This window comes from Brevibacillus sp. SAFN-007a (assembly GCF_051967035.1).
GTDB lineage: Bacteria > Bacillota > Bacilli > Brevibacillales > Brevibacillaceae > Brevibacillus.
The window spans coordinates 111,755-154,233 of the sequence record NZ_JBQCKK010000007.1; the positions used below are offsets into that span (position 1 = coordinate 111,755).

44 protein-coding genes (1 of these 44 cut by a window edge) are annotated in these 42,479 nt (G+C 54.5%); 15 read left to right on the plus strand and 29 right to left on the minus strand.

What is annotated here, in order from left to right:
• From ACTHO6_RS10745 to pdhA, 3 genes are all read right to left on the minus strand, one after another.
• Positions 1-78: the beginning of a dihydrolipoamide acetyltransferase family protein gene (locus tag ACTHO6_RS10745; protein ID WP_440241536.1), read on the minus strand. 1,302 nt of this gene lie to the left of the window's left edge; 78 of the gene's 1,380 nt are visible here — the first part of the coding sequence; the start codon lies at positions 76-78; the stop codon falls past the left edge of the window.
• Positions 79-181: 103 nt separating this feature from the next.
• Positions 182-1,162 carry an alpha-ketoacid dehydrogenase subunit beta gene (locus ACTHO6_RS10750; protein ID WP_440241537.1) on the minus strand — a complete coding sequence of 327 codons (981 nt, stop codon included), beginning with the start codon at positions 1,160-1,162 and terminating at the stop codon, positions 182-184.
• A 3-nt stretch (positions 1,163-1,165) separates the two neighbouring features.
• Complete coding sequence (gene pdhA, locus ACTHO6_RS10755; RefSeq protein ID WP_440241538.1) at positions 1,166-2,251, minus strand: pyruvate dehydrogenase (acetyl-transferring) E1 component subunit alpha; 1,086 nt, start codon at positions 2,249-2,251, stop codon at positions 1,166-1,168.
• A 333-nt stretch (positions 2,252-2,584) separates the two neighbouring features.
• On the opposite strand from pdhA, the gene ACTHO6_RS10760 reads away from it, so the two are divergent.
• Complete coding sequence (locus tag ACTHO6_RS10760; RefSeq protein WP_440241540.1) at positions 2,585-3,319, plus strand: alpha/beta hydrolase; 735 nt, start codon at positions 2,585-2,587, stop codon at positions 3,317-3,319.
• Positions 3,320-3,353: 34 nt separating this feature from the next.
• Here ACTHO6_RS10760 and ACTHO6_RS10765 read toward each other — a convergent pair whose 3' ends face one another.
• A complete protein-coding gene (locus ACTHO6_RS10765; RefSeq protein WP_440241541.1) occupies positions 3,354-3,548 on the minus strand; it encodes a hypothetical protein in 195 nt (64 codons plus the stop codon).
• Positions 3,549-3,797: 249 nt separating this feature from the next.
• Positions 3,798-4,838, minus strand: coding sequence for a low-specificity L-threonine aldolase (gene ltaE, locus ACTHO6_RS10770; protein ID WP_440241542.1), 1,041 nt, complete (start codon positions 4,836-4,838; stop codon positions 3,798-3,800).
• Between the two features lie 130 nt (positions 4,839-4,968).
• Here ltaE and ACTHO6_RS10775 point away from each other — a divergent pair, with 130 nt between their 5' ends.
• On the plus strand, positions 4,969-5,271 hold the full coding sequence (locus ACTHO6_RS10775; protein ID WP_005835790.1) for a HesB/IscA family protein: 303 nt from the start codon (positions 4,969-4,971) through the stop codon (positions 5,269-5,271).
• Between the two features lie 73 nt (positions 5,272-5,344).
• Here ACTHO6_RS10775 and ACTHO6_RS10780 read toward each other — a convergent pair whose 3' ends face one another.
• The 4 genes from ACTHO6_RS10780 to yneA form a co-directional block, all read right to left on the minus strand.
• Positions 5,345-7,591, minus strand: coding sequence for a HelD family protein (locus ACTHO6_RS10780; RefSeq protein WP_440241543.1), 2,247 nt, complete (start codon positions 7,589-7,591; stop codon positions 5,345-5,347).
• A gap of 49 nt (positions 7,592-7,640) precedes the next feature.
• Positions 7,641-8,006 (minus strand): fluoride efflux transporter CrcB, encoded by a 366-nt coding sequence (gene crcB / locus ACTHO6_RS10785; RefSeq protein ID WP_440241544.1) that lies wholly within the window; start codon positions 8,004-8,006, stop codon positions 7,641-7,643.
• A gap of 103 nt (positions 8,007-8,109) precedes the next feature.
• Positions 8,110-8,307: a DUF896 domain-containing protein gene (locus ACTHO6_RS10790; RefSeq protein WP_440241545.1), complete on the minus strand. Its 198-nt coding sequence runs from the start codon at positions 8,305-8,307 to the stop codon at positions 8,110-8,112.
• A 92-nt stretch (positions 8,308-8,399) separates the two neighbouring features.
• On the minus strand, positions 8,400-8,741 hold the full coding sequence (gene yneA, locus ACTHO6_RS10795) for a cell division suppressor protein YneA (RefSeq protein WP_440241546.1): 342 nt from the start codon (positions 8,739-8,741) through the stop codon (positions 8,400-8,402).
• A 345-nt stretch (positions 8,742-9,086) separates the two neighbouring features.
• Between yneA and lexA the strand changes: the two genes are divergently transcribed.
• The gene (lexA, locus tag ACTHO6_RS10800; protein WP_440241547.1) at positions 9,087-9,710 is read left to right on the plus strand and encodes a transcriptional repressor LexA; all 624 of its coding nucleotides are present in this window, start codon (positions 9,087-9,089) and stop codon (positions 9,708-9,710) included.
• Between the two features lie 125 nt (positions 9,711-9,835).
• On the opposite strand, the gene ACTHO6_RS10805 is transcribed toward lexA, so the two are convergent.
• Positions 9,836-10,321, minus strand: a complete 486-nt coding sequence (locus ACTHO6_RS10805) for a DUF456 domain-containing protein (protein WP_440241548.1) — start codon at positions 10,319-10,321, stop codon at positions 9,836-9,838.
• Positions 10,322-10,428: 107 nt separating this feature from the next.
• Between ACTHO6_RS10805 and ACTHO6_RS10810 the strand changes: the two genes are divergently transcribed.
• From ACTHO6_RS10810 to ACTHO6_RS10820, 3 genes are all read left to right on the plus strand, one after another.
• Positions 10,429-11,043: a DUF4269 domain-containing protein gene (locus ACTHO6_RS10810; RefSeq protein ID WP_440241549.1), complete on the plus strand. Its 615-nt coding sequence runs from the start codon at positions 10,429-10,431 to the stop codon at positions 11,041-11,043.
• A 43-nt stretch (positions 11,044-11,086) separates the two neighbouring features.
• Positions 11,087-11,527 carry an Hsp20/alpha crystallin family protein gene (locus ACTHO6_RS10815; RefSeq protein WP_440241551.1) on the plus strand — a complete coding sequence of 147 codons (441 nt, stop codon included), beginning with the start codon at positions 11,087-11,089 and terminating at the stop codon, positions 11,525-11,527.
• Positions 11,528-11,731: 204 nt separating this feature from the next.
• Positions 11,732-12,289 (plus strand): hypothetical protein, encoded by a 558-nt coding sequence (locus tag ACTHO6_RS10820; RefSeq protein WP_440241552.1) that lies wholly within the window; start codon positions 11,732-11,734, stop codon positions 12,287-12,289.
• Between the two features lie 196 nt (positions 12,290-12,485).
• On the opposite strand, the gene glnA is transcribed toward ACTHO6_RS10820, so the two are convergent.
• The 7 genes from glnA to infC form a co-directional block, all read right to left on the minus strand.
• Positions 12,486-13,820 carry a type I glutamate--ammonia ligase gene (gene glnA, locus ACTHO6_RS10825; RefSeq protein ID WP_440241553.1) on the minus strand — a complete coding sequence of 445 codons (1,335 nt, stop codon included), beginning with the start codon at positions 13,818-13,820 and terminating at the stop codon, positions 12,486-12,488.
• A gap of 33 nt (positions 13,821-13,853) precedes the next feature.
• Complete coding sequence (locus tag ACTHO6_RS10830) at positions 13,854-14,264, minus strand: MerR family transcriptional regulator (RefSeq protein ID WP_440241554.1); 411 nt, start codon at positions 14,262-14,264, stop codon at positions 13,854-13,856.
• Between the two features lie 232 nt (positions 14,265-14,496).
• On the minus strand, positions 14,497-15,774 hold the full coding sequence (locus ACTHO6_RS10835) for an aminotransferase class I/II-fold pyridoxal phosphate-dependent enzyme (RefSeq protein ID WP_440241555.1): 1,278 nt from the start codon (positions 15,772-15,774) through the stop codon (positions 14,497-14,499).
• 8 nt (positions 15,775-15,782) lie between these two features.
• A complete protein-coding gene (gene hflX / locus ACTHO6_RS10840) occupies positions 15,783-17,075 on the minus strand; it encodes a GTPase HflX (RefSeq protein ID WP_440241557.1) in 1,293 nt (430 codons plus the stop codon).
• Positions 17,076-17,220: 145 nt separating this feature from the next.
• Positions 17,221-18,180, minus strand: coding sequence for an AAA family ATPase (locus tag ACTHO6_RS10845; protein ID WP_440241558.1), 960 nt, complete (start codon positions 18,178-18,180; stop codon positions 17,221-17,223).
• Positions 18,181-18,354: 174 nt separating this feature from the next.
• Positions 18,355-18,729, minus strand: coding sequence for a DUF4184 family protein (locus tag ACTHO6_RS10850; RefSeq protein ID WP_440241559.1), 375 nt, complete (start codon positions 18,727-18,729; stop codon positions 18,355-18,357).
• Between the two features lie 31 nt (positions 18,730-18,760).
• Positions 18,761-19,246: a translation initiation factor IF-3 gene (infC, locus tag ACTHO6_RS10855; protein WP_440241560.1), complete on the minus strand. Its 486-nt coding sequence runs from the start codon at positions 19,244-19,246 to the stop codon at positions 18,761-18,763.
• A 246-nt stretch (positions 19,247-19,492) separates the two neighbouring features.
• Here infC and ACTHO6_RS10860 point away from each other — a divergent pair, with 246 nt between their 5' ends.
• From ACTHO6_RS10860 to ACTHO6_RS10875, 4 genes are all read left to right on the plus strand, one after another.
• On the plus strand, positions 19,493-20,722 hold the full coding sequence (locus ACTHO6_RS10860) for a multidrug effflux MFS transporter (protein WP_440241561.1): 1,230 nt from the start codon (positions 19,493-19,495) through the stop codon (positions 20,720-20,722).
• 166 nt (positions 20,723-20,888) lie between these two features.
• A complete protein-coding gene (locus ACTHO6_RS10865) occupies positions 20,889-21,317 on the plus strand; it encodes a VOC family protein (RefSeq protein ID WP_440241562.1) in 429 nt (142 codons plus the stop codon).
• Positions 21,318-21,792: 475 nt separating this feature from the next.
• On the plus strand, positions 21,793-21,870 hold the full coding sequence (locus ACTHO6_RS10870; protein ID WP_440241585.1) for a hypothetical protein: 78 nt from the start codon (positions 21,793-21,795) through the stop codon (positions 21,868-21,870).
• Position 21,871: 1 nt separating this feature from the next.
• On the plus strand, positions 21,872-23,077 hold the full coding sequence (locus ACTHO6_RS10875) for an MFS transporter (RefSeq protein WP_440241563.1): 1,206 nt from the start codon (positions 21,872-21,874) through the stop codon (positions 23,075-23,077).
• A gap of 126 nt (positions 23,078-23,203) precedes the next feature.
• Here ACTHO6_RS10875 and hfq read toward each other — a convergent pair whose 3' ends face one another.
• The 9 genes from hfq to miaB form a co-directional block, all read right to left on the minus strand.
• Complete coding sequence (gene hfq / locus ACTHO6_RS10880) at positions 23,204-23,443, minus strand: RNA chaperone Hfq (RefSeq protein ID WP_440241564.1); 240 nt, start codon at positions 23,441-23,443, stop codon at positions 23,204-23,206.
• Between the two features lie 29 nt (positions 23,444-23,472).
• A complete protein-coding gene (gene miaA / locus ACTHO6_RS10885) occupies positions 23,473-24,432 on the minus strand; it encodes a tRNA (adenosine(37)-N6)-dimethylallyltransferase MiaA (protein WP_440241565.1) in 960 nt (319 codons plus the stop codon).
• The gene (locus ACTHO6_RS10890; protein WP_440241566.1) at positions 24,429-25,214 is read right to left on the minus strand and encodes a class I SAM-dependent methyltransferase; all 786 of its coding nucleotides are present in this window, start codon (positions 25,212-25,214) and stop codon (positions 24,429-24,431) included. Before ACTHO6_RS10890 ends, miaA begins: the two co-directional genes overlap by 4 nt.
• A gap of 201 nt (positions 25,215-25,415) precedes the next feature.
• Positions 25,416-27,422 (minus strand): DNA mismatch repair endonuclease MutL, encoded by a 2,007-nt coding sequence (mutL, locus tag ACTHO6_RS10895; RefSeq protein ID WP_440241567.1) that lies wholly within the window; start codon positions 27,420-27,422, stop codon positions 25,416-25,418.
• A gap of 23 nt (positions 27,423-27,445) precedes the next feature.
• Positions 27,446-30,019, minus strand: coding sequence for a DNA mismatch repair protein MutS (mutS, locus tag ACTHO6_RS10900; RefSeq protein WP_440241568.1), 2,574 nt, complete (start codon positions 30,017-30,019; stop codon positions 27,446-27,448).
• An 84-nt stretch (positions 30,020-30,103) separates the two neighbouring features.
• Complete coding sequence (locus ACTHO6_RS10905; protein ID WP_440241569.1) at positions 30,104-31,390, minus strand: putative amidoligase domain-containing protein; 1,287 nt, start codon at positions 31,388-31,390, stop codon at positions 30,104-30,106.
• A gap of 129 nt (positions 31,391-31,519) precedes the next feature.
• Positions 31,520-32,080 (minus strand): outer spore coat protein CotE, encoded by a 561-nt coding sequence (cotE, locus tag ACTHO6_RS10910; protein WP_440241570.1) that lies wholly within the window; start codon positions 32,078-32,080, stop codon positions 31,520-31,522.
• Between the two features lie 128 nt (positions 32,081-32,208).
• Positions 32,209-32,652 carry a RicAFT regulatory complex protein RicA family protein gene (locus ACTHO6_RS10915; RefSeq protein WP_440241571.1) on the minus strand — a complete coding sequence of 148 codons (444 nt, stop codon included), beginning with the start codon at positions 32,650-32,652 and terminating at the stop codon, positions 32,209-32,211.
• A 3-nt stretch (positions 32,653-32,655) separates the two neighbouring features.
• A complete protein-coding gene (miaB, locus tag ACTHO6_RS10920) occupies positions 32,656-34,167 on the minus strand; it encodes a tRNA (N6-isopentenyl adenosine(37)-C2)-methylthiotransferase MiaB (protein ID WP_440241572.1) in 1,512 nt (503 codons plus the stop codon).
• Between the two features lie 273 nt (positions 34,168-34,440).
• Here miaB and ACTHO6_RS10925 point away from each other — a divergent pair, with 273 nt between their 5' ends.
• The 4 genes from ACTHO6_RS10925 (at position 34,441) to cbpB (ending at position 38,562) form a co-directional block, all read left to right on the plus strand.
• On the plus strand, positions 34,441-35,673 hold the full coding sequence (locus ACTHO6_RS10925) for an S-layer homology domain-containing protein (protein ID WP_440241573.1): 1,233 nt from the start codon (positions 34,441-34,443) through the stop codon (positions 35,671-35,673).
• Between the two features lie 167 nt (positions 35,674-35,840).
• Entirely contained in the window at positions 35,841-36,683 is an 843-nt protein-coding gene (locus ACTHO6_RS10930) for a lipoate--protein ligase family protein (protein ID WP_440241574.1), read from the plus strand.
• Positions 36,684-36,737: 54 nt separating this feature from the next.
• Complete coding sequence (locus ACTHO6_RS10935) at positions 36,738-37,877, plus strand: acyltransferase (RefSeq protein ID WP_440241575.1); 1,140 nt, start codon at positions 36,738-36,740, stop codon at positions 37,875-37,877.
• Between the two features lie 211 nt (positions 37,878-38,088).
• Positions 38,089-38,562 (plus strand): cyclic-di-AMP-binding protein CbpB, encoded by a 474-nt coding sequence (gene cbpB / locus ACTHO6_RS10940; RefSeq protein ID WP_440241576.1) that lies wholly within the window; start codon positions 38,089-38,091, stop codon positions 38,560-38,562.
• 125 nt (positions 38,563-38,687) lie between these two features.
• On the opposite strand, the gene ACTHO6_RS10945 is transcribed toward cbpB, so the two are convergent.
• From ACTHO6_RS10945 to ACTHO6_RS10955, 3 genes are all read right to left on the minus strand, one after another.
• Positions 38,688-39,788 carry a YheC/YheD family endospore coat-associated protein gene (locus ACTHO6_RS10945; RefSeq protein WP_440241577.1) on the minus strand — a complete coding sequence of 367 codons (1,101 nt, stop codon included), beginning with the start codon at positions 39,786-39,788 and terminating at the stop codon, positions 38,688-38,690.
• A gap of 154 nt (positions 39,789-39,942) precedes the next feature.
• A complete protein-coding gene (locus ACTHO6_RS10950; protein ID WP_440241579.1) occupies positions 39,943-40,503 on the minus strand; it encodes a class I SAM-dependent methyltransferase in 561 nt (186 codons plus the stop codon).
• A 34-nt stretch (positions 40,504-40,537) separates the two neighbouring features.
• Positions 40,538-41,287 carry an MBL fold metallo-hydrolase gene (locus ACTHO6_RS10955; protein ID WP_440241580.1) on the minus strand — a complete coding sequence of 250 codons (750 nt, stop codon included), beginning with the start codon at positions 41,285-41,287 and terminating at the stop codon, positions 40,538-40,540.
• 53 nt (positions 41,288-41,340) lie between these two features.
• Here ACTHO6_RS10955 and ACTHO6_RS10960 point away from each other — a divergent pair, with 53 nt between their 5' ends.
• On the plus strand, positions 41,341-42,378 hold the full coding sequence (locus ACTHO6_RS10960) for a YkvI family membrane protein (RefSeq protein WP_440241581.1): 1,038 nt from the start codon (positions 41,341-41,343) through the stop codon (positions 42,376-42,378).
• Positions 42,379-42,479 lie beyond the last annotated feature (101 nt).

The following is a 42,479-nucleotide window of genomic DNA, read 5'->3' on the forward strand; positions in this document are numbered from 1 at the left end:
CTGTACGTGCCATTTGACGATTTCGCCTTCATGGATACCTTCGCCGAGCTCCGGGAGTCTGAATGTAAAACGACTCACAGTATCTCCTCCTTTTGAACACTACGCTTCAATGAACAGCCTGCAAATTTCGGAAAGAAGGCGGAAAGCTTTCCACTTTTCCGCCATTATGCTTGTTTTTCGATTAATAATCGAGCACTTGCGTGAGTCCGTCTACCACGCGTTTCACGTCAGGCAGCCAGATGTCCTCTGCTTGTGCAAACGGATAGACTGTATCCGGCGCAGTGATACGCAGCACAGGCGCTTCGAGGTGGAGAATGGCGCGCTCGTTGATTTGCGCGATGATTTCCGCAGCAACGCCGGAAGTTTTTTGCGCTTCCTGCACGACAATCGCCCGGTTGGTTTTCTTCACGGAAGCGACGATGGTGTCGATGTCCAGCGGACTGATGGTGCGCAGGTCGATAACCTCTACCTTCGCGCCACGCGCCTTTTCGATCTCTTCGGCTGCTTTCAGGCTGGTATGCACCATGGCACCATAGGTGATGATGGTAACATCGCTGCCTTCTTTTACCACGTTCGCTTTCCCCAGCGGAATGGTGTACTCGCCCTCCGGCACTTCTTGACGGAAGGAACGGTACAGCTTCATGTGCTCCAGGAACACGACCGGATCGTTGTCGCGAATCGCGGAGATCAGCAGACCTTTTGCATCGTACGGGTTGGAAGGGATGACCACTTTCAGACCCGGCGTTTGCAGCATCAACCCTTCGAGAGAGTCAGCGTGCAACTCAGGTGTTTTCACGCCGCCGCCAAACGGGGAGCGGAAAGTAACCGGGCTGGAGAAACGGCCTCCGGAACGGTAACGCATACGAGTCGCTTGCGAAGCGATCGCATCGAATGTTTCAAAGACGAAGCCAAAAAACTGAATTTCCGCTACAGGACGGAAGCCGTTGATAGACAAGCCTACAGCCAGTCCACCGATTCCGGACTCAGCGAGCGGCGTATCGAATACACGCTGCTCGCCGAATTCAGCTTGCAAACCTTCTGTCGCACGGAATACCCCACCGTTTTTCCCTACGTCTTCCCCGAAGACAAGTACGGTTTCATCGCGCTTCAATTCTACGCGCATTGCATCCGTAATGGCTTGAACCATTGTCATTTGTGCCATGGCTTACTTCGACTCCTTCGCCAGGAATTCTGCCTTTTGCTCTTCGAGTGCAGGCGGCAGTGTCTCAAACATTACATCGATCAGTTCCGTTACTTTCATTTTCGGCGTTTCGTCCGCTTTTTTGATCGCGTCCGCAACCGCTGCTTTTGCTTCTTCAATCACAGCTTCCTCGTCTTTTTCGCTCCAGAGGCCTTTGCCTTCCAGGAATTTGCGGAAACGGATCAGCGGATCGCGCAGCTCCCACTCGCTTTGCTCTTCGCCTGTGCGGTAACGGGTTGGGTCGTCACCGGCCATGGTGTGCGGACCATAACGGTAGGTCAGCGCCTCGATCAGCGTCGCTCCTTCGCCGTTCACGCCGCGCTCTTTCGCTTTTTTCACTGCGTAGTAAACAGCGAGAATGTCCATACCGTCCACGCGCTCGCTGGCGATACCGGCAGCCACAGCTTTTACTGCGATATTTTCGGAAGCCGTTTGCTTTTCGAACGGCAGAGAGATCGCATATCCGTTATTTTGGGAGAAGAAAATCACAGGCAGCTTATAAACGCCCGCAAAGTTCATGCCCTCGTAGAAGTCACCCTGGGAGGTTGCTCCGTCACCAAAGTAGTTGATGGCCACGCGTTTTTCACCGCGCAGCTTGTAGCCCATCGCAACACCTGCTGCTTGTGTACATTGCGCCGCGATGATGATCTGTGGCATCAATACGTTTACGCCTTCCGGAATCCGTCCACCCTCGATGTGTCCGCGGGAGTAGAGGAAAGCCTGGTGCAGCGGGAATCCGTGCCATACCATTTGCGGAATGTCGCGGTAGCTTGGCAGGATGAAGTCTTCTTTGGAAAGCGCTGCCTCGGAGCCGATCATGCTTGCTTCTTGACCAGCTACAGGCGCATAAAAGCCGAGGCGGCCTTGACGGTTCAGGCTGATGGCGCGTTGGTCCCACACGCGGGTAAAGACCATTCTGCGCATCAGTTCACGCAACTCGTCATCGGAGAGCTCAGGCATCAAGTCAGGACGAACAACCGTACCGTCCGGTGCAAGAATTTGCAGCGGGGCGTTGTTCTCTGTTTGTTCAACAGCAGTGGTTACGCTCATCTCATTCACCTCTTCACTAGAATAAAGGGCTTCCTTCCCGCTGTTCGTCCTGCCGCATTCATCGAGCCGTTGCTCCATGGATGGCGGCGAGTGCGAATCTTGTCGGAAATGTCCCCCATAATGGAAAAAGCAGAAGAAAAGTTGTCTCGTGCAAGAAAGGGCTTACAGCGCCGTCTGCACCACCCTGTTATACTGCAGACAAATTGTCTGTTTAATGTGTTATAGTATTGATACTACAGGGTTTATTTCCTCTCTGTTATCATTTACTATAAAAGCTGTATCAGTTTTTTTCAAGGCTTAGTTTTACATTTGAGCAAACAGGAGTGTAAATCGATGTCGGAATATGTAAAACGAACGATCGTCAAGGAAGAAGTGCCCAGCCTTCATGTGGACACTCCCCGCTCGGTCAAAGTTTACCTCCCGCCGGGCTACAACGAACTTCTGTCCTACCCTGTCGTGTACTGCCAGGACGGGAACGACTTTTTTACGATGGGCCGAATCGCTACTATCGCCAACCAGCTGATTCTGGAGGAAGGCATCGAGCCGTTTCTCGTCGTCGGCGTCTCGGTTGACCGGAGCAAGCGGACGAGCGAATATTCCCCTGTCGGCGAAAGAAACGCAGCGTACAAACGCTTTTTTTGCGAAGAGCTGCTGCCCTACATCGAGGATCGTTATCCCGTAAGACGCGACAAATCGTCCCGCGTGCTCGCAGGCGATTCGCTCGGCGGAACCGTAGCGCTGCACCTCGCCCTGGACCATCCCGAGCTGTTCTCGCAGGTACTTGCGCTCTCGGGAGCTTTTTTCCAGCCGACGCTCGATGCCCTCCAAAGCCGCGAGAGCCTGTCCTGGCTTCGCATCTGGATGGTCGTGGGGCTGGAGGAAACAGCGGTGGAGACGCACATCGGGACGTTTGACTTTGTCGACTGGAACCGGAAAGCCAAAAAGCTGCTCGACGCCAAACAGGCACACCTGTCCTATTCCGAGAAGCCGGGCAACCACGTCTGGGGCTTGTGGCAAAAAGAGCTTCCGGATGCCTTGCGCTTCTTTTTCCCGCCGCCGCGTCTGTAGCGTATGCTTCCGGCGATGGCGTCTTCGGCTTCGGCTACAGCGAGCCGTTGATTTCCTGGATCTCCTCGTAACCGTAGTAATGGCCATCTACCAGATAAATACCTTGGTGGGTGGCTTTTTCAATTTCTCCTGCTACCTGCTGCGTATTGTGAAGCACGATGTTGACAATCTTGCTCTCGTCGCGCTTCATCTGGTTTTGCAGGCGCTCACGCTCTTTGGCCGATATCATGTTTATCCCTCTTTTCCCATAAGCGTCTACGAGTCAATGGGTATAGTATTGCTTCGCGAGTGAGGAAATACACGCAAGGGAGAGAGAAAAACCCCGTCATGCCGGAAGAGCCACTCCTGGACACACGGGGGATGTCTTTACGTTTGTCGGCAGAAACGTCGGGACATGCGTTGGCGGGAAAACGGCCTTTTCGTCGCCATGGGAACTTCGGAGACGGGACGAGCGCACACTTGCCCTCGTCTACGGATATCACGATCCCGAAACCCGTGTGGCTCCCAGCAGTTCCTCCACTACCTCCAGCACTTTGTCGACGCTGTGCGAATCAATGTGACGGTGGGTCGTAAAGCGGATCACGTATTCGTCGAAATCGACCGCCAGCACCCCTCTGTCTGCAAGGCGCTTCAGGAAAGCAACTGCCGTCTCCCGAATCGAGTCGGTCCTGACCAGCACGATGTTTGTCTCGACAGGCTCCACGGCAAGCGACAGCTTGCGCAAGCCTTCGGCGAGCTGCTGCGCCCGCTCGTGATCCTCTTTTAGCCGCTCGGTCATCTCGGTCAGAGCGATGATTCCCGGCGCAGCCAAATAGCCCGCCTGCCGCAAGCCTCCGCCGAGCTTCTTTCGCCACCATCTCGCTTCTTCGATAAAAGCGCGATCCCCAGCCAAAATGGAGCCTACTGGCGCACTCAGTCCTTTGGACAAACAAACCTGAACGGTGTCGGCATACTGGCAGAGCGCAGAAACGTCGACTCCCTGGGCCACCGCTGCATTGAACAGTCTCGCTCCGTCCAGATGGACAGGAATCCCGTGCTTTTGCGCTACCTCGTAGACGCCCTTCATCTGCTCGACCGTGATGACAGCGCCTCCAGCCCGGTTATGCGTATTTTCCAGACAGATCAATCTGGTTCGCGGAAAATGAATGTTGTTGCCCCGTATCGCCTTTTCCACGTCTTGCGGGCGCAGGGCGCCGCGTTCTCCCGCGAGTGTCCGGGTCTGCACGCCAGCCAAAGCCGACATCGCTCCCGCTTCGTAGTAAAAAATATGGGAATCGGCTTCCGCGATCACCTCGTCCCCGTTGACGCAATGGGTCAGCACGGCGACCTGGTTGCCCTGCGTCCCGCTGGTGACAAACAATGCCGCTTCCTTCCCGAGTCTTTCCGCGGCAATCTGTTCCAGCCGGTTTACTGTCGGGTCTTCGCGATAAACGTCATCTCCCACCTCGGCTTCTGCCATCGCGCGAAGCATCGCTTCTGTCGGTTTGGTGACGGTATCGCTGCGCAAATCGATTTTCATTCAAGCTTCCCCTTCCGCCTGTTCGTCTAGCAACTCTATTCGTTCGAACACTTTCCACATTGCATGTGCGATTCCCTCTTTGCTAAGATGAAGAAGAAACCCACTTACATACAGTTAGGAGACTGGACCGATGAAAGTAAAGATTACTCGCAATGCAGCCAAGCAGCTGACCACAATCATGGAACAGGAAGAAGACAAAGACCTGAAGCTGCGTGTCTATATTACTCATGCGCACGGCGATCATGCCCACTACGGCCTGGCGCTGGACAAACCGACCGAAGAAGATGAAGTAGTCTCCACTGACAAGGAAATCGACGTTGTCGTGAAAAAAGACGAGCCGCTTCTGGACGGCATCATCGTCGATTACCTGTACCTGCCGCAAGAAGGCTTCGTCATTACCAACCCGTCCAAAGGAAACACAGGCGACCATTAATCGTCGCGTAGCTGTTACAAAAATCCCCTCTGCTGTCCGTTCAGCCAGAGGGGATTTTTGCGAGCTGCTAGAGCTAGAGGCACGCCTTCGTGTACAGCTCGGGCGAAAGCTCCGCCAACAGCGGGGCCTGCTCGCCCGACATCTGCATCAGCACGAGACGGTGCACGGGCCTGGTCATCGCCACATACAGCAGCTTCGCGTCCCATTCGTTGTTTTGATACGCATCCACATCGACCACAATGACCGCGTCAAACTGCAAGCCTTTCGTCAAATAAGCCGGCATGACGATGACGCCGCCGGGGAACTCGTTGTCCTTGCTGCCAAGCAGCGTCAAATCGGGGACACTCTCCAAAAGCGCTTTGTGCGCCTTCTTGCTCGCCTGAATCGTTTTCGTGACGATCGCAATCGTCTGCAAGCCTTCCCTTTGCCAAGCGGCAACCCGTACGCTGACATCCGCCCACAGCTTGGCGCGCGAATCAGCCTCGACCATGACCGGCTTTTCGCCATGGCGCAAGACGGGCTTCGCCAAGACTGATTCCGGCAGCTCAATCCGGCGTAGCACTTCGTTGGCGCACAGCATAATCTCAACCGTCGAGCGATAGCTTTGCGCCAGCGTATAATACGCCGGATGCATCTGCGCGAAAATCCCCTTCGTCAGTTCTTCCCAAGCGTGAATGCCGCGATAGCTGTGAATCCCCTGGGCAATATCGCCGACAATCGTCAGCGATTGGCGTTTCGTCGCGAGCGCAATCACAGCAATCTCCAACGCGCTCAAGTCTTGCGCTTCATCCACGACCGTGTGGTCAAAATGCTCGGCCTTGTTCATTCCTTCGATAATATGCTGCAAGTACAAAAGCGGCGCGATATCCTCCGCCTCCAGCCGCTCCTGGGCAAACAGCGCCGCCGAAGACTGGCTCACATCCCGGACCACCTCGTCTGCTATGTCCGCAGGGGTGAGCTTGCGCAAAAGCTCCTCATCCGCAATCAGCTCGCGGTACGAGGTGAAAATATCCAACTGCGGGAAGGAGGCGAGATACGTATCCAGAATGTGCTCCAGCATTTTCTCAAACTTCGCCAGCCCTTGCTTGTCGAGGTCGACTTTTCGCTCGCGCAAATGCGAAAACAGCTGCTTGTTCATCTCCTGCTTCACATGTTTGCGCAGCGCATCGACCCGCCGCTGATACGGCAAGGACCCGAATTGCTCCAGAAAAAGCTGCCGAATCGTCTCTCCCGGGATCGTGAAGACCTGATTCGTCTTGTTGTACAGAAAACGCAGATTCTTGAACGGGATTCTCGTCTCGATCACGTAGCGTATGTACGTTTCCATGGCTTCCCGGCAGGCCAGCGACCCTTTGAAGCGGAGGCGGTTCCGGGTGATTTCCTGCTCCCGCTCGTCCTGCCCTTCTTCGAAAAACAGTTGCAGCGGTTTGTCCGGGCTTACGATCCGCCAGCCTTTGGGCATAAGCGGCTTCACGAGTCGCGCCGCCCAGTCCACAAACGTCGATTGCTGAACATCGTCGACGCCAAGCTCGGGAAGCACCTCTGCTATGTAAGTCAGAAACATCCGGTTCGGAGCGAACACCATGAATTTTTTCGACATCATCGTATCCTGGTAGTTGTAGATCAGGTACGACAGCCGATGCAGCGCAATCGTCGTCTTTCCGCTGCCTGCAACCCCCTGCACGACGATCGGCCGATCTTTTTCCGCCCGGATGATGTCATTTTGCTCCGACTGGATCGTCGCGACAATATCTTTCAAACGGCTGTCATTCGTCAGATTCAGGTTGGCGTTCAAAAATTCGTCAATGAAGCCCTCCTGTAAAAACTCGTCCGGGTGACCCATCTCGCGGTTGATCGTCTCTTTGACGGCCCCGTCGTAGATGCCGACGATTTTTCCGTCCTCAATCGCGAAGTTGCGCTTCAATCGCACCTCGCCACGCACGATCTCGCGCCCCATCCGGTAAAAGGCGTCCTTGCTCTCTCCGGAGTAATACAGGCTGGCAATGGGCGCCCGCCAATCCACAACGATCGAATCGAATGTATCACTGCGGACAATTCCTCGTTTTCCGATGTACACCTGATCCAGCTCGTACACCTCGTCCTTGAGAAAATCGACGCGGCCGAAGTACGGCTTGTCGCGGCCGTGATCTTCCAGATAGCGCAAATCTTTTGCCTTCGCCGCGTTCACGACCTGTTTCACGTAATCATCTGTCGCTTCCCGAATCTCTTCGCGCAGTCGAGTAATCTCTCCGTCGATCAAGGCAATCGTTTCATCCAGCTTGTTCTGTTCTGCTTCGTAATCGCGGTGTTGGGTACTCACACCCATCCCCCCTCTCATCGTTCATTCCCGTGCTTCTTTGTGGTTGTCGCTAGGATACCTGCCGGGCGAGCCAGATTCCCGCCGCACAAGACAGCAGACCCACTCCGATACTGAGCAGGACATAAGCGAGCCCGCGCAGCCACTCTCCCTCTCCCCAGAAGGACACGACTTCCAGCGAGAACGTGGAAAACGTCGTGAATCCGCCCATCACGCCCGTCGTGAACAAAAGATACAGCTCAGGGGAAAAGCTTCCCTGCTCCTTGCCGAACACAAACAAAACACCGATGGCAAACGAGCCGATGACGTTGGCCAGCCACGTGCCTACAGGCCAGCCCGGCAGGTTGGCAACCAGCGCCAACCCATAGCGAAGCAGCGAACCGACTGCCCCGCCAACAGCTACAGCTACCCATGCCAATGGCTTCTCCCTCCTCATTTGCGAGACTGGCAGACCGTCCCAAGGAATAATAAAGACACCCGAGCGTCAAGCAAGGATGTCTGTCTGGTCAATACAAGTAACTTTAGTGCTTGGGACGATTTTCCTCAAGGTCTTCCACATAGCGGATGGAATCCAGATTCGCTCGAAGCGATGTTTTGACCGCTTCGATGTACTTTTGGCGCAGAGCCTTCTGCTCCTGCTTTTCCTCTTCGGTCAAGCCGATCTCGCGAGATTTCTTGACCAGCTCGTTGATTCGTTTAATTTCCGCGTCAGATACCACGTTCCGGCTCCTCCCACTCTGTAGTAATGCCGCTCTATTATATCATATCAGGCAGAACTGGCAAGATGGCGGGCGCTTAGGAAGCACCCGAATCAGTCGGTTTCCGGAATGAACAAGGTCTGCCCCGGGTAAATCAGATTGCTGTCGAGGTTGTTCGCGCTTTTAATATCGAGAACCAGATCGCGCACATCGACCTTTTCTGACCGCTGATGGCGCACGGCGATCGTCCAAAGACTGTCGCCGGAACGAACCGTCACTTCTTTTCCTTTGGGCGGCTCCTTTTGCGCAGAGGAAGCAAACACCAGTTCGGTCAGCAAGTAAAAAAAGAGAGAAAACGTAAGCAAAAACAAAAGGGCTTGTCCTCTCGTAATACCAAGACGGGCACGACGCGGCTGTTTTTTCTCCAAACCGTTCGGGATCGACATTGCCTTCATAAACGATGACCTCCTGCAAACGTACGTTCTGTTTGTTCGTACTCCTATCTTATAGGGGAACATACGTTCATGTCAATCCCCAAACCGTCCGCCTTCCCCCTTTGCTTCTTTAGCGGCTGTATGCAGTCGGCTCACGTCGGGATGGCACCCGGCAGTACGGTGCTGAAGGTGCTTGCGGCGACCGCTACTCGCCCATCCGCCACAATTCGCAAGCGATGTCGAATCGCCTGCCTCCACCCGATCAAAAAATCCTGTTCGCCTCCGAATCGAACTTATGTTTGTCGAACGCAGGCTCCCATGGTATAATATAGGAAAATATGTTCGAGAAATCAGGGGTGTCTCTCAATGTCAAAACTATCCAGCAGACAACAAGCCATCATCGAATTCATTCGTAAGGAAGTCCGGGATAAAGGCTATCCGCCATCCGTCCGCGAGATTGGCGAAGCTGTCGGACTTGCCTCCAGCTCCACTGTGCACGGCCATCTGGCGCGTCTGGAAAAGAAGGGGCTGATCCGCCGCGACCCGACCAAGCCGCGCGCCATTGAACTATTGTCTGAGGAAGACCGCTTTCAGGACAACTTCGAGGACGCTGTCGTTCGCGTCCCTGTCATCGGGAAAGTAACCGCCGGACAACCGATTACCGCGATCGAGGATGTCGAGGAGTACTTCCCGCTTCCAGAAAATATCGTGACTTCAGACAAGGTGTACATGCTGCGGGTTTCCGGGAACAGCATGATCGACGCCGGCATTCTGGACGGCGACTACGTGATCGTGCGCCAGCAGCACGTCGCCAACAACGGCGACATCGTTGTCGCCATGACAGAAGAAGACGAAGCGACCGTCAAGCGCTTCTTCAAGGAGAAAAACCACTTCCGCCTCCAGCCGGAAAACGCCACGATGGAACCGATCATTTTGGACAACGTCACCATTCTCGGTAAAGTCATTGGCGTCTATCGTCTCATCCACTAATCGTTCTCGCCCATGCGCTTTCGAAAACCCGGCTGCTCCCAATCGCTTGGCGCAGCCTTCGTTGCATCGATACGGGATCACATGAAAAAAGGACAGCCCTCGCTGTCCTTTTTCGTCTCTCTTTTTTATCTGGCGAGGAAAAACCAGACGATCATGCCCACCTGCAATACGGCTTTGACGACCGCGCTGCCCAAAAAGCCGATCAGCGAGCCGAAGCCTGCCTTGACCGCTTTTTCCAGCGGCTGCTTTTGCCCGAACAGTTCTACCAACACCACCAGCACAAACGGCAAAAGCAGCATCCCGAACGGCGGAAACACAAAGATCCCGAGAAAAATCCCTGCGGCCGCAGCCACCGAAGACCATTTGGAGCCCCCGTATTTTTTCACGAAAAACATGTTGGTCAGCAGGTCGGCCCCGTACAGCAGGATACTGAGCACCACCATCCCCCACCAGAAAGACGCTGGCAGCCCCGCTCCCGGATCGGCTATGAAAAAGTGGTAGAGCAAAAAGCCTGCCCACAGCAAAATCGTATCCGGTAAGACCGGCAAGAATATACCGGCGATACTCAGCGCGAAAAGCAACAACACGATGATCCAAAGGAAAATATCCATCTCCATGCACTCCTCTCACATACGTATTACGAGAAACAGCCGATTCAAGTTGCACGTTTCTTTCCGTGAATGCGTGAAGTCGTTGAGGCGTTGGGGAGGAGCTGTAAATGACAAGGAAACGAGGGCTATCCATGACGCGAAACTGGCGCGATCTATCCTATTTGCATAGCGGGACACCCAAACAAAAAGCAGCGGGCCGGGCCATCGAGCAGTCCGCGATCATGCAGCGGCTACAAGCCTTTGATCCCGTGCTCACAGGCACGATTCCCCTCGATATCGACATCGCAACCAGCGATCTGGATATCATTTGCGAAAGCCACGACCTCGATCAGTTTGCCGAAGCCGCCCGCGCTTCCTATGCCACGCATGAAGGCTACAAGGAAGCTCGTCTGCTCGTGCAGGACGTGCCTACCTGCCTGATTGCGTTTTTTGCCTACGGCTTCTGGTTTGAGCTGTTTGCCCAGCCGCGCCCGATCGAACAGCAAAATGCGTATCGGCACATGGTCGTCGAGCACCGCTTGCTGCTGCTCGGTGGCGCGGACGCCCTCCGCGGTATTCGGCAGTTCAAGCAAAACGGCCTGAAAACCGAACCTGCTTTTGCCTCCTATTTTAACATTTCGGGAGACGATCCATACCAGGCGCTATTGGATGTGGAAAAGTGGACGGATGAACAGCTTCGCGCTCTTGTGGGCAGAATCCGTATGCATAAACGTCTCCGGTGAGTGTCATACTACCTCAAGATTGCGATGAAAGGAGGACTCTATCATGTCTTTAGTACCTTACGAGCCTTTTCGCCTGCTCGAAAACATGAGAAAAGATTTGGATCGGTTTTTTGAAGCCGGCATTCCAGCTATCGGAAATGTTGGGAATCGGTTTGGGATGCCCCGTATTGACTTGCATGAAACAGAAACGGAAATGATTGCTACTTGCGATATTCCCGGTTTGGAAAAGAAGGAAGACGTACATATAGACGTAGACCAGAACATCTTAACGATCAGTGGCAGTATCAACCGTACCCATGAAACGAAACAGGAACAAATCCACAAACAAGAACGTTTCGTCGGCCGCTTTCAACGATCCGTCACGTTGCCCACCCGTGTTGCGGAAGAAGGGATTAAAGCGTCTTACAAAAATGGGGTTCTCGAAATTCGTTTGCCGAAGGTCCAGCCTAACACAAAAAAGCGCATCGATGTTGATTTTCATTAAAGCCCTCTGCCGGAGGGCTTTTTTCACGGACATTCCCGATTGATACCATTCAATCGTGCTGTGGCTTCTATTCCTATCATCCTAGTAGAAAAGGAGCATTTTCTTCTACAAAGAAATTCCTGATAAAGGATTTTATGGGGGAACAAAGAATATGTCTACACTACCGTTAGGGCAATCTCAAGCAATAAGGAGAGGAAAAGGAGATTGAGGAAGCCGATTACTGATAGTGAATCCAGGGCTGAACTCGCCCGAAGTTTCCATAGCGTCTTTACAAGCACAGATTCATTCGGGGAAATGTACGCAGATACAATCATAGCGAGAATGATTCTTTTTCCGATTGATGGTTTTCATTTAACTGAAAATCAGTATAAAGCCTTAACGAAAGCGGCACAGTCAATCGGCGATCATTCCTTTTTCGTATCCGAAATCGAGAGAAAGGATAGCTTCGAAACCGTGTACGATCCTGACCGAGTCGTGCACTGGGAGGTTACTGTCACTACCCCTTATGCAGACTACCGCGATACGCTACTCATATTGGAAAACGCCATGTATTCGAAAAGCAATACGTGGGGTGCTTTCCTTTCATCAGAAGATCATGCTGTTATCGGGGGTTCCCAGGAGTTTATACAAGCATGTAAAACTAACTATCCAGACTGGCAAGCCGAAATGGATCATTTTAAAAGCCATTGGGAAACTGTTTGTCGCTCAAAACAGTGGGACGTGGAGTGGCTCTACAAATTTCTGGCATATGCCAACCGTTAAGACACACGCGATGGGAACACCCCTGACACGAAGAAGCTGGAAAGCGATCGTATGAGTACGTTCAAGGCGTACATACAGGGAATCTACGCGTACATGTGGGCGTTTTGTGGGTGCCGCGAAAACGCCCACTCCTTTTTTGACCTCCCCCACAAAAAGAAACCCCCTCGCGCCCAACAGGCACAAGGGGTCTCGCTTCTTAGTACGTGCTCATGTACTGCTCGCGCTCCCAATCGTGGACGCGTGTGCGGAACATATCCCACTCGATTTCTTTTGCTTCGATGAAGTGTACCAGCGCGTGCTCGCCCAGTGCTTCGCAGATCACGGGATCGGCTTTCAGGCACTCGATCGCTTCCTTGAGCGTAGCTGGCAGGTTGACGATGCCGTTTGCTTCGCGCTCTTCTTCCGTCATCACGTAGATGTTGCGGTCGATGGCTGGCGGTACTTCCAGTTTGTTTTTGATTCCGTCCAGGCCGGCTTTCAGCATGACTGCCAATGCGAGGTACGGGTTTGTGGCTGGATCCGGGCTGCGCACTTCGATACGGGTTCCCATGCCGCGAGAGGCTGGAATCCGGATCAGCGGCGAGCGGTTTTTCGCGGACCATGCCACGTAGCAAGGAGCTTCATAGCCCGGCACCAGACGTTTGTAGGAGTTCACGAGCGGGTTGGTGATCGCTGTGAAGCCGCGAGCGTGATGCAAAATACCGGCAAGGTAATGCTTCGCAGTTTGGCTCAGGCCCATCTCGTCTGTCTCGTCGTAGAACGCATTTTCGTTACCGCGGAACAGGGATTGGTTCGCGTGCATACCGGAGCCTGCCACTCCATACAGCGGTTTTGGCATGAAGGTTGCGTGCAGGCCGTGCTTTTGCGCGATGGTTTTGACTACCAGCTTGAACGTCAAAATCTGGTCGGCCGCTTGCAGCGCGTTTGCGTATTTGAAGTCGATTTCGTGTTGGCCTGGCGCTACTTCGTGGTGGGACGCTTCGATTTCAAAGCCCATTTTTTCCAGCGTCAAGACGATGTCACGACGGCAGTTTTCGCCAGTGTCGAGTGGAGCGAAGTCAAAATAGCCACCCTGGTCGTTCAGGTCAAGCGTAGGTTCGCCTTTTTCGTTGAGCTTGAACAGGAAGAATTCAGGTTCTGGCCCCACGTTGAACGCCGAGAAGCCCATTTCTTCTGCTTCTTTCAGCGCGCGCTTCAAAATGTAGCGAGGGTCACCCTCGAACGGAGAGCCATCCGGCATGTAGATATCACAGATCAGACGCGCCACTTTCCCATGCTCGTTGCCCCATGGGAATACAACCCAGGTATCCAGGTCCGGTACCAGGTACATATCCGATTCCTCGATGCGGACAAAGCCTTCGATGGAAGAACCGTCAAACATCAGTTTGTTGTCCAACGCTTTTGGCAGTTGGGACAGAGGAATTTCCACGTTTTTGATAATCCCCAGCAGGTCAGTAAACTGCAGACGGATGTATCTTACGTCCTCTTCCTGGGCCAATCGCATAATGTCTTCTCTTGTGTACTTGCTCACATTCTCTCCTCCTGTCTCTCTCACAACTTTGTATTAGTGGAAGAAGCGGGATAGCTCTCCACGAATCAATGCGTCCTCGCCTGGGCGGGCAGCATTGCGATACATAATCTGTTGTCTGAGCAACTGATGCAGTTCCTTGTCAGACATGTCCTTGCGCTTCACCTCGGAGGTGGGCGAAATCTTCGTCGGCTCCGTGACAGGCTCTTGCATCTTCAGCACTTGCTTGATGCCGGCAATGTTGAGTCCTTTTTCAATCAATTCCTTGATCTCCAGCAGTCGGTCGACATCATTGAAGGAGAAGAGCCGCTGCTTCCCTTCCGTGCGAGCCGGCTGAATCAGGTCGTTTTGCTCGTAGTAGCGAATCTGTCTCGCAGTGAGATCGGTCAGCTTCATGACGATCCCAATGGGAAAGAGGGCCATATTCCGGCGAAGGTCATCACTCATGACTTGTCCCTCCTCTATCGTTTTCCTTATGCCCTATTTTATGCAAAAGCACAAACACTGTCAACGGATGTCAGAAAATATTACGCAGAAAAGTGACCCGTGTCGAGAAAAATCCGCGTTCGTCCTGCGATGCCAGTCCCAACGTCCGCCAAAAAAACGGCATCCTCTCCGCGAGAATGCCGTCTATATCCGCGCTATATCCGCGCCTCTGCTTGTGTTTCTTGTCTCCGGTTTATGTTTCAGGCAGCTCAAGCAGCCCTTTTTCCAGCATGCCGTTCAATGCGGTTAAAATCCCGACTTTGACGTGAGAATACGTCAAACCGCCCTGCACAAAGCCGAGGTATGGCGGACGAATGGGACCATCTGCGGAAAACTCGATGCTCGCCCCTTGGATGAACGTTCCCGCAGCCATAATGACCGGATCGGCGTAACCCGGCATCTCGCTCGGGTACGGCGTCACGTGCGAATCGACGGGAGCGGCTTTTTGAATCCCTTGGCAAAAGGCGATCAGTCGCTCGGCGCTGCCAAAAGCGACAGACTGGATCAGGTCTGTCCGCGGCTCATGCCAGAGCGGGTTTGTCCGAAAGCCGAGACGCTCCAGAAGAGCCGAGGAGAACACCGCGCCTTTGAGCGCTTCGCCCACGACGTGCGGCGCCAGGAAAAAGCCCTGGTACATTTCCAGGAGCGAGTACAGCGAAGCCCCGCCCTCTGCACCGATTCCCGGAGCCGCCATCCGGTAGGAGGCCAGCTTGACGAGGTCTTCCCGGCCGACGATATAGCCGCCTGTTTTGACCAGTCCGCCGCCCGGATTTTTAATCAGGGAGCCGGCCATGATGTCTGCGCCCACATGCAGCGGCTCCTGCTCTTCCGTAAATTCGCCGTAGCAGTTGTCCACAAAGACGACCACATCCGGCTTCCTTTCTTTGACAACGCGAATCATTTCCTTGATTTTGGCGATGGGGAAGGACGGGCGATCCGCATAGCCTCGCGAGCGCTGAATGCCGATCACTTTGGTCTTCGGCGTGATCGCCTGTACGACCGCTGCAAAATCAATCTCGCCCTCCGGCGTAAGCGGAACGTAGCTGTACCCGATGCCGTAGTCCTTGAGCGAGCCTTGCCCTTCGCCGCGCACTCCCACGACCTCCTCCAGGGTGTCGTACGGTTTGCCCGTGATGTAAAGCAAGTCGTCGCCAGGCCGGAGGATGCCGAACAGGCAAATGGCAATCGCATGCGTGCCGGAGATGATATGCGGCCGCACCAGCGCCGCCTCTCCGCCGAAAACGTCTGCGTAGATCGATTCCAGCGTAGCCCGCCCGGAATCGTCGTAGCCGTAGCCGGTTGACGGTGAAAAATGAAACTCGTTTACTTCGTGCTTTTGAAACGAACGCAGCACTTTCAATTGATTGGTGTCTACTAACGCAGAAATTTGACGATGTCTTTCGGAGATCATCGCTTCGACCTCCAGCACGAGAGGCCGAAGCTTTTCTCCATGGGAAAAGTAGTGAAACATCTGTGATCTTACCAACTCTCTTCAACAGTCTCTGGTTTGTCCAGGAGAAACGGGGCGATCTTTCCGTAGATCGGATTGTCGCGATTGACGCGCACGGTGACCAGGTACGATTCTTCCTCTTCGCTGAATTGCTGCTCCATCTCCACGCCTTCGCGATGCAGAAGCGACAGGATGTCCCCGCGTTCTACCGGGACACGCAGCTTCATTTCCTGGAAGGAGGTGAGCACGAACCGCTCAATCCGCGCAAGCAGCTTTTGCTGATCCTCCGGGCGCATGGCGGAGATGAGAATCGACTCGTCGGCATGCGGCAGATAGGCGCCTTCGGTCAGCAAATCTGCCTTGTTGAATACGACGAGCTGCGGGATTTCCTCCGCTTTCAGCTCGCGCAAAATTTTGTCCACGACCTCCATATGCACCCGCAAATCCGGATGGTGGCTGTCGACGACGTGCAAAATCAGATCGGCTTCCTTCACTCCCTCCAATGTGGAGCGAAAAGCAGCGACCAGGCTTGTGGGCAAATCCTGAATGAAGCCGACCGTATCCGTCAAGAGCACTTCCAGACCGCTCGGCAGCACGAGCTGTCGGGTCGTCGGGTCCAGCGTAGCAAACAGCTTATCTTCCTGCAAGGTGTTGGCTTGGGTCAGTTGATTGAGGATCGTCGACTTGCCCGCGTTCGTATAGCCGACCAGCGCAATTTGGAACACATTGTTTTTCTTGCGCCGTTCCCGATGGAGCTGTCGCGTCCGAATCGTGTCGTCCAGCTGCTGCTTCAACTCGCTGATTCGCTTGCGAATGTGGCGGCGGTCGCTTTCCAGCTTGGATTCCCCCGGACCGCGCGTCCCGATGCCGCCCCCCAGCCGGGAGAGCTGCTTGCCCTGACCCGCAAGACGCGGCAGCAAATAGTTGTACTGGGCAAGCTCCACCTGAATCTTCCCTTCGCGCGACTGCGCTCGCCCCGCGAAAATATCGAGAATAAGCTGCGTCCGGTCAATGACCTTGCAGTCAAAAATCTTATCCAGATTGCGCGTCTGACTGGGGGACAGCTCATCATTGAAAATGATGACGTCTACGTCCAGCTCGCGGGCCTTTTCGGCAATTTCGTCAATCTTGCCCGTCCCCAAATACCAGGCGGCGTCGATTCGATCTCTGTTTTGCGTCACGACATCGAGCACTTCGACGCCAGCCGTTTCCGCCAGCTCATGCAATTCTTCCATGGAGAGACGGGTTCGCTCTTCATCGCGGTTATCCAGGTAGCAACCAACCAAGATGGCGGTTTCTTTTGTCTTGATCCATTCGTTCACCGATTCACGCCCTTTCTTCTCCCTATCATACCACAATTTGCCCCTTTCGTTGCGATGGCACTGCCAGTCTGGTCACCCGATGTTCGCCACTGGACAAAACAACAGTCCCTCGCAAGCGGGAGGGACCGAAACGACGGCGGAACCGTCACACCTGAAAGTCTTCGGCTCTTAGCCGCCGCAGCTCCTCACGCGTCAGCTCGTTGGATTTTATCAGCCGGACCGCCTGCACCCTGATCGCTTTCTCGATGCAATTTCGCACAAACCTGGCGTTGCTGAAATTTTGCTGAAACGGATCATTGACGATCCCGGTCAGCAGACGGCGGATTTTCTCTTTCGCCTCTCTCGTCAGCTCAAAGTCCTTTTCGCGTGCCATGAGCTGGGCGATGTCCAAAAGTTCGTCCACACTATAATCGGAAAAGTTGATGTGAACAGGAAACCGGGAAGGCAGGCCGGGATTCAGTTCCAGAAACTGCTCCATCTCTTCGTTGTACCCGGCAATAATACAAATAAAGTCCTTGCCCGAATCCTCAAGAGCTTTTGTCAGGCAGTCAACCGCCTCTTTGCCGAAATCTTTTTCGCCCCCTCTGGCCAAGGAATACGCTTCGTCAATAAACAAAATCCCGCCGAGTGCCTTTTTGACCAGTTCGCGCGTTTTTTGCGCGGTATGACCGATGAACTCGCCGACCAGATCGGCGCGTTCCACCTCGATCAGATGACCTTTGCTCAAAATGCCCATTTCGCGGAACATTTTGCCGAACAAACGGGCAACCGTCGTCTTGCCCGTGCCCGGGTTTCCCTTAAATACCATATGAAACACTTGCTTTTCAATTTTCAGCTGATGCTTTTCCCGTTCCTTGTTGATTTTGATCAGCGCATAAATCTCATACATCGTCTTCTTCGCTTCCTGCAGACCGATTAAATGTTCCAGTTCATCAAACAAGGAGGCCAATTCACTAGGTGCGGATGCATTGACATATTCCGATAGCGTTTCAGGCTTCTTGATGGATAAATCATTGCGCTTGAATACGACTTGAATCCGATTGGAATGGGAAGCGGAGGAAGCAGAGCTGGAATCCATAGAGAGACTGCTTTCCGAAGGTCTCATGTTCGGTCACCTGCCTTTATGCATCGCTCGAAACGTTCGTCCCTGCCTGTCATGTGCGTACAGCCGCGCATTCCTGCTTTATGTTCAAAAGTGTCATCCTGTTTGGGCCATCTTGCTGGCATGAAGGCTTTTTCAGCCATACAGTAGTATACTCAGGAGCGGGGCAAACCTGCCCTATTTTTTCACTCCCGGCCCATTCACCAGGGGGGCAAGCAGACAAATCCCGAGCAGGCTTCCGGAGAGAAAAGGAACGACCTGCCGCAACGGATGAATCAAGGGAGACACCCCTTTCACGAAGAAAGCATGCCAGAAGACGGCGAGCAGTCCTTTGGCGACGACGTATCGGTACACAACATACAGGGCGATCACGAGCGGAAGATCCACGCAAAACAGGCCAGGAAGCGTGTGACTGTAGACGCTGTACGGCTGCATACGCAAAAAATATTCTAAATCCGGTGCCATGCTGCCCCAGACGAGAGCTGGAAAAGACACCCAGCCCTGCCTGCGCAGCGGCAGGACAATCGCCGGGTGCGAAAAGGTAAACGGCATGAAATCACTCGCTTTTCTGTTTGATCTGACGCTACTTCGGAAGCAGGACAGCCACAACCTGCTTGCCGCTTACTTGAATGCCTTTTTCCAGCACGCCGCAATGCGCAAGCTCTTTGATGAGCTGCTCGATCATTTGTTTCGCTTCCTGGCTTTCTTTTTTCTCCAGGCGCACGGTCAATTGCACCGTGTCCCCTGCCGTGAGAATTTTTTCCGCCTGCCGCTTTTTCGTATCGTAGTCGTGCTCCTCGATATAGGCGCTCAAGCGAAGTTCTTTGCCTTTTCTGCCTTTTTCCGCTTTGCGCTGCTTGGCCTTTTCGCGGTTGAGCTGGTCTTTGTAGCTTGTGCGGCCAACCAACTGGCACGGCGGCGGGCTTGCGGCGAGCGAAAGGCACACCAGGTCTACTCCCAGTTCCTTTGCCATTTGCAGCGCAACTTTCGTGTCGACAATCCCGAGGTCCTCTCCGTTTACGCCTGTCAGACTGACTTCTGCCGCTTTTATTTTTTCGTTCACAATCATCGTTTGTCACCTGATCCTTTCCTGTTTCGGCATGCTTCCTTTCTCCACCCCTCGCCTTCTCTCCTTCCTGCCTCTGCCAAATGTTTCGCTGCCGCATGACGAATGCGCTGCGGTTTTGTATAATAGATCACGATTGCCTGTGGATTGCGAATTTTTTGCGTTGCCATTTCATTAGCAAGCTAACAGACAGTGGTTTTGGGCAGCTAGCGTCTCTCTCCATTCCATTCGAAAGGTTTGAACATTCCATTGAACCATGTAGCCAAAGAACTAGATTCATCGTCGCTTGCCGGCAGCAAGTGGCGCCGTTTGTGGATCGCTGCCATTTTAGGCTCCCTGTCGGCATTCGGTCCGTTATCGCTGGACATGTATTTGCCGGCATTGCCGCTGCTCGCAGACGACCTGCGTACCAGCACTTCGCTGGCCCAGCTTAGTCTCACCGCTTGTTTGATCGGGCTTTCGGTCGGTCAGCTTTTCGCGGGACCGATCAGCGATGTGCGCGGGCGGAGAACGCCGCTTTTGATCGGCCTGGTTTTGTACGCCTTGTCTTCCTTTTTATGCGCCGTTGCGCCTTCGATTTACACGTTTGTCTTTCTGCGCTTTGTGCAGGGGCTGGCTGGCTCGGCGGGGATTGTCATCGCCCGCGCAACTGTCCGCGACCTGTATTCCGGAACGGAGCTGACCAAGTTTTTTGCCCTGCTGATGCTCGTCAACGGAATTGCCCCGATCGCCGCGCCGATTATCGGCGGACAGCTGCTGGCATTCAGCACCTGGCACGGCGTCTTTGTCGCGCTTGGACTGATCGGCGCCGCCATGCTGCTCGTCGTCATTCTCGGCCTGCCGGAGACGTTGCCCGTCCATCGCCGCTCCCAAGCCGGGATCGGCAACACGCTCACGACTTTTGGCGGACTTTTGAAAGACCGGGTATTCATGGGCTACGCCTTGTCGCAAGGCTTGGTCACGGCCGCGATGTTCGCCTACATCGCTGGCTCGCCGTTTGTCTTCCAGAAAATTTTCGGCGTGTCTCCGCAAGGTTTCAGCATGATTTTTGCCATGAACGGGCTGGGCATTATCATCGCCAGTCAAATCACCGGAAGGCTCGCCGGAAAAGTCAAGGAAACGAAGCTGTTTGTCACCGGCATCTCGCTGGCAGGAGTCGGCGGCGTCGCTCTGCTCGCCATGATCTTGCTACAGGCGGGGCTGGTCGCTGTGCTCGTTCCGCTGTTCTTCGTCGTATCGAGCGTGGGGATCGTCGGAGCGACAGGCTTCTCGCTGGCGATGCAAAACCAGAGCAAGGCGGCAGGTAGCGCTTCTGCCCTGCAAGGTCTGCTGTCGTTCATCAGCGGCGGCATCGTCGCGCCATTGGTCGGGATTGGCGGAGAAGGCACGGCCGTTCCGATGGGAATTGTCATCGCGCTCGCCACGCTCGGCGCCATCTTCTGCTACCTCCTGATGATCCGCAGGAAGACGGTGGCATAAACAACGATTTTCCTGTCAGACGAGGACGCTTTGCCGGGTCCTCGTTTTTTCATCCCTTATTTGCGAACAAACGTTCTCTGTGGTACAATCTGGTTATGGGTTACGGAACTGCCCCCGCTTTTGCTCCTCCATAACCAAGCCTATATGCCAAGGAGATGATTCCGCAATGACATTGCATTTGATCCCGTATCTCGTCCTGAATGGAACGGCAAGGGAAGCAATCGCCTTTTACGAGCAAGCATTGGGTGCCAAAGTGCTGTACCAGCAGACCTTTGGCGAGATGCCGGAAAACCCTGCGTACCCTTTACCTGCGGAAGCGAAAAATCTCGTGGGACACGCCACTCTCCAAGTGGGAGAGAGCCATCTGATGCTTTCCGATACGTTCCCAGGACAGCCTCACCAGGCAGGCGATCAGGTGACCATTTGCATTTCCATCGGGGACAAAGCGGATGCGGAACGCATCTTCGCCACACTCCAGGAGGACGGGCACGTACAAATGCCTCTGCAAGAGACATTTTTCAGCCCTGCCTATGGCAGTGTGCGCGACAAGTTCGGCATTACCTTCCAGATTTTTACGGAAGGCAAACAGGAATAAGTGCTCCTTGGCTTGTCGATCATAACGTGCCAGACAGAAGGCCAGTCCAAACGCGCGAAACCGTGCTTGGACTGGCCCTCGTTTCTTTTTGCGCGCCATCGCGGTTCGCGACAAAGCCCCCTGCCACCTGCTGCTATAGCTTCCTGCCCGACTTTCGCCACTCCGCTTCGCTCCAGGAAATCAGGAATTAAAACAAAACAAATTAACGTTTTGTTTATAAAATAATAAACATAAAATAAAAATGTTTGTCAAATCCAACAAAAAAGTCTTGCCTCGCGCAAAAATCTCCGCTACACTTTGCAGTAATTTCGAAAAGGAAAGAGGGAAAGAAAATGAAACCTGCTACCTCACCACACAAGCCTGTTGTGGTGTCAGACAACCACGATCGAGTGGACGGCCGCTCTGCCCGAAACACAGCGGTGCGCTCTGTACGGAAAACGAGACGCTTCATGAAGGTATCCAGCCGTTCAGCCGCATGTGGAGCGACGACGATGAACTCATTGGCGAACGTTTGCGCTCGTTAGCCAAAATCTTAATTGATATGGGGTATTAACGTGTTTCAGAATCGGTATGTAAAAACCATCATCCTGTCCCGGGTGCTGTTGCATCTGGGCATCTGGACCCGGAATTTCGCCGTGCTTCTCTTCGTCAGTGAACGGACGAACAATGATCCGGTCTATTTATCACTGATTTCCGTTGCGGAATTCGCTCCGATCTTTCTGTTTGGACTGATTGGCGGAACGTTTGCCGATCGCTGGCCGCCCAAGCGGACGATGGTTTGGAGCGATCTCTTGTCTGGCTTGTCCGCAGGAGTTGTCCTGCTCGTGCTGATGAACGGCGGATGGATGGCTCTGTTCATCGGAACATTCGTTTCTGCCAGTCTCTCTCAATTTTCCCAGCCCTCGGCGATGAAGCTGTACAAGCGACACGTTCCGGCAGCGCAGCTGCAAGGGGTCATGGCACTATCGCAGACGTTAGTCGCGATTTTCATGGTTGTTGGCCCGGTCATCGGCACGTTTCTTTACTTGCAGTTTGGCATAACAGTCTCTCTCCTGCTGACGGCCGTCCTGTTTCTAGGTTCTTCGCTCATTTTGCTGACACTCCCCCGCGATTTGGCGGAAACGAAGCCAGGAGACGCCAGCGGCTTTCTCGCCGAGTTACAGGCCGGACTGCGCTATATCGGCTCCCATCGAGCGTTGCGAACCCTTTGCCTGACGTTTTCAGTCGTCGGGTTGGCATCTGGACTGACGCAGCCGCTCCAAATGTTCCTCGTGGTAGAAAATTTGCGGCAAGATCAATCCTTTTTGCAATGGCTCGTAATGACCAACGGAGCAGCCATGCTGATTGGCGGAGCTGTCCTCATCGGTATCGCCAAAAAGGTGCAGCCCCAGCTTTTGCTCATGGTTGGCCTGCTTGTCACTGCTGTATGTACGATTGGCTTGGGGAGTTCGACCGCGATGGGGCTGACGCTTGTTCTTTTGGCAATCAGCGGCTTCTTTTTTCCCTGCATTCAGAGTGGGATTCAGACATTGCTGATCCGCAACACAGAAGGCGCCTTGATTGGCCGGGTATCCGGCACGATCACGCCCGTTTTCATGGGAATGATGGTCGTCGGCATGTCCGTATCCGGTTCTCTCAAAGATACGTTCTCCCTTGGCGCGGTCTATGCCGCAAGCGGAGGGCTCATTCTCGTCGGTGCGGCTCTGCTGCTCCCCCTCGTCATGGAGAAGAAGCGCAGAGGCGAAAGTAGCGCCACATGACTACAGAAACAAGGCTTTCAGCACAGACGCTGAAAGCCTTGTTGGCGTGCCAGTTGCTGTTGTGTAAACCAAAGAAAAAACCAGGACGTAAAAGTCCTGGCTGGTGGTGGGCAGAGCGTTTTTCGTTTATTGCTGGTTGTTTTCCTGAGACATGAGCGATACTGGGCGTTGCGGTGTGAAGGTGGAGATGGCATGCTTGTATACCAACTGTTGCTTGCCTTCGCTATCAATCACAATCGTGAAATTATCGAACGCTTTAATATACCCGCGCAATTGATATCCGTTCACAAGGAAAATCGTAACGGCCACGTTTTCTTTCCGCAAATGGTTCAAGAACGTATCTTGAATGTTGATCGTCTGTTTCATGTACACTACCCCCTAAAAGGACTTGTATGTTATATATTCGGCAATTGTTGAAACTTTCCTGCCAATATCTGCTTGATAGTTGCCACGGACTTCGCTTGAGAAGCCGGGTCGGTCATGTCAAACCACTGCACTTCCGGCATGCGGCGGAACCAGGACAGCTGCCGCTTGGCAAAATGCCGCGTCCGTTGCTGAATGTCGTTGATCGCCTTTTCCAGCGTCACTTCTCCGTACAGGTACGGGATCAGCTCCTTGTATCCCAACCCCTGCATCGACACCATCGACGCGTCGTAGCCTTTGTCCAGTAGTCTCCGCACTTCGTCGACCAGCCCCGCTTCGATCATCAGCTCGACACGGCGGTTGATTCGTTCGTACAGCACGGCACGCTCCATCGTAAGCCCGATCATGACCAGATCGTACGGAGAGTGCTGCGCCCGCAGTTGAAAGTCCGACATTTTGTAGCCCGTGCTTTCATAGATCTCCAGGGCGCGAATCACCCGCTTGACATCATTCGGATGCAAGCGTTGCGCTGTAATCGGGTCAACGTCGGCCAGCCGTGCGTGCAGCGCTTCCACGCCTTCCGCAGCAGCCAGACGCTGCAGTCGTTCGCGCAGTTCGGGATCTTGGGTCGCTTGCGCAAACTGAAACCGATGGGTAACCGATTCTATGTAGAGACCCGTACCGCCTACGATAAACGGAAGGCGTTCCCGTTGGTTGATCTCCGTAATCAGCCGGGTGGCGCTTTCCTGAAACAAGGCGACAGAATATTCTTCGTCCGGATTTTTGATATCAATGAGATGATGCGGCACCAGCGCCAGCTCGGCAGGCTCTGCCTTGGCCGTCCCGATGTCCATCCCGCGGTATACCTGCATGGAATCCCCGGAAATGATTTCACCGTTGAACTGCTGGGCCAACTCCAGACTCAGCCGGGTTTTGCCGACGGCTGTCGGGCCGACAATGACAACTAGCTTTTCTCTCTCTTGCAAGGTCACTCCCCTCCACCTGTCTCTTTGTAGCTGTACACGACCTGTTGGCCGCGGGAGCGAAATGGAACGAAGCCAAAACGCTCGTGGATTTTGCCTGTTTTTCCTTCCTTCATGACTACACGTCTTCTCGCTACGCGCAGCGCTTCTGAAATGGCCTCTTCCGTCAAGGGTGCCGGGTTGGCAAACTCCCGCACTCCCGCAATTCCTGACGAGCTGTGAACCGTCCTTTCAAACATGGGGTCGAAATAAACGACGTCAAAAGAGCGGCTCGGCAATCCCTGCAAAACCTCCAGATGGTTGCCGCACCGCACTTCAATCCGACGCATGGCACTCTCCAGCGGTTTCGAGTCCGATGACCAGTGCTTGAGTCCATCTTCGACCATGACGGCTAGCACTCGTTCAGATTCGATGCCGACTACCTTCCCGTTTGCTCCAGTCGCATAGGAAAACACAATCGCATCCGCACCCAAACCGAGCGTGGCGTCCAACACTTTATCCCCTGGTTGAATTTGGCAAGCAACAAGCATAGCATCAGTATCGCCGCGCATCAGCCGCTTTATACGAAAAGCAGCGGTGTTCGGGTGAAAAAAGAATGGCTTTTTGCCCGGCACCTCCAGGCGCGCTCCTTGCGCAGAAACGACCAATACTTCGTCGTCGCCATGCCGTTTTCGCAGCTGATGGAGGGACAGATCGCCGCGCTTCACTACGGGTACGCCAAACGTGTCCGCCAGTTTCGCAGCATGGCGCAAGGTGTCCTCGGCAGGCTCAAGTCCCGTCGTTACAATCACGTATCTGTATTCCTTTCTATGTGTTTTCGTCCCGGTGGACGGAAACTCTTTTATTGTAAGCAGGATGCATGTAGCGGTCAAATAGAATCTGTACCCGACAGCTGTCCGCTACCTGCTATCCTATCTATTTTCCTTGCCCGGTGGCGGGCTTGTGCATGAGATTGTCTTAGGGGGCGCCTGCTTTTTCGCAGAGGGTATGGGCTACATGACGCGCTTGAACATTTTCTCCAAATCATAGCTGCTAAAATGAATGACGATCGGCCTGCCGTGCGGACACGTAAACGGACTGCTCGTCTCGCGCAGCTGGTTCAGCAGGCTTTCCATCTCCGCATGCGTCAAATAGCGATTGGCTTTGATCGCAGCTTTGCACGACATCATGATCGCCGCCTTTTCCCGCATCTGCACGACCTGGGCCTGCCCCTGCTCACCTGCTTCCAGTACGAACTGGATCAACTCCTCAATGACCTCCAACTCAGCGCCTTCCGGGAACCAATGCGGATGCGCCCGCACGATAAACGTCCGCCCGCCGAAAGCTTCCACCTCCAGGCCAAACGACTGCAACAGCGGCAACCGTTTTTCCAGTCGAGCTGCCTCTGCCGCCGTCACCTCGACCGTATGCGGGAACAGCATGATCTGACTGGCGACGCCTTCTTCGGCCAGCTTGGCCATGAAGTATTCGTAAAAAATACGCTCCTGTGCCGCGTGCTGGTCAATCAAATACATGCCGGTGTCATTTTGCGCCACGATATACGTTCCATGCACCTGTCCGACCGGGTACATGACGGGAACTGCCGACCCAGCGTTCGCTTCGGGGACCGCTGGGGACAACGCTTCGACTGGAGTGTGGCCGACAGTCGCAGACGCTTCCCGCTCCGCAGACGCAGTCTCCTCCGTCTCCGCTGGCCCTGCCGCTTCCACGCCCCCGGCAGAATGCCATGCTTGCTCTTGGCCTGGGTAGGACGCAGCAGGCTCGTGTACGGTTTTCGCTTCTGCCGCCTGTAATGACTGGCTGGCAGATGGGGCCTGGTCAGCGGCGGCATACGTCGGCGGCATCTGGCTGCTCTCTTGCTTGGCGATCCATTCCTGCAAGCGCGGGCTGGCTTCCAAAAGCGAGCTTCTCTCGATTGCTGGCTTGGCAAACGTCAACTCAAACTGCGGCTGAACGACCTGCGTGGAGATTTTTGCCTTTGGCTGCGATGCCATCGGCCGGACAATCTCCAAGCCTTGGCGCAGCGTCGCTTTCACGGACTGCTCAATCGCGGCGCACAACTCGTCTTCCTTGCTAAAGCGCGCCTCCAGCTTGGCGGGATGCACGTTGACGTCCACCAGGGACGGGTCCATCTCGATGTGCAAAGCGACAATCGGAAAGCGACCGATCGGCAGCAGCGTGTGGTAGCCCCGCATGATTGCGTTGTTGAGCGCATAGCTGCGAATGTAGCGACCGTTGACGAGCGTCGATAGGTAGGAGCGGTTTGCCCGCGTCACTTCCGTCCTGGACAAAAAGCCGTTCCAGCGAAAATCGAGCGTCTCCCCCGAAATCGGCAGGAGCAGCTTGGCCACCTGGACGCCGTAAATCGCCGCCATGACATGCAGCAGCTTGCCGTCTCCCGTCGTTTGCAACAGCGTTTTGCCGTTGTGGGTCAGCGTAAACGAAATCCCGGGGTGCGTCAACGCCAGTCGATTGACGTAGTCGGATATGTGGCCGATCTCTGTCGCGATCGACTTCATGTACTTCAATCGGGCAGGCGTATTGAAAAACAGGCTTCGAACGCAAATCTCCGTCCCTTGCACCGCCGCCGCATCCGCCACCTCACAGACTGCGCCGCCTTCCACCACCACCCTGGTGCCAATTTCCCGACTCGATCGGTTGCTGGTTAGCTCCATCCGCGAGACAGCCGCGATACTCGGCAGCGCCTCGCCACGAAAGCCAAGCGTGCGAATCCGGAACAAGTCCCGCGGGCTCTTGATTTTGCTCGTCGCATGCCGCTCCAAAGCCAGCAGGCAATCGTCCCGATCCATCCCGTGTCCGTTGTCGACAATACGGATCAGTTCCAGACCGCCTTCCTCCACCTGAATCTCGATCGAGGTAGCGCTGGCGTCAATGGCGTTTTCCACCAGCTCCTTCACCACAGAGGCCGGACGTTCCACTACCTCGCCTGCCGCAATCATATTGGCGAGCTGCTCATCTAGCACTCGAATGTTTCCCATGGCTCTTCCCCTCTGCCTGCGTCTTATCGTTTCTTCAGCTGTTGCTTCCACGCAAACAGCTTCATCATCGCATCCATCGGCGTCATCGCGTTCAAATCCAGCTCACGCAGATCTTGTAAAATCTCTTCTTCCTCCGCAGACAACAGCGTCGCAGGCTCCTCGCGAACGGCGGCAACCGGTGCCGCCCAGAACGCTTCCAGCGACATCTGCCTATCCGCTGTTACAGAGCTGCTCGCTTCCAAGCCCGCCAGAATGCTCCTCGCACGCTCAATCACCCAAGCGGGCATGTTCGCCAATTCCGCTACGTGGATGCCGTAACTTTTATCGGCCCGCCCTTCCTCGATCTTGTGCAGGAACAACAGCTTGCCGTCCCGCTCCTCGCAGCGGGCGTTCACATTGACGACGCCCTTCATCGTCTCGGCGAGGCCCGTCAGTTCGTGGTAATGCGTAGAAAACAGCGTCTTCGCCCCGATGCGCTCGCAGATGTACTCGATGACCGCCTGCGCCAGTGCCATCCCGTCGTACGTCGATGTCCCCCGCCCGATCTCATCGAGCAAGATCAAGCTTTTTGCGGTCGCCTTTTGCAGCGCGTGTCTCGTTTCCAGCATTTCCACCATGAACGTGCTGTGTCCGCCAACGAGGTCGTCAGCAGCGCCAATTCGCGTAAAAATCTGGTCCACGATTGACAGCTTCGCTTCTTTCGCCGGTACGAAGCAGCCGATTTGCGCCATGACGGTAATCAGCGCGATTTGACGCATATAGGTGCTTTTCCCCGCCATATTCGGTCCGGTGATGAGCAAAACCTGACGATTGGACTGGTTCATCCACACGTCATTGGCTACATACTTCTCCCGCTCCAGCACAGCTTCCACGACAGGATGGCGCCCCTCGACAATGACGTATTCGCCGTCATCGGACAGCTGCGGCCGCACAAAGCCGCGCTCGTCGCTGACCGTGGCAAACGCCTGAAGCACGTCCACGGATGCGATCCGCTCGGCAAGGCTCTGCAAGCGGGGAATATGCTTGGCGATCTCGCTGCGCACAGCGGTAAACAGCTGGTACTCCAGCTCGACCATCTTCTCTTCGGCTTCGAGGATGAGCGCTTCGCGTTCCTTCAATTCAGGAGTAATGTAACGCTCCGCGTTGGCGAGCGTTTGCTTGCGCTCGTAGCGTCCCTGCGGCACGTTGGCGATGTTCGCCTTGGACACCTCGATATAATAGCCGAATACCTTGTTGAAGCCGACCTTCAGCGAACGAATACCCGTCGCTTCCCGCTCGCTTTGCTCCAGCTGGGCAATCCACGTCTTTCCGTCGCGGCTCGCGGCATGCAGCTTGTCCAAATATTCGTCGTAGCCTGTGCGAATCATCCCGCCTTCGCGCACGGAGATCGGCGGATCGTCCACGAGCGCCGCCCGCAAAAAGCTGACCAGGTCCGCGCACTCGTCCATGCCCTGGGCCAGCTCCTGCAACACCGGGGCATTCGTCTGGCTCAAGTGCCTTTTCAGCTCCGGCACCGCTTCCAGCGACAAACGCAGCTGGATCAGGTCGCGGGCATTGGCATTTCCGTACGAGATACGCCCTGCCAGCCGCTCCAGGTCGTACACGTTGTCCAGGCAGGTTCGCAGGTCGGAGCGCAGCAGCAAATCGCCTTTGAGCGCTTCAACGGCATCCAGGCGGGCATCCAGTTCCGCGCGTCCGAGCAACGGCCGCTCGATCCATCTGCGCAAAAGCCGTCCGCCCATAGCGGTTTGCGTCCGATCCAGCAGCCACAGCAAGGAGCCTTTTTTCGTCTTGTCGCGAATGGTTTCCGTCAGCTCCAGATTACGTCGGGAAAAGCCGTCCATTTGCAAATATTGCTTGCTGTCGTAGCGTTTCAAGAGCCGCATGTGCGCGAGACTGCGCTTCTGCGTCGTACCGATGTAATAGAGCAGCGCATTGACGGCAGCGCGCATGGCGACGTCCAGCTCTTTTCCCGCTTCCGGGTACTGGCTGTCCACCGCGAATGCATCCAGCTGCCCACTGTCCACGACCGTAGACGGCAAAGACGTCTTCGGCAACGAATCGAAGCCGAAGAACACCAGTTCTTTCGGCCGGTACTGCATGGCCTCTTCCAGCGCGGCCTCCCTCTGCCCGAGCAGGGAGGTGACGTACATTTCCCCTGTACTCATGTCGCAGGCTGCGATTCCGGTGCGACCGTCGAGGACTGCCAGCGCCACCATGTAGTTGTTTTCCTTGTCGGTCAGCCATTTGCCCTCCATCATCGTGCCGGGCGTAATGACGCGGGTCACTTCGCGGCGGACGACCCCTTTTGCCTCTTTCGGGTCTTCCACCTGCTCGCACACCGCGACCTTGTATCCTTTTTTCAACAACTCGGCGATGTAGCCATCTGCCGAATGATGCGGGACGCCACACATCGGGATTCGTTCATCCCCGCCACCGTCGCGTCCTGTGAGCGTAATCTCCAGCTCGCGGGACGCGAGGATCGCATCGTCAAAAAACAGTTCGTAAAAGTCGCCTAAGCGAAAAAATAAGAAAGTATCCGGATACTCTTTCTTGATAGCCAGATACTGCTGAATCATCGGGGTATATTGCGCCATTTTTTTCTACTCCTAGCCTTCCAATCTCGACGCTATTATACCATGATCGCACGGCATATTGATGTTTTCGTCCTGATGAAAAATTCAATGCAGGTTCCACGCGCTCCTGAAATCCAAATCAGAAAGCCACACTTCCCCGCGCAACAGAAAGGAAAAATACGACTCCAGATGAATCCGCGAGAGCGAATAGCCCGGCAATTCCCGCAGTTCCTCGCGCACCTGTCTGACGTATGGCTCCAGCGTTTCCTTGTCGCCGCGATAGTACGCCTTGACCAGCGGCAGCTGCAAATGCGGAGTCGCTTTCAGCCTGGCGTGGCTCGTGATGACCAGCCTGGCCAGATGCAATACCCCCCGCGCCACGACCGGATGCACCAACCAACTGGGCAATGTCCGATACTCAAAGCCGTACGACTTTTCCCGCACGTCCCCCAAAAAGCCGTAGCGCTGTCTGCGCTGCACGCAGCCTACGTCCTCGATCAGCACGAGCGGCAAGGCGAGGTAGGCATCCAGCTTCCGCCGCAAGGAAAACGTCGGCGACACGCCGCCAAAGTGAATGTGCCCGCCAATCGGATAACCGGGAAACGGCATCCCGCCCGCCAGCCACTCGATCTCTTTGTTGGCGATTTTTTTCATGGCCAACATCAGCGCTTCATAAATATGAAGAAACAGCTCATCAGGGTCTTCCGACGGGGCGGGACGAAGTTCGGCGACAGGATGCTGATGCAGGGCCAGGTCCTCACGATAGCGGGTCGTATCGCAGCCAACCGTTCCGTTTATTTTGAGAAAATCAGAGGCGAGCGCCATTTCTCCCGTTGCCCTGCGCAGCGAAAACTCCGGGTCGGCTCCCATTCTGTTCAGTTCCTGCGGCTGCTTGCCCATGCGCTCTTGCCACCACTCGCGCGCACGATCCATGTACCGATCCGCCTTCTCCGCCGGCCAATCCGGCTCCACCGAAACCACCTTCGCCCGATGCGCAGACGCCGCCATAACCGTGACTTGCCCCGCTTCCGCTCCGACCGCGTAGAGGCTTCGAACAGCCAGCGCTTTTACCATCTGAACCTCCGGATCGGGGGACGGGTACGGGATAGGCTCGTAGTCCGATTGCTCCAGACGATGCAGCAGCCATTGCGGATGCTCCATGCTCCGCACCACGTCCAGCACCAGATCCTGATAGAGGCAAAGCTTGTAGGTTCGCCATCCGGGAGGCGCTGTTCGCCCTGCAGCCACAGGCAGCCCGCCAAGCTTCAACAGCCAGCGTCCGACCTGGGGGCGGTGCAAAAAAGCGACCGCTTCTTTGGCGTTGGCTGTCATTGGCTGCGATACAACGTCCTCCTGCAACCCTTCGTGGGCCTTTCCCCGCGTGCGTATCATCTCTCCACACTCCCATGCTGTGTTCTTCGTTATCCTATGTTGGCGCCCAGGGAAAAGTGAGAGCAGAGGACGCTTGCCGTTTAGCCGTCGCGACCCAAAGAAAAAAAGAGGAGAAAAAATCTCTCCTCTTTAGTCAAGCTCGTCGAGCAAGGTGGCGGAATCAAAGTCGTCGAATTCGTCACTGTTTTCTTCATAGTCACCGATCAAGTGGAAGTCTTTGTCGTCGCAGTTGTTGCAGACGACTACGCAGACTTTGGTTTCTCCGATGATTTCTACGGCAAATTCGCTTTCCACTCTGACTGTGATGGTGCCCCCAGCACTCAACTCGGCTTTTACGCACTTCGGCTGTTCCACGGCGCGAGCGACAATTTCCAGATCGCCTCTGCAGTTTTTGTCGAAGAACGTAAGCGGAACGAGTACGGAGAACTTGACAGTTTCCCGCTTGACTTCGGTTTGCGTGTTATTTGCAAACGAGAACCACAGGTTGACGTCATACGTACCAGATACTTCAACCGCGTCTCCGACTTTCTCTGCCTGGAAGTTCGTGTTTATAATCCAGCATCCGAGGATCGTCGAAGGAGTTTGCGACGGTATGATGGTGTGGGTGGTAGTAGAGAATTTATGGCCTTTACCGCAGACAGCTTTCGCGATGAGTTCCCGGCACTGTAGATCTTTGTCTGTACCCGACATTTCGTTACCTCCTCCATACAACGTTTCTGTACATTTGTATGCAGGGCATTCGGCTAGGGTGCAAACACCCAGCCGAAATTGGGTATCTTGTTTGCAAAGCATCGTAGCGCCAGCGACTTTCGCGTTTTTTACGAGCAGCAGCTGCCGTTCTGTTTCTTTTCCGGGCCGCCGCCGGTTTCGCCCGTCAGCGGATTTCCGCCCGTATCCAAAATAATACGCTCGGATACGGTGTTCGTGATGACATTCGTCACCATTTGCAACAGATCGTTCACATCTACCTGGGATTGCTTGAATTCGGTAACGATCGGAATCGAATCCAGCTCCTCGTGCAGCTGGTTGTACTCCGCTTCGACTTTTTTTACCAGTTCGGGCTTATTGATGGATTCGAACATCACCATCTGCTTTTGCTTTTGCTTCAATTGCACGATCAGATCCTGAACGCGCTCGTTCTGTTTGATTTGCTGCTCCGCACGCTTGAAAAAATCGACCTCGTTCGTGCGCGAGATCATGGCAGCCAGCTCCCGCGCTTTGTCCAGAATCTCTTTTTGTGTGTACAGGTTTGTTTGTTCCATCTTCTACACCTCGACTTTGGTAACGAGTTCGCCATGAAGCGTCCACGTTTTGGCATCCGTAATTTTGACGTGCACATACTGACCGATCAAGGACTTGTCGGCGGTAAAGTGAACCAGCTTGTTCGTCCGCGTACGGCCGGCGAGTACATCCGGGTTGTTTTTCGATTCGCCCTCGATCAGCACTTCCAGCACCTGCCCCTGGAGCTTTTGGTTTTGCTCCAGGCCGATGCGGGCCAGCACTTCATTCAAGCGGTAGAGACGCGCTTTTTTCACTTCCATCGGTACATTGTCTTCCATGACGGCAGCCGGCGTCCCTTCCCGTGGGGAATAAATGAAAGTATAAGCGGAGTCGTATCGAACCTCTTCGACCAGGGAAATCGTCTCTTCAAACTGCTCGTCGGTTTCGCCCGGGAAGCCTACAATAATATCTGTAGAAAGAGAGACATTCGGAATCGCGGCCTTGATTTTGCGCACCAGCTCCAGATAGTGCTCCCGCGTGTATTTGCGGGCCATGCGCTTCAAAATTTCCGTGGAGCCGGACTGAACGGGCAAGTGGATTTGTTCCACCAGGTTGCCGCCTTTTGCCAGCACCTCAATCAGATGATCGTCGAAGTCACGCGGATGGCTCGTCGTAAAGCGAATGCGCGGAATGTCGATCTTGCGAATCTCGTCCAAAAGGTCGCCAAAGCCGTACTTGATGTCGACGAAGTCTTTTCCGTACGCGTTGACGTTTTGACCGAGCAGCATGATTTCCTTGAAGCCTTGGCGGGCGAGATCGCGCACTTCGGCGATGACGTCTTCCGGACGGCGGCTCCGCTCTTTTCCGCGCGTATACGGCACGATGCAATACGTACAGAACTTGTCACAGCCGTACATGATGTTGACCCATGCCTTGGTGTTGCCTTCCCGCAGCTTCGGCATGTTCTCCACGATGTCGCCTTCCTTGGACCAAACCTCGATCACCATTTCCTTGCTGAACATCGCATCGCGCATCAGCTGCGGCAGGCGGTGAATGTTGTGCGTCCCAAAAATCAAATCCACCTGCTGATAGCTCTTCAAAATTTTGTTGACGACCTTCTCCTCCTGCGACATACAGCCGCAGACGCCCAAAATCAGGTTCGGGTTGTTGTTTTTCAGCCGCTTCATATGGCCAAGCTCGCCAAACACTTTGTCCTCCGCATTTTCGCGGATCGCACAGGTATTGAACAAAACGACATCGGCCGCCTCTACATCGTCTGTCGACGTGTACCCCATCTGCTGCAAAATGCCGGAAATCGTCTCGGAGTCGTGCTCATTCATCTGGCAGCCGTACGTACGGACGTGATAACGCTTTCCTTTTCCGATCTCGCGCATGTCCTCCGGAATCGCAAAATCGTAGTGCACCTGCACTTCTTCTTTTCCCCGCTTCTTCGCATCCTTCAAGGATGGCGGCTGGAAGTATTTCGCATAGTCCGCCGTTGTTTTCGGAGACTTGGCGGATTTTAAGTCCGGAGTCGCCACTTTCGTTTCCGTCATCATGTATCACCTCAGCTAGTCATCTACATTCATGAATTACCAATAAAGAATTATAGCATTTTGCAGGATACAAATGCTAATGCAGAATGAGGCAAAATGTGTACGAAACACCCCGCCCCCTGTACAGGCAAAAATACGCCCGTCCTTTTTCAGACAACCTCCATCTTTTTTCCTATTTTGCTTTTTTCGCTCGGTCCCGTGCAACATTCCAAACCCAGACGTCGTCGTAAGAAGCAACTACCCACTACTACGAATCATATGGAGGAGGTCCGCATGAAACGAGCATTCGCCTTCCTTGTGTCGGTGTTGATGTTCCTGACGGCCATTCCGTTCGTCAGTGCCGCTTCGACTCCGTCGTTCTCGGACGTTCCGCGAAGCCACTGGGCGTATAAGGAAATTACGGAGATGGCCGAAAAAGGGATCATTACCGGATACGACAACCGCACCTTCCGTCCGAACAACCAGGTGACCCGCGCCGAGTTTGCCAAAATCATGATCGCGGCAGCAGATGTCAACATCCAGAAAAGCTCCGTCAACCAGACGTTTCAAGATGTCCCGCGTTCCCACTGGGCATTTTCCTACGTCGAATACGCCAAGCCGTACCTGACGGGCTACAAATCCGGATCGACCTACACCTACAAACCGGATCGACCAGCCGTCCGCGAAGATATTGCGGTAGCGCTCGTTCGCCTGCTTGGCTACGACAACAAGCACAAAGCCGATCTGGAGCAGCTGAAAAAGTTCCGCGACCAAGGCGAAATCTCGCCAGCCCTGCGTCCGTACATCGCCATCGCGCTGCAAACGGACCTGATGAAAGGGTATAACAGCTATTTCCGCCCGCAGGACCCGATCACGCGTGCGGAAGCGGCTTCCTTGCTGTACCGCGCGATTCTGGAGCGCAAAGATGACGAAACCAAAGTCGTCTTCCCGAATCCGGAACCGCCCAAGCCTGCGCCAATCAGCATCAGTGACGCTTTTTCCACGGCTGACCTGAAAAACTGGGATACGAAAAAGGCGACCGGCAGCTGGGGCGTCCTCAACAAGCAAGTAACGGCCGTCTCCACCGATGATGATGTCGATCATTACTTCCTGCCGCTCCTCTGGAACGAATCGGCCAAACCGGAACAGTACGAGTTGAGCGTCGATGTCAACGTCTCCGGTACCGACGGACTCGCAGGTCTGTACTTCAACGGCAAAGACGGGCATGCCCATGTCGTCTTCGTGCAAAAGGACCGCGTTGTTCTCGGCAAGGTCACCGATGCGAAAAAAGACGACATCGAAGTCATCGCATCCGGCTCCTACAAGCTGAAAGCAAGCAATAAACTGAAGGTCGCGGTCAAAGGCAACACCGTTTCCATCTACGTCAACGATCGCTATTTGTTCGGACAACAGCAGGTCAAGCAGGAAGGAACCAAGCTCGGCCTGTACATTCAGGAGGATGCAACCAAAGAAGCCCCTCGCAACATGACCTCTCTGGACAATTTCACGCTGAAAGAAATCAAGTAAAATCCGTTCTCACACCCGGCGCGCACGTGATGGCATGTCGGGTGTTTTTTCACTTCGCTCCTCTGCAAGCTTTTCCCAACGAGAAAAAAGGCGGCCAAAAACCTAGAAATGTACGCAGTTCAGTTGTATAATGATAGCTACTCTTGTGCAGTGAAGGAGCCTTTTTTATGTCATTTTCTGTCAATCAGCCTTTCCACTGGATGGATTCGGGCGTATATCGGGGCCAACCGCTGGAACCTTTGGCCCGCGACGAAGCATTGGCAGCCGGTATGCAGGCCGAGTCGGCTGTACCGATCATCCACCTTTGGGTCTACGATCAGGCCCTGTATTTGGGCCGCAGAGACGCGAGGCTGCCTTATTTGGAGGAAGCGTTGCGCCAATTTGGCCAGGACGGCTTCGGATGTGTGCTGCGTTCTTCCGGCGGCGCCTGTGTCCCGCTGGATGCCGGCGTTCTCAACGTAGCCTGGCTCTTGCCCGATACGACGATTTCCATCGATTCGTTTTTTTCCTTTGTGGCCGAGATGCTGCGGGTTGGACTTCGCGACTACGGCGTACTGGAATTTGGCGAAGTTCTCGGGTCCTACTGTGCCGGAGAGTACGATTTTTCCCTGCACGGAAAAAAAATTGGCGGCATGGCGCAGCGTCGTACCCGCTTCGGATCCATTTTGCAGATTTGCATCAATATAGACGAAAGGCCGCGCGGAGAATGGATGGAGCGCTTTTACGCCATCGCCGGGCTGGAGGAAATGAAGAACCACAAGCCGATTCCGACCATCGTTGGCTCGACAGTAGGAAGCATCGCGGGATTGACAGGACAGCCCGCCACTGTCGACGATGTGAAAGCACGTCTGTTCGCGGCGATTCGCTCCCAGTGGCCTGCACTTCCCGTTCCTTTTTCTGTACAGGAAGAACTGCTGGCGGAGTCCAAGCACCATTTGGCTAATCGTTTGCAGCTGTTTTCCTTTACCGCAAAAGAACTGGCTGCACCGCAATGGCGTTTACCCAGGTAATGGGGGTTTGTCTGTCTGTCAGGCGGTGCGACCGGTGAGACTTTGGGAGGGTTTATGAATAGCGATCGAAAGGGGACGTTTCAGGATCTGAATGCCCTTTTTGTTTTTGGCGCGCTCACGGTACTTGCGATTCACATTCTCGGTTTTTTCATTGAGAATCAACAGGACTACCCGTGGAACGGCGAAGTGGAAGCCGTCCTGCTTATTTTGCTGCGCTTCGGACGCTCCCTGTTTATTTTTGCTACAGGGATGCTGCTGTTTTACTGGTACCAAAAGCGGGAGATGGACTGGGCTGCCTTCTGGAAAAAGCGGTGGCGCGTCATCGTTTTGCCCTATATGATCTGGACGGCGGTTTTTACCGGTTTCAAGCTGCAAAGTATGGATCCCCGCGTATTGGCTGGCCCGTTTTTCGAGAGCCTGTTTACGGGCAGTGCGTTTTACCATCTGTATTACATCCCGCTCTATTTGCAGCTGAATTTGCTGTTTTGCCTGGTCAAACCATGGGTGGAGCGGTTTTTAAGCTTTCGCGTCCTGGTGGTGCTGTTTGTCGGACAGATCGGTCTGTACGCCCTGTACCAGGTCTTGTTCATCAACCCGCTCTGGGAAATCGACTGGACGGCGTCGTCTCTTCTCCGCTTCGTCCAGCACACGTATGTATCCGGACAAAATTACGTGCACATGTACCTGTTTACCTTTGCGCTCGGGGCCTATGCGGGCATGAATCTGGAAAAATGGCGCATGTGGACCTGGCGGCTGCAAGTCCCTGCCTGTGTGCTTGCAGGGGTGACAGCCATCTGGATGGCAAACGATTACTTGAGCGGCGCCGTATCGTATTATGAGAGCCTGAACATATTCCGGCCGCTCTACTTGCTCTACACCGTCGCTTTTCTTGCCAGCTTCTACTCGCTTTCCCGCTACCTCGGGAGGCTGCCCAAGCTCGGCTCCTGGCTATCGCGCATGGCCCGGCAAAACATGGCGATCTACATCGTCCACCCGCTGATTCTGTTTCTCCTGGAGAGCTACGTCATTTTCCGGCTGGATTGGTCGACGCCGTTCATCATGCTGGCCATGCTCGTGATTACGCCACCGCTCTGTATCTTCTTGTATGAGCACACGCTGCTGTCGTACTGGACGGGCGGAAAAGGAAAACCGAAGTCCACGCCGGTCTACAAAACGGAAGTATACAAGGCGTAACCGCCCCTCGCTTCATTGCCTGGCAACCTGCCGGGCTTTTTTTGTCCCGATCAGAAGATCCCGTATACGTGCAATCAAGGCTTGCGCCAATGGCTTGGCGCAGCAAGTTTTCTCATGTAGCTCTACCGCTGGCACCGTACTTACGGTATCATAGAGGAGGATCACTGGCAGCGCGTCGCTGCCGTAGACGACAGAAAAGGTGGTCGATCGGATGAATCAGGATATCCCATTGTTACATACACCCATCAAAGAGCTTATTATCGCGTCCACAAAAGTTGCTCATGTGCAATTAGGAAATTCGCTTGAGCACGCTCTGCTTGTTCTGATCAAATCGGGTTACTCGGCCGTCCCGGTACTGGATCACCACTACCGTTTGCACGGATTGATCAGCACGAACATGATTATCAACAAATCGCTGGGACTTGAACGCTTTGAACTGGAAAAAATCTCTGAGTACATCGTCGACGATGTCATGGACACAAAGATGCCGCGCTTGCACGATACGGATGAATTTTTGAAGGCGTTGGAAGTGTCCATTAACCATCCGTTTGTCTGTATTGAAGATGCCGACCATTACTTCCAAGGAATTTTGACGCGCAAATCGATTTTGGCGCTGGCTTACCGCCATTTTCGCAACCTGCCTTATCCCTTGTCCGAGACTCAGCAGCCCCAGGAAAAAGCGTAATCGAGCATACAAAAAGACGGAGGCCCGCGCCACCGTCCTTTTCTTTTTAACGCTCCGCTTTCTCGCATGTTCGCTTACTCGTTGCGATGATCGTGCTTCCGATCACTTTCCAGCCGTCCCGCTGTTTATCCGTGCAGCCGCAAAAATTGAGCCGCTTGCTTTTTGCGCAGCTTTTGCTCCTCCAGCAAGGTCAGGGCGTACTCCAGCGGATGGCGGTACGTCTGCTTGAACATCGCCTTTTCCCCTGCCTTGAAAAAGGAATACCGCTGATCCCGCACATTGACCTCGATCAAGTACGGGTTGCCTTTCTCGTCGATGCCCATATCCATCCCGAGATCCGCCAGCGAGGAAAAATGACGACCATACTGCTTCGCGATGGCAACAGCCGCTTCGCTGATTCGCCGGATGGTCTCTGCTTGCTGCTCCGGCGTAAACAGCGCTGCCACCGCTTCTGTGAACGGCACGGCCCTGCCCCCGCGCGAAAGGTTGCTCAGCTTGTTTTTGCTGTTGGCGACTTTGGCCACCATTCCGCTGACCGTCCAGTCGCGATCCCGGTTTTTTTGCACGGACACGCGGATGTCAAACGTTTTTCCGCCATAACGGGCGAGCGGAATTCCTCGCTGGATGAGAAAGCGCTTGTTGCCGACCCAGCGCCGGACGGCGGCCAACAGTTCGGGGCGCGACATCACGTTTCGCTTTTTCGAGGCGATGAAGTGATAGTCGCTCCCGTGACGTTCGATCCTTGCCACACCGATGCCTACTGAGCCGATCGACGGCTTGACATAGACTACCTGGTATTTATCGAGAAACTGGCGAAGCTGTTCGCCTGAATAGGGAACGGTGTGGGGCAAGTATGGGCGAATGCGCTCGTTCTTCCACAGCATCTGGTGCACCTTGCGCTTGTCACGCACCACCAAACCGTTGAAGACCGTCTTCTTTTTGCTGAGCCGGGAAATGACAGCGCGGGCTTTTGGGTCCCCGGTCAGGACGCGGTTGTGGATGACCCGCGGGATCGGGACCAGTCGGGAAACGAGCCTGCTGCCATTCCAAAAATAGCCTTGCACCCGCTCGTCGCCCGCAAGGACATGCCTTGGATGAAAAAAGACAGGCTCCAGCCCCAGCTCTTTGCCGATTTCCACATAGTACGGCAGGCGCTCATACGACTTGTCTCCTTTGATCCCTTTCTGCATAATGGCCCAATCTAACATAATGCCGATTCTGTCCACAAAGATCCCCCTTGCTCCATTCCTCACCATAGGGTATGTGCCAAAAACGGCAAGGGCGTGCCTATTTTGCAGACGCCAAGCCTAATCCGCCTGCTGACAAAATTTTTGCCAAGCCTGTCGGAATCTGCGCTTGCCCGGGAAAGGGGGACATGCGCTACTGGGCCCGACGCTCGATCGCCAAGAGGAACGGCGCCTGGTTTTGCTGGTTGATGTACTGGTATTTCAGCACGAGAAACTCCAACTGGCTAAGCTCGTGGCAAAATGCCTCCACCGCTTCCTTTTCTACTTCGCCTGCGGCATGACCCCAGTAGATCATCACCGTCATGATCCCTCCCGGCCGCAGTACGCGAAGGCCGGACTCGATGGCGCGGATGGTGCTGCTCGCCTGGGTCGTAATCTCTTTGTCACCTCCGGGCAGATAACCCAGGTTGAACATGATGGCGGCGGCTTGCACGTTCAGGCTCTCAATTTCCTCGTGGCTTGCCAGCTTCAGCTCCACCCGCTCTGCCAAGCCTTCCCGCTCCAGTCGGTCTTTGGTCTTGGCGATCGCCTGCGGCTGAATGTCGAAGGCGATGACCTTTCCCGTCTCCTGAACGAGTTGGGCGAGAAACAGCGTGTCATTGCCGTTGCCCATCGTGGCGTCGATCACCGTCTCTCCCGGTTGTACGCGCTCGCGAATCAGTTTTCGTGCTACCTCCAATACATTGGGAAACATTCTTTCTTTCTCTCCTCTCTTTCTATCCATGCCGCTACAGCTCGATTTGCCAACCGATACGGGCCACATGCACCGGACCTGCGACAAACGCCTCCGCCTGACTGAGCACGTTGCTCTCTTCATACCCGTGGAACAAATGGGTGATCAGAAGCGAACGGCAATCGTGCGCCTGCGCCAGCTCTGCCGCCTGTCGGACGGACAAATGCCCGTTCGGCTTCGCTGGGCGATTCTGATCCAAATACGTCCCTTCACAGATAAACAAGTCTGCCTGATCGACAAAGCCTCGCCACTGGGTCCCGGGTCCGCTGTCTGCGCCGTAGACAAGCGTTTTCCCGTTTGCTTCCAGCCGCACGGCATAGCAAGGGTCCCCGTCCCCGTGATCTGTGCGCAGGAAGGAGACATGCACATCTCCGATCGAGAGCTTGCTTCGTTCATCCACCGGGAAAAAGCGGGTTGCCTCCCGGTAGGTCAACGATTTCGCCTGCTGCTCCGGAAACGCTGGCGCATAGACAGGAAGCGGCTTGTCGGCGGGCCGTTGCCCGAACAGCTGATGCACCATCAGTCCATACTGAAGCACGCCCACATCTGCCACATGGTCGTGATGATAATGAGACAACAGCAGCGCATCCAGGTCGTAAAGGGGCAAGTAGACACCAAGCCGGGAAAGCACGCCGCTGCCGCAATCCAAAAGCAGTTTTCCCTCGTTTGTCTCGACCCAGTACCCTGGAGTCGCTCCCCCTGGACCTGGATATGGAGATTGATAGCCAAGCACGGTTACGCGCATATTCGGTTCACTCCCGCTCATAGGATGGAATAAGGTGGGACAGGAGGTCTGAGATGCAAGGAACATGGAGAGCCTCATGGCAAATCGCTTTTACGTATATCGGAACAGTCGTAGGAGCCGGCTTTGCATCAGGCAAGGAAATTGTTGAGTTCTTTGTGCAATATGGAACACAAGGCTTGATTGGCATTGGAATTGCCACCAGTTTATTCGTGTGGGCTGGAATCCGGGTCATGCTCATCTCCTACCGGATTCAGGCCAATTCCTATCAAGAGGTCAGCACGTATTTGTTCGGACATCCATTTGGCACGGTTTTTCATATGCTGCTGTTAACCGTTTTGCTAGGAACAACATCCGTGATGCTAGCGGCTACCGGCGCTATTTTTTGGGAGTCCTTTCATTTGTCCCCGCAAATCGGCATTTGGCTCAGCATGATTCTCATTTTTTTCGTCACGCGCAAAGGACTGTTTGCCATTCACCAAGTGAACAGCATTTTTGTGCCTTTGCTCATCGCGTTTACCCTGCTCGTGTTTCTGTATTCGAAACCGTGGCTGGATACAGGCGTGACCGTGGAAGCGTTGCGCCCCTGGGCCTGGCTCAGCTCCCCTCTCTACTATGTTGCCTTAAATGTCACGCTGACACAAGCGGTTCTTGTGCCGATCGGTCGGCACAGCACGAGCGAAAAGCCGCTGATCGTCGGGGGGATCATCGGCGGACTGGGAATCGGGCTGCTCCTGCTTTTGGCCTTTTCCTCGCTGACGGTAAAAATGCCGGGTATTCAGGAGGCGGAAATGCCGATGATCGCCCTGCTGCAAGGGCTGGGACGGAGCATCCCGTTTTTGTTCTCCTTGCTGGTGTACGCGGAAATTTTCTCGACGCTCGTAGCCAATGTCTTCGGCTTGGCGCAGCAGATCGGTCAGGTGACGCGGCTGCGCGGCGCCACGATCATTCTCGGCATCCTCGTCATCTGCTATCTGGTCAGCTTTATCGGTTTCAGTTCGCTGCTGCGCTTTTTGTACCCGTTGTTTGGCCAGTTCGTCCTCTTGTTCCTGGTGATGCTCGTCTACAGACAATGGCGTGACCGAGCCTGGTAGCATGCAAAAAAACCTCTCCCATGGTTGGTCAAGACCCCAATTTGTAGACAGTAAGAAAAACCCCGGCCGTTAGGCCGACAGCTGACGTCTGAATTCAACAG

Bases quoted from the DNA above. Each gene is read 5' to 3' on its own strand.
- ACTHO6_RS10775 (WP_005835790.1), top strand. From the start codon at position 4,969: ATGAAAGTAAAGATTACTCGCAATGCAGCCAAGCAGCTGACCACAATC.
- ACTHO6_RS10760 (WP_440241540.1), top strand. From the start codon at position 2,585: ATGTCGGAATATGTAAAACGAACGATCGTCAAGGAAGAAGTGCCCAGC.
- ACTHO6_RS10915 (WP_440241571.1), bottom strand. From the start codon at position 32,652: ATGGAACAAACAAACCTGTACACACAAAAAGAGATTCTGGACAAAGCG.
- ACTHO6_RS10905 (WP_440241569.1), bottom strand. From the start codon at position 31,390: ATGATACGCACGCGGGGAAAGGCCCACGAAGGGTTGCAGGAGGACGTT.
- ACTHO6_RS10850 (WP_440241559.1), bottom strand. From the start codon at position 18,729: ATGCCGTTTACCTTTTCGCACCCGGCGATTGTCCTGCCGCTGCGCAGG.
- ACTHO6_RS10930 (WP_440241574.1), top strand. From the start codon at position 35,841: ATGTCATTTTCTGTCAATCAGCCTTTCCACTGGATGGATTCGGGCGTA.
- hfq (WP_440241564.1), bottom strand. From the start codon at position 23,443: ATGAAACAGACGATCAACATTCAAGATACGTTCTTGAACCATTTGCGG.
- ltaE (WP_440241542.1), bottom strand. From the start codon at position 4,838: ATGAAAATCGATTTGCGCAGCGATACCGTCACCAAACCGACAGAAGCG.
- cbpB (WP_440241576.1), top strand. From the start codon at position 38,089: ATGAATCAGGATATCCCATTGTTACATACACCCATCAAAGAGCTTATT.
- ACTHO6_RS10835 (WP_440241555.1), bottom strand. From the start codon at position 15,774: ATGTTTCACTACTTTTCCCATGGAGAAAAGCTTCGGCCTCTCGTGCTG.
- ACTHO6_RS10925 (WP_440241573.1), top strand. From the start codon at position 34,441: ATGAAACGAGCATTCGCCTTCCTTGTGTCGGTGTTGATGTTCCTGACG.
- ACTHO6_RS10805 (WP_440241548.1), bottom strand. From the start codon at position 10,321: ATGGATATTTTCCTTTGGATCATCGTGTTGTTGCTTTTCGCGCTGAGT.
- ACTHO6_RS10950 (WP_440241579.1), bottom strand. From the start codon at position 40,503: ATGTTTCCCAATGTATTGGAGGTAGCACGAAAACTGATTCGCGAGCGC.
- ACTHO6_RS10810 (WP_440241549.1), top strand. From the start codon at position 10,429: ATGACAAGGAAACGAGGGCTATCCATGACGCGAAACTGGCGCGATCTA.
- yneA (WP_440241546.1), bottom strand. From the start codon at position 8,741: ATGAAGGCAATGTCGATCCCGAACGGTTTGGAGAAAAAACAGCCGCGT.
- mutL (WP_440241567.1), bottom strand. From the start codon at position 27,422: ATGGGAAACATTCGAGTGCTAGATGAGCAGCTCGCCAATATGATTGCG.
- ACTHO6_RS10765 (WP_440241541.1), bottom strand. From the start codon at position 3,548: ATGATATCGGCCAAAGAGCGTGAGCGCCTGCAAAACCAGATGAAGCGC.
- miaB (WP_440241572.1), bottom strand. From the start codon at position 34,167: ATGACGGAAACGAAAGTGGCGACTCCGGACTTAAAATCCGCCAAGTCT.
- ACTHO6_RS10960 (WP_440241581.1), top strand. From the start codon at position 41,341: ATGCAAGGAACATGGAGAGCCTCATGGCAAATCGCTTTTACGTATATC.
- ACTHO6_RS10935 (WP_440241575.1), top strand. From the start codon at position 36,738: ATGAATAGCGATCGAAAGGGGACGTTTCAGGATCTGAATGCCCTTTTT.
- ACTHO6_RS10830 (WP_440241554.1), bottom strand. From the start codon at position 14,264: ATGAGTGATGACCTTCGCCGGAATATGGCCCTCTTTCCCATTGGGATC.
- lexA (WP_440241547.1), top strand. From the start codon at position 9,087: ATGTCAAAACTATCCAGCAGACAACAAGCCATCATCGAATTCATTCGT.
- ACTHO6_RS10845 (WP_440241558.1), bottom strand. From the start codon at position 18,180: ATGAGACCTTCGGAAAGCAGTCTCTCTATGGATTCCAGCTCTGCTTCC.
- infC (WP_440241560.1), bottom strand. From the start codon at position 19,246: ATGATTGTGAACGAAAAAATAAAAGCGGCAGAAGTCAGTCTGACAGGC.
- mutS (WP_440241568.1), bottom strand. From the start codon at position 30,019: ATGGCGCAATATACCCCGATGATTCAGCAGTATCTGGCTATCAAGAAA.
- ACTHO6_RS10870 (WP_440241585.1), top strand. From the start codon at position 21,793: ATGTGGAGCGACGACGATGAACTCATTGGCGAACGTTTGCGCTCGTTA.
- ACTHO6_RS10750 (WP_440241537.1), bottom strand. From the start codon at position 1,162: ATGGCACAAATGACAATGGTTCAAGCCATTACGGATGCAATGCGCGTA.
- ACTHO6_RS10865 (WP_440241562.1), top strand. From the start codon at position 20,889: ATGACATTGCATTTGATCCCGTATCTCGTCCTGAATGGAACGGCAAGG.
- ACTHO6_RS10955 (WP_440241580.1), bottom strand. From the start codon at position 41,287: ATGCGCGTAACCGTGCTTGGCTATCAATCTCCATATCCAGGTCCAGGG.
- cotE (WP_440241570.1), bottom strand. From the start codon at position 32,080: ATGTCGGGTACAGACAAAGATCTACAGTGCCGGGAACTCATCGCGAAA.
- pdhA (WP_440241538.1), bottom strand. From the start codon at position 2,251: ATGAGCGTAACCACTGCTGTTGAACAAACAGAGAACAACGCCCCGCTG.
- ACTHO6_RS10815 (WP_440241551.1), top strand. From the start codon at position 11,087: ATGTCTTTAGTACCTTACGAGCCTTTTCGCCTGCTCGAAAACATGAGA.